The following is a 57,671-nucleotide window of genomic DNA, read 5'->3' on the forward strand; positions in this document are numbered from 1 at the left end:
ATGCCTCCATCATAATAAATATACTGTGTACCGATTCTGCGTGGTCTTAGAATTTGTTTGGGCTCACCCATGGCTTCACCGTGGTCTAGCCATGTGCGCATCACGTAAGCAGGATGTATTAACGTGCTGTATTATTCTGGGCGTTGATGAATAAACAGACCGCCCTAGCCCTCATTAGCGTCATCGCCCTGGTTCTTCTTTCCGCGGCGGTGGGCTTCGGGGCGTACACGTTGTTGAGTGGCAATTCGAATGGCTCGGGTGCGGATGCCGCGGATGCCGGAGATGGTGGCCAGGCCAATCAATCCGAGAACGAAACCGCAGTACCGGGCAGTGATTCGGATTACGCGAGCGGCGCACTCGACCTAGCGGGCATTGAGCGCCCAGCATGCCCAAGCCCAACCATCCCAGGGGTGGGCTTGGAACTACCGTGCCTTTCGGAACGCGAGCCTGCGACTGCAGCTGGCGTCGGCAAGAGCCCTGAACAAGGCAGTGCAGAACAAGGCAGCGCCGACCAACACAGCGCCAACCAAGAAAGAGCTGATGTCGTGCACGATGATGCGGTCACCATCGTGAATATGTGGGCCTGGTGGTGCCAGCCGTGCCGCGAAGAAATTCCTTATTTGGAACAAGTGCACAAACAGCACCCTGAATGGCAGATTGTGGGGGTTCACGCAGATCAGAATGCCAAAAATGGTGCGGGTATGCTGGACGAGATGGGTGTGGATTTCGTGAGCTACCAGGATTCACACAATAAATTCGCCACGGAATTAGGATTGCCGGGAGTGATTCCCATTACCATTGTGTATGTGGGGGAAACCCAAAAGAAAGTTCTTGCGCAACCGTTCCGCTCCGCAGATGAGATCATCGAAAGCATAGAAGGTGTTGTCCAGTGATCGCGAAGACCGACAGCCCTGGTCATAACATCACCGTGCAACCGGAACGGGCACCGCAGTGGTTGCAGAAACTCGCTAGCTTGCAAGAAGATAGCCTGCAGAATTTTTTACCGAATCGCCGCCCAGAAGAGTTCAACCTTCCGGAGCCGAAAGCCACCAAACACGCTGCGGTCCTGGTCCTTTTTGGCGGTGCCGCTTCGCCTGCCGACGGCGGGGCTGCGTCTGTTGATGCGCCCGCTGATGCCACAGTGTTATTGACACACCGGCACCCCGGAATGCGCAGTCACTCTGGGCAGATTGCTTTTCCCGGTGGCCGCATCGATGCCACGGATTTGTCACCGGTGGATACCGCATTGCGGGAAGCCTGGGAAGAAACCGGGCTGAATCGTAATAATGTCACCCCGTTGAAGCAATTTCGTGACCTGGCCATTCCCGTGACCGGAAATCAAGTGCACCCAGTCTTGAGCTATTGGGATACGCCCTCGTCGGTAGATGTCACCAGCCCGGATGAGGCAGATGACGTATTTACTGTTGCTATCTCGGACCTGTTGGCCCCAGAGAATCGTTTTGCCATTAGACACGGTTCGTGGATTGGCCCGGCGTTTTCTGTGCGAGACTATGTTGTGTGGGGTTTCACCGCAGGATTGCTGGATGCAATTTTCCACCTATCTGGTTGGGAGCGGGAATGGGACCGTGAGCAAATTGTGGACTTACGCGAAACCTTGGAGAAATCGCGCAACAATGAGGCGCTGCGCTAGAGCCTGCTAGCGCTGAAAGCGAGTAGAATTTTCCCGTGACAGAATCAATTTTCGTTGATCTCATCCTCATTTTGGTCATTCTGACCAGCATTGGGATCGGCTGGCGACAAGGTGCGATCGCATCCACCCTGTCTTTCATTGGCGTGATCTCCGGTTTGATCATCGGTGGCGCAATCGCGCCACTGTTGATGGGCCTGACCGAAAATACGCTGGCCCGTTTCGTGCTCGCGATCGGAAGTTTGCTCATCAGTGCTGCAATTGGACACCTGGTGGGGGTTTCCCTCGGGCTCAAAGTACGGGAAAGCTTACGCCTGAAATCGGTGCAGACAGTAGATTCTGCGATTGGTTCCGTTGCCCAAGCCGTGGCCGTATCAATTTTGATCTGGCTCGTGTCTATCCCATTGGTCACAGGTACCACGGGTGCGTTTAGTCAGATGCTACGCAGCTCCGCGGTGCTGTCGACGATGAACTCGCTGGTTCCCGATCGAGCCGAACATCTTCCAGCGCAGATCTCTGCGATGCTTAATGAATCCGGGTTGCCGCCGATAGTCTCCCCGTTTGAACGGCACCAGGAAAACCACCAAGTGGAAGCCCCACGCATCAACGTGGATAACGAACAAATGGTGCATGATGCCCGCCCGTCGGTGATCCACGTGATGGGAGAATCTGATCAGTGCCGCAGGCGGCTGATGGGCACCGGTTTTGTGGCGCAACAAGACTATATTCTCACTAATGCCCACGTCGTTGCCGGTACTCACAGCGTGCGCGCCGATACCGTGGTGGGCGTGCGTGAGGCCGAAGTTGTTTATTATAACCCGGATATTGATATCGCAGTGCTGCATGTTCCGGATCTCGGGCTACCAGCGTTGCCGTGGGCGGAGCAGCCGGCGCTGAGTGGTGACGACGCCGTCGTCATGGGCTTTCCGCAGTCTGGACCGTTTAATGCCTCGCCGGCCCGGGTGCGCGATCAGATTCGCATTTCCGGGCCCGATATTTATGCCCAAGGCAAGGTAGATCGTGAAGTTTATACCCTGCGTGGCAATATCCAGCAGGGTAATTCCGGTGGTCCGGTCACGACTGCCGACGGTCGTGTGATAGGTATGGTCTTCGGTGCCGCGGTAGATAACTCGGACACCGGGTATGCATTAACTGCTGATGAGGTGCGCCAGCAAATCGGTGTGCTTGGCGCGTTGACCGTCCCGGTAGACACCGGAGCTTGCGTTGCACGGTAATTTCCGTGCGTGCTAGTCGCCCCAGGCTAGTGCTGATGATCGCTGATTAGCGCTGATTAGTGCCAGGGATACCGGTCAGTTCAGTGGTTTTCCACTCGCTTATCTGTTGGACTACGGTGCGTACGAATGCCTGCGGGCGTTCAACGTGTGGCATATTCTTCGCGCCCTGCATGGTCAGAGATTTCCACGGCGCACGCATACGACGAGCACTACGTACGGTGAGCTGTTTCCACAAACTCTGGTCCGCGTGAATCATCGTCACCGGAACAGATACCGGCCGGTCCAGCCAGCTGCCGGGGGCGAAGCTTAATAGCTGCCGATTGTGCTGTAGAGCGACAGCACGGGTACGTCCAATTTTGGACGCTTGAATGCGCAGGGCAAGTTCGTCGGCAAAAGCGTGGGAAGCACTAAAATCTGGCGTGGTCTCGCTGTGTAAATTGCGCCGGTAAAGCCATTCGAAGCGCCGCGGGAACGGAAGATAGACAAACGACGGCAGCCGCATGATGGCGGCGCGGAGTAAGATCCACAGGAAATTCCAGGGGCGGCTTTGTACAGTTTTGCGCAAATCCACAGGGTGCGGGCTAGCGACTGCGATGAACCCGCGAACTCGTTCCGGGGATTTGCTGGCGAGCGCCCAACCAAGCGCGCCGCCGATGTCGTAGCCAATAAGATAAGCCGATTTGTAGCCGAGCGCAGAAATCAGCCCGGAAATTTGGCCGGAATCGCTACGGATATCTTGCCCTGCGGAAACCGGCGGATGATCCGACATGCCATAACCGCGCAGGTCGACTGCGACGACACGGAAACCGGCATCGGCAAGCTCCGCGATGATGTGGCGGTATTCAAACCAACCACTAAAGGCCCCGTGCAACAGCACGATCAGAGGGTCGGTACTGGAACCGGCGCTGACGGTGTGCAAACGGAGGCCGTGGGTGTGAACGTGTCCGTGCTGGAACGGGCCATCCAATTCGACGATGGATGGTGAAAGATTAGCGGAACGTTTGGGCATGCCCACACTGTACCCCAGGCGGTCCTGCCTGGGGTGGTGGCATAGCGGGTGAGGGGGATGGTTAGGTGTACATTCCCGATGGGCCCTCCAGCGACTTGCTGGCAGAACCTGGGCGGAGCTTCTTCAGCTCACCCACAGATTCAATGGTGGCTTTCGGTGCTTGAATCTTCTTTACCTTCTTCACGCCAACCAGTGCGACGACTGCGGCGATGACCAGCATCACGAGGAAGACGATGAGGAATGCAGCCCAGCGCTGCAGCCACAAGTGGGCGAGAAGTTCAGCCAGGAAGAAGAACAGGAAAAACGAGCTGTACAAAGCAACGGTGCCGGCTACGGCAAACATTCCGCCGCCGACAGCGCCTTTTTTCGCTTCGCCTGCCAGCTCGGTTTTGGCAAGTTCAATTTCTGCGCGAACCAGGCTAGAGATCTGCGTGGTGGCATTAGAAACTAAATCGCCGATGGAAGTCTCGCCTGGTTTGGCGGTGTCAGCATCGCTTAAGGGGATGGAATCTACCTTTGGGTTAAAATCGTCGGCGCCATCGGTGAAAAGTCCTTGCTTGCTCACGCTATACCTTCCCTTGCTTTTCGCAGAATATTCGCAGAAATCGAGTCTTGTTTATTAATTGTACGTCGTTGCGGTTTGCCCGTGGAGTTTAGGCGCTGGACTTTTTGAACCAGCAATCCAGAAATCTCCAGTCTAGCCCTTTGGGCATGGGGATGGCGGGCGCGCGTGTCGACGATTCTGATGCTGTTTTCGCTGGTTTATCTGGTTTAGCGGGTTTATCGTGGGCATAGAATTTAGTCAGCAGCGTTCCTGCGGTTACCAGTGCGACGATGCCGGCGAGTACACCTGCTCCGATACCGATTTCTTTCGCGCCGGGTAGTTGGAAAAGTGGCGCGGGATCTTTAAAGCTGCGGATTTCCCAGCTACGTTCCAGCGCGATCTTTTTTAGTGCGCGATCCGGGTTGACCGCTACTGGATAGCCGACCAGTTCCAGCATCGGAGCGTCGGTGGCAGAGTCCGAGTAGGCATAACTGTGCTTGAGGTCGTAGCCGCGTTCGTCGACAAGCGCGGTGATGGCGTCGGCCTTGGCACCGCCTTTGCAATAGAATTCGACGGTTCCGGTGAACGCGCCGTCGACAATCTCCAGTTCGGTGCTGATAACCTCCGTGATGCCGAGTTCTTTGGCGATTGGTTCGACGAGCTGGCGTGCCGACGCCGAGATGATGATGACTTCGTGGCCAGCTTCCTGGTGAGCCTGGATGAGTTCCCGGGCCTCGCTATAGATCGCTGGGGTGAGCACAGTATGCATGGTCTCGTGCACGATATCGCGCACTTGTTTTTCAGACCAGCCGGTGATCATGGAGGTGAGCTGGTCGCGGGTGGAATCCATCTGCGCGCTGGATTGGCCAGCAAACATATAGCTGGCTTTGGCCAGAGACAAGCTCAGCGCGTCCTGTGGGGTGATAAGCCCGTTGTGGAGGAATTCGCGCCCGTAGGCGAAGGCCGATGAGGTAGCGATAATGGTTTTGTCCAGGTCAAAAAACGCTGCCACCCGCCCGCGTTGTGGTTGTGGATGTGGGTTTGGGTGCGAGGATGCCTGTGGTGATTGTTGCGGAAACGCTGAGGATGCTGGTTGTGGCTGTGGGAGTGGCTGTTGTTGCTGGGACTGGTCGGCGGTGCTGTGGGGATCATGCATAGGGACCTGCCGTAAGAAGTCTGTGGTTGGTGCAGCGTTGATTGCTGCTCGTGATGTGATTGACGGTGCTCTTGTGACTCGTGTTGTTGCTTGTTGTTTGTTGATATCTCCTGTTGTGTGAGCCATCTTAGCTGGGTTATCCCTCCGATGTGTCGAGTTGTTACATAGTTGGCGGCTTCAGTAGAAAAAACTGTGAAAGTCGGCAGAAACGGCAGGTTTGTCCACAGCTAAATAGGTGATGTCGCAACAAAATCTTTGAGTTCTCCACAGACTCTGGGCGTGCCGTTGAACAGCAGTGTTGTTCCAGCTTGGCTGGAGGACATGAACACGCAAGATCCTTCTATTGTCCTCGCCATAGCAGATCCCACTTTGCGGACAGAGGCAACCCACATCGCCGCCGCTATTGGACACCGTGTGCTTATGGCCAGCGATGAACGCGATATTTATCGGTTGGGCGCACGAGCCGAAGCGCTATTTCTCGACTCCGAACACGCGGAAGTCTTGTCGACGACTTCTGGCGGTCCGCCACGATTAACTAGCCCCGCGTACCTGGTCTGTCTGGATCCCGGACCGGTTGATGAACAGCTAGTTCAGGCCTGCGCGGCACACGCCGGTTTTGTCATTCCTGCGCAGAATAAAGAGATTCTGGCAGCGCTGGGTACGCACGCGCAGCAAGGCCTGAACCACTGCGCCCAGCAGGGCGGCGATCGACAGATACCGCAGCACCCTCGGTCGAAAAACCCAACGCATCCGGCTAGACCCGCCAGGTCAGCCTATTCGACAAGCCCAACTAGGCAGTTGTCGTCTCGCAGTGATCCGCACTTAACCATTGCGGTGATCGCTGCGGGTGGAGGCACGGGTGCGTCGACGGTGGCGGCTGCGATTTCGCGGGTTGCGGCGCACAACAATGCTGGTGCCGTGACATTGATCGACGCCGTGGATTATTCCGGTGGCTTGGATTTACTGCTGGGAATAGAAAAACATGACGGTTTGCGGTGGCCAGATCTGAATTTGGGTGAAGGCCACATCAATGCCAGCGATCTTCGTTCCTGTTTACCCAGCACCGATGACGGTATCGCAGTGTTGACAGAACGACGCACCCATGAGGGAACAGAAAGTTTCCGCAACCATGAAGAAATTGAATCCGTACTGTCTGCGCTCCACAACGAACCTGGATTGTCGGTCGTTGATGCTAATCCTTTTCAGATTCCACGGTCGATAGATGCAGCAGTGGTGGTGTGCCCCGCGGAATTGCGCTGTGCGGCACGGGCCGCGCACATCAGCACACAGCTTTTTACCCGACAGATACCGCACAGTGTGGTGGTTCGGCATCGGCAGTGGTCTGCCCTAAGCATCGAGGAAATCGAAGACCTCGTGCGCAGTGATGTCATCGCAGAAATCGGGACTATCAAACGGCTGACGAAAATGACTGAAAGTGGTGGTTTACCTGAACGTATACCAAAGCCGTTATCCATAGCTGCTTATGCCGTGCTCGCAGAATACGGCTGGAACACAGTAGATGCGCAATAGATGCAATAGCCCGAACGAGATCTAACCACCTGCCCAGAGAAAGCGACAAACATGTCAGTTGCAGAACACATTGTAGAAACCATCCAACGTCGGGTTGCGGCACAGCCCAGTCTTGTCGACGATCCGCCCCAATTGGCCCGCGTGATACGCGAAGAATCTGGGGTGATTAGTGATTTCGACGTACTCGAAATCCTGCGAAAATTGAAAAATGACACCGTCGGAATCGGTGTTTTAGAACCGCTGCTGTCCCTATCGGGGATCACCGACATTGTGGTTAATGGCCCAGATTCCGTGTTCTTTGACCGCGGGGAAGGGCTAGAAGCAGCAGGAATCCAATTTCGTGATGATGAAGAAGTCCGCCGATTAGCAGTGCGACTGGCGAGTCTGTGTGGCAGGCGACTGGATGATGCGCAACCGTGCGTGGATGGCAGAATTCGTCGCGAAGAAGATATTGCACTGCGATTTCACGCAGTATTAAGCCCACCAGCGCAACAAGGAACGTGCATTAGCCTGCGGGTTTTGCGATCACACTCCGCAAGCCTGGATTCGTTGCATCAGCGCGGCAGCCTCGATGATTATTCACGACGTTTCTTGCGTGATCTGATCGCGCAACGGCGATCCTTTCTTATCGTGGGCGGAACCGGAAGCGGGAAAACCACGCTGCTTTCGGCTTTGCTCAGCGAAATTGATCCAGGACAGCGGTTGGTCTGTATCGAAGACACCCCGGAACTCACCCCGAATCACCCACACGTGGTCAACCTGACTGCGCGCGGCGCCAACAGCGAGGGCGGTGGGGCTATCAGTATTTCTGATTTGTTGAAACAGGCTTTGCGCATGCGTCCAGACCGCATCATCGTGGGAGAGATTCGCGGTGCGGAAGTCGTGGATCTTCTGGCGGCACTGAACACCGGACATGACGGAGGCGGAGGAACCTTGCATGCAAACCGTCTCACAGAAGTTCCGGCGCGCCTGGAAGCTCTCGGTGCTTTGGGTGGTTTGGAACGCACGGCGCTGCACGCACAACTTACTGCTGCTGTGGAAGTGGTATTGGTGATGCAGCGCGGGGCAGATGGAACCCGCAGGCTCGCCCAGATTGGGCAGCTACAGGCAAATCCGTTGCGAATTACAACGGTCTGGGAATTTGGGCAAGCTGAAACCTCCGCCGAGGTGTCAGCATGATGAGTGCGGCAGTGATGTGCCTGGCCCTGGCAATTGTTATCTCACCGGTAGCAGCGCGGGCACGCATCGGGAAACCACAGCAAGCACTTGTCCCCAAAGAATTTGTACTCACAATTACGGTGGTGTTTCTGGTGGTCACCGTACTCATGGCGGTGGGTACCTTCGCACTCGCGGTTGCCGGAGCCATCGCTGCGGCAACGGTAGTGATAAGCGTGCGACAAGTAGTGCGGCGACGCAGGATCATGGCCGATACCAAGGCGCTGGGAGCCTATATTGGTCAACTAGCAGCAGATATTGATTCCGGTGCGCATCATTTTCATGCCGTCGAAACCGCTGCGGAGCACCTGCCCGACGATACTCCGCCGCGGGTGCGCACCATTGCAGAATCTGCAGCGGCGCAAGCCAGATTTGGCCACAGCCCGGCCTATGCATTCACCCAGCACAGCTCTGTGGAGTTACCGCAGCTGCAACGGTTGGCAGTGTTGTGGTCAGCAGCCGGACGCCACGGTATCGCGCTGGCCGGGTTATTAGAATCCGTACATCGCAGCATCACTGGGGTCAGCAGACACCGCAGTGCCACCGAAGCCAGCTTGCAAGGCCCACAAGCAACCGCAGTGATCTTGACGTGCCTGCCACTAGTCGGGATCGCCATGGGGATTGCGATGGGCGCGGCACCGATCAGTTTCTTGCTCACGACACAGCTTGGCGGGATCGCCCTCGTATGCGGTGTCGGCTTGTCGTGCGCAGGTTTCGTGTGGTCGCGCAGAATTACCAGCAAAGCAGTAGGTGATATGCCATGACCGGGCACATGATGCTGGCGCTCGGGATGGTTCTGCTTGCAGGGGCGCTCTGTATTCCGGCGGCCCCGACCGTAGGCAGGTTGGCTGCGGCGACAAACACGACGAACAACCCGCGAGAGCCGCCACAAGCACCGCACCCATTGCACATCGCTGCTGATATCGAACTATTCGCCGCCTGCATGGAGTCCGGTCTTGGGCTGCATACTGCGACCAGTGTCGTTGCAGAAGCTGCAGCCAGTGATACGGCCACGGTGTGGCGAAAAGTAAGCCAATTAGAAGCTGTCGGTATTGCAGAGCGCGAAGCTTTTCGCGAGATGCGCACCCATGACGGCTTTGCGGAGCTGGCCACAATTATCGAATCAGCCCGGCAGTCCGGAGCACGTATCGCGCCACGGTGTCGTGAGCTAGCGGTCAGTGTGCGTGCAGATGCCACAGATCATGCACGAGCAGCCGCAGAACGTGCGGGGGTGCTTATCGCTTTGCCACTCGCGGTGTGCTTTTTGCCAGCGTTCATCGTGCTGGGCCTGGCCCCAGTGGTGATCAGTCTGGCAACCGACCTGCTTGCCACTTCAGCGGGATAACACCGGAAATGTGGTGCGCAGACGCACAAAATGAAGAACTTCCACCTTAATGAAAAGGAGTCATCATGACTACACCATTCCAATCGTCTCAATCCGATCAACCAGCAAATCTTGTGCTCACGAAGTCAGGGACGCACAACCCAAAAGCGAACCAGTCCCGGCCACGCCAAGCGGAACGTGGCGCGCAGTCGAAAAAGCCCGGACTTCAGTTGCTTGCCGACGACTCCGGAATGAGCACCATTGAATACGCCATGGGATCACTGGCTGCCGCAGCGCTGGCGGCCGCGCTCTATCTAGTGGTCAGCAGTGGGGGAGTAACTGATGCTATCGAGTCGATTATCACCGATGCGCTGTCCGATACCCCGTCCTAATAGTGCGCGCTTTCCGCAGCACTCACGCCGTGGGCAGCTGCTTCAGCTTAGGCCGTTGCGACGGCTTCGCGACGAGCGTGGTTCGGTCACGATCGAAGCTGCATTCGCACTGGCTGCGTTGATCATTGTCACTTCGCTGATAATCGGAGCGATCGCCACGGTCAGCGCGCATATCTCCGCCATTGATGAAGCAAGTGCCGCCGCCCGGGCGCACGCTATCGGCGTGGACTACCAATCACCGAACAGTGCAGAGATCAGCGTGCAGGAAGCTGCTGGTCTGGTGACCGTGACCGCGGAAGTTCCCGCGGTTTTTGGAACCCGCAGTGCTAGCGCCGTCTATCCCGTGGAGACACGATGAAGCCCACCAGCAATAGCGGTCATAAGCAGCGTCTGCAACGCCTCGTTAATGAGGCCAACGATGACGGTTATGCGACCGTGGCAGCAGCCGGGATCATCGTCGCCATCGTGGCTGTATCCCTGTCTCTGATTGGGGTAGCCAGCCACGTGGTGGCGCGGCATCAAGGGCAACTCGCAGCAGATATGGCAGCGGTCGCTGGAGCAGAAGCCTTCGCCCGCGGAAAGCCGCCGTGCCCGGTCGCGCGGGAGATTGCCGAAGCCAACCATGCCGCCGTGGATTCGTGCCGGACCGATAACCACGACGTATTGGTGGAGGTCACCGCTGGGATATCTGTCACTAGTGCATCGGCACGAGCGCGCGCCGGGCCGCTTTAACAGCTTTTAGTCGGGCTTGAGTGGGGTTGGGTGCGGCGCGGCTCGCTACTGTGCCGCACCTGCTTACTCAGGTGCACCTGCTTGCTCAGCCGTGCTTGCATCCAGCGATACTAGTAATGCGTTCAACACCTTGATCGCTCCTGTTTTATTGAGCGGCTCATTGCCATTGCCGCACTTCGGTGATTGCACGCACGATGGACAACCACTAGCACAACCGCAGGACGATACCGCCTGCAAGGTCGCAGCAATCCAGTCGCGGAAACGGCGAAAACCTTCCTCGGCAAAGCCAGCCCCGCCTGGGTAGCCGTCATACACAAACACCGTCGGCAACTGCGTATCTACATGCAATGCGGTAGAAACCCCGCCAATATCCCAGCGGTCACACGTGGCCAACAGCGGCAATAGCCCAATTGCAGCGTGCTCGGCGGCGTGCAAACTGCCCGGAATATCGGCTTGGTCTATTCCTGCAGCAGCCAGCGCACGCGGGCTGATGGTATAGGCTGCCGCCTGGGTAAATAGGTGCTGCCGGGGAAGATCCAGCGGTACCTGTTCCGCCACGGAACCGTCGGGAAGCCGCACCATGAACCCGGTCACCTGGTCGATGACTTCCACATCCAGCAATGCCACCGACACATCAGGCGAGAGTTGCCGCATGTGATCTGCGGGTGGGCCTGCCAGGATCCTGATTTGGGTATCAGACAGTGCCTGGGTGGAATAGTCCGGTTGCGCTGGGCGGGCCACAGCGATGTAGTCGTCGAAATCGAGATCGTCGATCAGAAAACTTTCGCCTTGGTGCAAATACACTGCTCCAGGGTGCAGCTGACTGGCAGCACGCGCGGAATCCACGGTGCCGAGCAAACGACCATCGGAGGAATCCACGATCATGACTTGCTGGCCAGAACCACCGCGAATATCCACAGCAGCGTGGGCGGTGTCTGGACGCAGCGGGCCGTCCGGCAAGGGGGCAGCAAACCATCCTTGTTCCCGGGCACGCAAAAAACCATTTTCGGTCAACCGCTCTACGACGTCGTGGGCCTGCCACTGTTCAATATCGAAGGAGGTGAGAGGTTTTTCCACCGCAGCACAGTAAATATGGCCCTCGAGGACATACGGATTCGCGGGGTTAAACACGCTGGCTTCAATAGGGCGCTCCAGCAGCGCAGGGGGATGGTGTACAAGGTAGGTATCCATCGGATCATCACGGGCGACCAGCACCACCACAGAGCCTTGTCCACGTCGGCCTGCCCGGCCTGCCTGCTGCCAAAATGAGGCCACCGTGCCCGGGAATCCGGCTCCGACGACGGCATCAAGACCGCCGACGTCGATGCCGAGCTCAAGCGCGGATGTTGTGGCAACGCCCAACAGCGTGCCGTTGTCCAGATCGCGTTCTAATTTTCTGCGATCCTCAGCCAAATAGCCCGCACGATAGGACGCAATACGGGCAGCGAAATCCATGCGGCCTCGGGAACTGAGTTCTTCTGCACAGCGTAGTGCGGTGGTTTCTGCTTGCCTGCGAGACCGGACGAAAGTGAGTGTGCGCGCACCCGCAGCAACCAGATGCGCCATGATCGCGGCGGCTTCCGTTGCTGCCGCCCTGCGGACAGGAGCGCCATTGTGGCCTTCGATATCGTCGCGAAAACCCGGCTCCCACAGGCCGACGGTGCGTGCACCCTGCGGGGAGCCATCGTCGGTGATGCCATGCATAGCGCGCCCGGTGAGTCGCTGGGCATGGGCGACCGGGTCTGCGGCGGTCGCAGAAGCGCAAATGATTGTCGGATCCGAACCATAATGCGCGCACAACCGCAGCAGGCGGCGCAACACTAGGGAAACGTGTGAGCCAAAGACCCCACGGTAGGTGTGGCATTCGTCGATGATGATGAACTCCAAATGCCGCAGCACCCGCGCCCAGCGTTGGTGTGCACCCAGCAAGGAAGCGTGCACCATATCCGGGTTGGAGAAAATAAACCGCGAGGATTCTCGAATTCCAGATCGGGATTCGGTAGGGGTGTCGCCGTCATACGGCGCTGGGGCGATCGTCGATATGTGCGGCAGTGCTGCAGAATCAGGCACGTCATTATCTGCCGCAGCACAGTCGAAGTCAGCAGCATCTACAGCCCGCAGCAATCGTTCCACCGACAACAATTGATCCGAGCCGAGCGCCTTCGTCGGGGTGAGATATAAGGCGCAGGCAGTGTGGTTTGCGCCGAGTTGAGACAACACGGGTAACTGGTAGCCCAAGGATTTTCCAGACGAGGTGCCCGTGGCGATCACAGTATTACGCCCAGCGTGGATTGCCTCGGCGGCTTCTGCCTGGTGGCTGAATAATTGTGTGATGCCGCGCTCTTCGAGTGCCGCGCGCAATCGCGGGCTGACCCAATCCGGCCAAGCTCCATGGCGGGCAGCGCGCGCCGGGATTACTCGGTGGTGTGTCAGGGTGGAATTGGGGAAGGCGGTGGTGAGTTCATCGAGGAGTTCTTGGCCAAAAGCCGCATCCGGCTGGCTAATACTGCCCATTTCTACCCCTTTATGGGTGTGGATAACCCGATTTTACTGAATATATTGCGTAAGAGTATCTTCTGCGGCCAAATCGTGCGAGACTAAGCAACGAACGCGGTTTCTAGGTTAGTTCGAGAAGTGCTCGCAGCAAGGTTAGATTCGCGGACACTTTGCAGATCCGTCGCCAAAAGAAAAGGTTTTAACATGGCAAAAGGAACCGTTAAATGGTTTAACGCTGAAAAAGGTTTCGGCTTCATCGCTCCGGAAGATGGCTCGAAGGATGTCTTCGTGCACTACTCCGAGATCCAGGGCAACGGTTTCCGTAGCCTGGAAGAAAACCAGCAGGTGGAATTCGAAATCGGCGAAGGCGCCAAGGGCCCACAGGCGCAGCAGGTTGTTGGCCTGTAATACGGTCAACCTGTAACAATTTTGCTGGCCGCTTATCTGAGCTGCCATTAAGCGAAAACATTCACCCAGCATTGCCACACGGCATGCTGGGTTTTTGCTTTAGTGCAGAAGCACCATATATTACTGTGTAAATGAAGTAGCGCATTAGTACTCCGCACGCTAAATAAGCACGAAAGAGACGTGATCCCGTGGCAGGCAAGACGCTCGTTATCGTCGAGTCGCAAACCAAGGCGAAAAAAATCCAACCCTACCTGGGCAATGACTACGTGGTCGAAGCCTCCGTGGGGCATATTCGCGATCTGCCACGCGGAGCCGCTGACGTTCCCGCGAAATATAAAAAAGAGCCGTGGGCACGGCTGGGCGTGGATACCGACAACGGCTTTGGCGCGTTGTACGTAGTCAGCCCGGATAAAAAGAAAAAGGTCACGGACCTAAGAGCTAAGCTCAAGGATTGCTCCGAGCTGTATCTGGCCACAGACCCGGACCGTGAAGGTGAAGCCATCGCCTGGCACCTGTTAGAAGTGTTGAAACCAAAAGTTCCGGTGCGCCGAATGGTCTTCAACGAGATCACCAAATCTGCCATCTTGGAAGCCGCGAATAACACCCGCGAGCTAGACGAAGACCTCATCGATGCACAAGAAACCCGCCGTATCCTGGACCGCCTATACGGCTATGAGGTCTCGCCGGTGCTGTGGAAAAAGGTCATGCCACGGCTGTCGGCAGGCCGTGTGCAATCCGTGGCCACCCGCGTGATCGTCGAGCGCGAGCGCGAGCGCATGGCGTTTATCTCCGCGGATTATTGGGATCTTTCTGCCACCCTGAATACCGGTGCGGCAGACTCTGCCGAAAACCCCGCGACGTTTACAGCCCGCCTGGCCACCATCGACGGGCTACGTGTGGCGCAGGGACGTGATTTTGATGATCGTGGGCAGCTGAAAGGTTCGGCCACCGTCGTCGACAAGCAACAGGCCAACCGGCTTGCCGACGGCCTGCAGCAAGCACAACTCACCGTCACCGCCGTTGAACACAAGCCGTATACTCGCCGCCCGTACGCGCCGTTTATGACCTCCACGCTGCAGCAAGAAGCCGGCCGCAAGCTGCACTATAGCTCTGAGCGCACCATGCGTATCGCGCAGCGGCTCTACGAAAACGGTCACATCACCTATATGCGTACCGACTCGACCTCGCTGTCGCAGCAGGGGTTGTCTGCCGCCCGGAACCAGGCCACGGAGTTGTATGGCAGCGATTTCGTGGCGGATGCGCCGCGTCGTTATGACCGCAAAGTGAAAAATTCACAGGAAGCCCACGAGGCGATCCGCCCAGCTGGTGAGTCTTTCGCAACCCCTGGTGCGCTGCACAATCAGCTGGATACTGAGGAATTCAAGCTCTACGAGCTGATTTGGAAGCGCACGATCGCCTCACAGATGGCCGACGCCAAGGGGACGTCCATGAAGGTCACCATGGCGGGTACGGCCACCACCGGTGAACAGGCCGAATTACAGGCTAATGGACGTACCATCACCTTCCCCGGGTTCCTGCGGGCCTACGATGATGATTCTGCTGACAGCAGCGAAAAGCGTCTGCCGCAGCTGGATAAGGGCGATGGGCTGTCCGTCGACAAGCTCAGCGCAGAGGGCCACTCCACGAACCCACCAGCGCGCTACACGGAAGCGTCGTTGGTGAAAAAGATGGAAGAACAAGGCATTGGCCGCCCGTCAACGTATGCCTCGATCATCAAAACCATCAAAGACCGTGGTTACGTACACGCCCGCGGAAATGCGCTGGTGCCGTCGTGGGTGGCTTTCGCAGTGGTCGGCTTGCTGGAAAACAATTTTGCCCCACTGGTGGACTACGACTTCACCTCGTCGATGGAAGATGAGCTCGACCAGATTGCAACTGGCGAGCAAGACCGCACGGAGTGGTTGACTGATTTCTACTTCGGGAATGAAGCCGACAGCGAGGACGACAAAAACACCGCAGAATCCATCGCTCGCCATGGCGGGCTGAAATCGTTGATCGACGTTAACCTGGAAAAGATTGATGCGCGTGCGGTGAATTCGTTGCACCTTTTCGACGATGAGGAAGGCCGCGCTGTTGTCGTGCGCGTCGGCCGGTATGGACCGTATCTGGAGCGCCGCATCGGAACGGATGCCGATGGTGAGCCGGAGTATCAGCGCGCGAACCTGTCGGAATCGACGACCCCGGATGAGCTGAATCTGCAGATGGCAGAAAAGCTATTCGCCACCCCACAGGGTGGCCGCGAGCTGGGCGAAAACCCGGACAATGGTCGGATGATTGTCGCCAAAGAAGGCCGCTTCGGCCCGTATGTCACCGAACAAGTGCGTGACGACGAGCAAGAAAAAGCTGCCGCTGAGGCAGAAGAGATCATCCGCGAAGAACGCGCTGCCGAGGACGCGCAGCGCAAAGAAGAAGGAAAACGCGCGAAAAACTGGGACAGCAAAACCGCGGAGAAGCAAAAAGACAAGCGCATTACCGAGTTGGTGGAAGCCAAGCTGAAGCCAGCGACGGCGTCGTTATTCCAGTCGATGGAGCCTGCATCGGTCACGTTGGAAGAAGCACTGCGTTTGTTGTCGTTGCCGCGCGAGGTGGGCGTGGATCCGGCAGACGGAGAAATGATCACCGCGCAAAACGGTCGTTACGGTCCGTACTTGAAGAAGGGCTCGGATTCGCGCTCGTTGGCCGATGAAGAGCAGATTTTCTCTATTGATTTGGATGAGGCGCGCCGAATTTATGCTGAGCCGAAGCGACGCGGGCGTGCTGCTGCGCAGCCACCGTTGAAGAAGCTCGGCGATAACGACGTTTCCGGAAAACCGATGACGGTGAAAGACGGCCGTTTCGGTCCATACGTCACCGACGGCGAAACCAATGCGTCGTTGCGGAAGGGCGATAAGCCTGAAGCGATGACGGATGCGCGGGCGAATGAGCTGCTTTCTGAGCGCCGCGCCAAAGAAGCCGCTGGTGAAGTGGGCAAGAAGACCACCAAGAAAGCTGCAAAGAAGACAGCGGCGAAAAAGACTACAGCCAAGAAAACGACGGCCAAGAAAACGACCAAAAAAGCTGCGAAGAAGGCTGTGAAGAAAACGGCTAAAAAGACCACGAAAAAGCCTTCACCAGGAACGAAAAATGTGGTGAAGGCGGGTTCGCGGCGGAGCTAAGCGCTACGGGCTCGGAGTTTCAGCCGCTAAGCGTGCGCGCTGTTGCTGCTGAGACTCCAAGCGCGGACGCGAGCCTGGCCCGTAGCCGAGACGCCGGTGCACGATTTCCAAGGGGCCGTTCCACCCCAATGCCTCCCACAGCCAGGCCAGCAGCAGGGTGGCCAACCAGACCGCGAAGGCAATGACGATCAACCCGGTGACTGTTTGGCCTTCTACCAAGTTCAACGTGAATGGCAGCACCAGGACCACGAAGAACACTGATTGCGCGACATAGCCCGACATCGAGTGCTTACCCAGGGCGATGAATGGGCGCAATAGAAATGGCACATGCTGGGTTGCTGCATAGTGTTTTTGTACACCGTTGCATCCCAATGCAATAGCAGCAAGGATGCCCGGGCCGGTGAAGATGCCAAAGAAAGTATTTGCCGTCATCAGCGGGGTGGCCATATCCGGGTTGACAATTCCCAGTTCTGCCAGCCCCCACGGCAGGCCAATGCCGAAGCAAATCAGTGCAGCGATTACTGCCCACACCACTAATTCTTTTCGATGCGCGTCGACGTCGGCAAGCACACCACGGCGTGCCCACACAAAGCCCAACAGAATTACCGGAAGCAGCGTGAACGCGACGAAAATTGCTGCAAACGGTGCGAGTACCGCCACAACCAGGTTATCGAGCACATATTCGCCGTAATGCGCGGTTGGCTCGGTATTTGCCCACAACCCACCGGAGAACGGGCCCGCATCATCGAATAACGGTGACTCAATGCTGGCCACCACAGCAAGACCGCCTGCCAGTGCGTTGAGCGCGAATAATACGCCGATGATCCAACCTAAAGTCTTGTTACGCAGTGACAACATCGTCGCGACGATTAATCCCATGATGCCGTAAGAGAACATGATGTCGCCGAAAAACAAGAACACGATGTGGGCTAGACCGAATAGAGCGAGGAAGAAGTACCGACGGAGAATAATGTGCCGGGCGCGGGGAAGGGGGAAGGACTTCTTCCACAAGCTGATGGTGATCAAACCGATGCCGAAGCCGAGCAGTGTGGAAAACATGGGTAGACCACGCACGTGCACAAACATCGCAGAAAAAATCGTGCCGATGGCATCCACGAGCGATCCGTCCACGTAGCCGCCGAAATACGACGGTGTGGCGTGCTGAGCCTGCTGGCTTGGGTTATCGATGATCCATGCCGTTTGTATGTTTGCCAGTGCGATGCCGAGCAACGCGATACCGCGGGCAAAATCAGGGGCGATCATGCGTGGGGTAGGCGATGGCGGGTTCTGCGGTGCCGGGTTTTCCGGCGGTGGGGTACTTGTTTGCGGGTGTGGTGCAGGCTGATTCTGCATAAAGGCTCCCAGCGTGGGTACTTCAGAGTTGAGTATTTCGGCGCCATCCAAGCGCTAAAGGTAGGTTAGCAAAACCACGATTAACCGAGACGGTCAACCGTAAAGGGCAGCGGCGTCGGCGGGAGCGGCGTCGGCAAGTACAATCCCGACAAGCACAACCCCGACAAGTACCGCTAGGAACGATCCGCCAACGTCGCACGTACAGGACGAGCCAGTTGTGTCATTTCGCCTCGCCCGCGCAGCTCGATGGATTTCAGGAATGTCCAGCGGGCTTGTTCTACTTCGTTGGCTCCGCGCAGGGTGGCGGCGTTGGTGAGAATTTGGCCGGGGGTATCTTTGGCCAATTCGGTCAGGCGGGCGGCCTGGTTTACGGCGTCGCCGATGACGGTGTATTCGAAACGGTCCGAACCACCGATGTGCCCGGCGACGACGTGTCCGGCGGCCACGCCGATTCCTGCGTGTAGTTCCAGGCCTTTCAGCTCTTCGCGCAGTTCGCGGGCGGCCTGCAGGGCAAGCGAATTCGCGTCCGTGAGCTGCAGTGGCGCACCGAACACAGCGAGCGCGGCATCGCCTTGAAATTTGTTGATGATTCCCCGGTTGCGGTGCACACATTCGACGACGCGCTCGAAAAACTGGTTGAGCTCATCGACGACTTCTTCCGGGGTGTGGCTCACGGCAAACGTCGTTGAGCCGATCACGTCGACGAACAACACCGCGACTTCGCGATCTTCTCCACCGAGCTCTGGCCGTTCCTCCAAGGCCTTGGTAGCAACTTCCGTGCCCACATAGCGGCCGAAAATATCGCGCACACGCTCACGCTCGCGCAGGCCTTTCATCATTTCGTTGAAACCAGCTTGCAGCACGCCCATCTCGGATCCGTCGTAAATATCGACAGCCACATTGGATTCGCCACGGCGCACGCGGTTGATGGCGTCTTGTAGTTCTTTGATCGGGTCGATCACACTCATCATCGCGAACATGGTGCCGGTCAGGCCGGTGACGATGCCGGTGGCCGCCATGAGCAGTACAGGCGGGATCAAATCGGCTGCGTTATCAGTGAAATAATCCGCCTGGTGGGCGAAGAGCAGCAGCACAATACCTAGAATCGGCACGCCGGTGGTCATCACCCAGGTGGTTAACAGCCGCACCTTAATGGGGGGTTCCAGGGTGGAATCTTCGAAACGGCGGGCGAGGGCTTCGGCTGCAACCGGGCGCACCAGGCGCTCAGCTTGGAGGTAGGTGATCAGGATGGTGATCATTCCGGTCAGGGACGTAGCCACCGCGACCACTAGCCCCAAACGTGCCGCATAATTACCAGCGAGGATCGTGGCCACCAAAATACCGATGATCCACACAAATGCCGCCACCCCAGCCTGGTAGACTGGTATCCGCATCACCAGGTAACGCACCATATTCCGGTCGTGCTGTTCTGGGTGCCGCTGCCAATCTAGGACGGGCCGGAACAGCAAATAAGTCGCAGTCATGCCGACGAGAATCGCGAATACTAAATATGCGATGCTGATGGACAAAAGGTTGGGGGTTGCTTGCGTGAAATCCTCGATTTCCGGCATGGGGATGAAGAATCTCACGAACAGCATCACCGCGATGGCGCCGGTGATGTTGGCGCCGAGTACTGCGGTAGCAAACAGTGGCCATGAGGTGCCCCACAGCCACTTGATGCCACGCAGAAATCTGTTCATAACTAACTACAATAACTGTCGACTGCCCGGCTAGACTAGTGGCGTGAATTATATGCGAGCCGCTTCGGCAACCGCCGACACACCTGCAGCCGCAACACCTGCAACATCTGTCACAAACGGCACAGATTCTGGATTTGCGGTCACCATCGCAGACCGCCTGCGGGACCACCCCCGCGTGCAGGAAACCATCATGGCTGCTGCGCGTGCAGCCGCGCAGACCGCTGCGATTCAGCGGCGGGGCGGCACACACAATGCGCTTGCCGAGGCATCAGCACAGACGCAATCACAAGGCCGAGACCATGCCCACGCCCATGCTGGAGCCCAAGCGCAAGACCAAACCCATGCGATGTCCCACGCGTGGTTATTTACCGGTCCGCCGGGGGCGGGCCGTTCCACCACAGCGTTGAACTTTGCTGCTGCGCTGCTCTGTGAAACCCCGGGCGCCTATGGCTGTGGTGAATGCCAAGCCTGTCGTACAGCGATGACGGGCAAGCACACCGATGTTGTCCACGTCGTACCCCAGGAATTATCCATCGGTGTGGATTTCGTGCGCGATAACGTTGTCTCTTCTGCTGCCAAGCGTCCCACGGTTGGCGCCTGGCGTGTGGTGATTTTCGAAGACGCGGACCGGCTGACCGACGGTGCCGCCAATGCACTACTGAAGACGATTGAGGAACCGCCCGCGCACACCGTGATCATTCTGTGTGCGCCGTCGACCGACCCAGAGGATTTCCCGCAGACGCTGTGTTCCCGCTGCCGCCACTTGTACGTGCCGGCGTTACCGGTGGACACGATTGTGCAGATGCTTGTCGACGAAGGCGCGAGCGAAAACCATGCCCGGTTGGCGGCGCATACTTCGTTGCGTCACGTTGGCCGCGCCCGCAAGTTGGTCAACACCCCGGCGATCCAGCAGCGGCGTGCGCAAGCAATCAACCTCGCGGAAGCTATCTTTCACGAATCCGGGGGTTTCCAGGCCGTCGGACAGCTGGTCAAAGCTGTAGAAAAAGAAGCTAAGGAAAGCTACGCCGAGGCGGATGAGGCGGAAAAAGAACGCCTGCGCAATGCTTTGGGTATGGGGGCGAAAGGTAAAGGTACTCAGAAATCCGTCGCGGGTGGTGCGGGTGATTTACGCGAGTTGGAAAAGCAACAGAAGAAACGACAAACGCGGCGTTTGCGGGATGTGCTGGATCTTGCCTTGGTGGATCTGGCTGGGATCTACCGGGACGCGCTGATGATAAAGCTGGGCGCACAGGTGGATCTGACACATCCGGATTTTCAGCCGCTGGCATCTGAGTTGGCTGAGCATGTGGATGAAGCGGGGCTGGTGGAATGCCAGGATGCGATTAGTCATTACCGCGAGCTTTTAGGCTTTAACGTCTCGCCGCAGATTGCTTTCGACGGGCTGGTGGGGCGTTTGCGCTGCGCATACCGGGTGCACTAACTGTTGCAGCCTCGCTGGTGTGGCGGTGTTAGTCCTGCCGTTTTTCATTGACGGCGACTATCGGCTAGAATGCCAGTGTTGCTGTGATTGTGCAGGAAGCCCGCTATGCGGGAATCTTTCACGATTCCACACAAGCAACGTGCCATCTTAGCTCAGTCGGTAGAGCAGCTCCCTCGTAAAGAGCAGGTCAAGGGTTCGATTCCCTTAGATGGCTCCACTACTTCAACTCTTATTCCGCAGTGATTTTGTTGATCTGTGTAGCATGGGGGATCGGCGCAAATACATCAGTTTTCCATCTTTCAGCGGAAGCGCGGCCATTGACGATAATGCGAAGGCTGGAACAAAAGCCGAAATATTTTTGTGAGATTGATAACAGTTTTGATACAGTGGCATCGACAGTGAAGGGGGAGATGTTGCAGGTGCAGAAAGTGCTCGATTTTTTTGGGTTCACTTCACGTACCGAAGGCTCAAATGACCAGCGAAGAAAATACGTCTTCGACGACTTGAGACCATCTCTCAGAGCTCTGGTCATAGTGGTATCGCTGGGGCTAGCATTCCTTGTGGGATACATATCTCATCTTATTAATGTCAGTGCGTGTGGCTATAAGCTTATTCCTTTCTGGCTATTTCTACTTTCTTTTGCGGTTCTCATGAGACTAGGAATTCGATTTTGCTTGTTTCTTGAACAAAGAAAAATGGGAGAATGAAACCTTCAAGCAGGCTGCTTCCCTTAATGCACTTGATGGGGTGCAGCTTGGTTATCCTTTGGTGGATCGATCTATACGATAACGCGTAGAGCGCTGTCCTTGTCGACGTTCCATCAGCACGATTCCGGCTGCTTGTAGTTGTTTGAGTGCATACCGAATTTGGCCAGGACTGAGTTCTGGTATTGCCTCTACCAGCTCGGGAAATCTCATTGGTACCTGGTTTAGCTGAGCGATGATAGCTGCGGTATTCGTGCCGTGCACTGATGAAAAATCTGACGTTCTACGCTGCTGCGTACCTTTATCCCGTGGTGTCTCGTGTGAAGTATCTCGCGGACGAAGTACCCCGTCTTGGTAGGAAGCTAGCTTGAGTGAGCCTAGTTCTGTGAGAAGATCATCTGCTTCGGACTGCCCGAGTGGGGCAAATTGCTTCCGCATTTGTCCTATTGACCAAGTCTCGCCTTGTGCTAATGAAAGCAGTAATTCCATTTGAATAAGTGAGAGTTCTTGGTTATTTGCGAGTTTTTGCGCGTGCTGGCGTTGTTCCGCGGATAATCGAGGCTGTCTACGAAAAATTACTTTGAATTGTGCGCCGTTATCGAAAAATTGTGGACGAGTAAGATTGCTATCTCGGCAAGCTCGCAAGATTTCGGCGATGCCACCACCTTCCCCTTCGATCACCGAGCTGCCGTCTGAAGTCTTGACGTGGCGCATGAGGTCATACAAACGTTGGTTGACTGCAGATTTTGCCAGGTCTGGGCTTGTTAATTGTTCGATGCTGAGTCCATGAAGCCCACCTGGGTTGGTGATGATGAGACGTTCACGAGTTAATCGGATTTCTACGCTTTTACTACCACCTAACGAGGCAGCGCTGAGATCGCGGTGAACCAACGCATTGGCTATCGTTTCTCTTATTGCGCACAGTGGAAATTCGCTACGTTTTTCATATGTCCACTGGTTTGATATTCGTCGATGGTGTCTGCATTGCGCGCTACCCACGCAACTGCATCTTCCAAAAGATCTGGAACAGCACCCTCAAAAGTTTCGATATTACGGTTTCGTGGTCCACCAAATCCTTCTGGCATTCGCACTGCGGCTGTAACTCGTAAAGCCGGCTCGGCCGCTTGTGGGAAAAATCCGAGCCCGTACAGGCCAGAAACACTTAATGTACCGTCGGGAAGAATAACTTTCAGGGTACGTAGCAAATCCGTATCATTAACTACCTGGGACAAACGCCGAGAATACTGGCGAACTTCTGCTATATATCGTGAAGTTAATTCACTGTTCAAATCAGCGCGAGTAGTGCCAGGTACCGGTTCAGAATCTGTTTCGTGGCTTCTTGCTGCTATGAGTGATGCATTCCGGATTAGCTGCAAATCGTTCGCGTTCATTTCATAATCGCCATCGCTTTGCCTCAGATATGCTTTGCCACGGTATCTGGCCGGTTTCTGCTCAGGTGATAGCGGATTTACGGTTATGGCTACCACGTTTTTGCCATCGATAGGGACAATGTCTGAGAAAATTTGTGGTGCCGGGTCGATGCTGTTTCGTGTTTGGGTTGTCACAGCCTTGATTATTTTTGCTGGCTCATTTATTCCAGTGACACTGAAGTTTGTGCCTTCATCGACACCGAGCAGCACCGTCCCATTTCACACTGTAAAGGGTACAGTCACAGTGTGAAAGTGTCTAGCGCTCTCAGGGTGTTTTTGCACTGTTGTTTTGTATTGTTTCAGTGTTGGTGCCGGGATAATAACTTGGTGGTCTGACCAGTGTTTTTGTGACTGCAGATGTCTTCCGCGAAAGTGAATATTCCGATTAGCGAGTGACAATATGCCATTGATAGACCCTAAAATCAGGTCACAGTGTAAAAGGACAGTGTAAAACTGGCTTATATTGTGAAACGCACACTGTGAATCACAGTCTGAAAATTGCAGTCTGGAAACTGCACTGTGGCTCCGCAGCGTGAGCTTGGTACGGGCCGCGGCCGCGATGGCAGGGCCCGCTATAGCAAGCAGAAACCTCTAGCTAGCGGAGTTAGCTAGCAAGCCCATCATCACCAGCGGCGCCCCGTTACTAGCAGCGAGCGGGTTTTAAGCCGACAGCTTGCGGGGTATTACTTTGCCGGTCGCGTTACGTGGCAATTCATCGACGAAGTGCACGTCGCGTGGCACGGAATGCTCCGCTAACCGGGTACGCACCCATTCGCGGACATCGTCGGCAGAAATTTCCGGCCCGTCTGGATCTTTCACGATCCAGGCCGCGATGCGGCTAAATGTCTCGTCGTCGTCGACGCCCTTGGAATAGTGATCAGCAATGCCCGGCATAGTATCGAGCACGTTATCCACCGACGATGGGTAGACGTTTTCGCCGCCAACGATGATCATTTCGTCGGCACGACCCAGAACGTGCAGCATGCCGTTGCTGTCGATATAGCCGAGGTCTCCGATGGACTGCAGCATGCCGACGCGATCGAGTTTGTGCTTCGGGTTGGTATAACCAACCATTGTGGTCGCGTTGCGCAGATAGACTTTGCCAACTTCACCACGCGGTAGTTCTTTGCCGTTATCGTCGAGGATCTTCAGCAATGTGCCGTTGGCGACGGCACCACCGATAGTCGCGTCTTCCGCAATCTGCTGGGCAGTGGCTGCGCTGGCCAAGGTGAGTTCTGTGGAGCCGTAAATATTGGCCAGGATAGGCCCGAAGCGCTTGATGGTATCCGCCGCGACCTGTGGAGATAGTGCGTGGCCGGAGGAAGCGATGACGTTGAGCGAAGAGGCGTCATAATCCCAGGTGTTGTCGAGGGCAACCATCGACTTATAAAACACCGGTGAGGAAATGAGCACTTCACAGCGGTGTTCCTGGATATCGTTCAGGCAGGCTTCGGCGTCGAAAATCCGGCGGGTGATGACAGTCGAACGCAGCGCAAAGGCGATATTGAGCATTGCCCAGCCCCAGGTGTGGAAGATCGAGGCAGTCATCTGCACGTTTTGGCCAACTTCCCACGGTATGGCGTCCAGGATCGTCGTCAATACCGTGGGCAGCTTTGGTTCCGGGCGGGCAATGCCCTTGGGTACTCCGGTGGTGCCGGATGACATGAGCACGATGTTGCCGTGCTTGGGAAAGCGTGGCAGTTTCACATCGGTGCGGCGGTGAACGATCTCAGATAATACTGGGTGCTCGCCTGTCTCCTCACCACCTTCGTGGGCGATGACGACGTGTAGGCCGTCTGCGGCAGTGGAACCAGCTGCTGGCAGACGGTCAGCGAATTCACTGTCGATGACAAGCACGTTGATGTCATTTTCTTCGATGCACCCGGCAAGCTGTTCAGGCGAGGAACCGATATTGAGCAAAAATAGCGTCGCTCCCGCGTATCCCTTGGAGATCAATGGGGTGACGATACCGCGACCATTGCGGGCCATGATGCCCAAGCGGATCTCCTCGACGGGCAACTGGTGCAGGTACCGAGCGAAATTTTTGCTCTGTGTTTGCAGGTCGCGGTAGCTAAGGGCACCGTCGTCGTCGATAAGAGCGGTGCGGTCCGGTGACACTAGGGCTGCTTGTTCGATCTCACGGGCGGTGGTTAGCCAATAGCGGGCGAAAATGCCAGGGCTGTGCACAAGCGCGGGGATACCCAGTTGCGGTGCGATGATGCCGGACTTCCACAGATCGGGAATGAGCTTTGCTAGCCCTTTGCCGTTGATGGCGAGGTATTCCAGCCGGTCGCGCAAAGACACAAAATCACACCTTTAATAATCAGCTTGTCGGGAATAATATATATCCATGGCGCACGCCGAGGCTCTGCGAGCACCAGGTGGTTACAGGGGCCTAACTAATGGCCAGGATAATAGTTTCTGCTTGGAAAATTACACTACAACTATCGCCACATTAGTGACAATTCGTTACAGATTGCAGGCCGGAGGATTTGGTGCGACTCCGGATGGCTGCAGCAAAGATGGCACGGCACATTCCGATTGGTGACGGAACAACAAACACAGGTAATATTGTTGGCATGACACATAGTGAAGCTCTTATAGAAGACCAGAAAAACACCTCTGCTGGCCAATTCCAGCAAACCGTGAAGGGCGTCATCGCGCGTTCGAAGGGTGCAGAAGTCGAGACCGTCGACATTGTTATCCCAGCTCCTGGCGCACATGATGTCGTTGTCGCCGTGAAAACGTGTGGTATCTGCCATACTGATTTGGCTTACCGCGATGGTGACATCGAAGATGCCTACCCATTCCTGTTGGGCCACGAAGCTACTGCAGTCGTCGAATCCGTCGGTAGCGAAGTTTCCCACGTTAAAGTTGGCGACACCGTCGTACTGAACTGGCGCGCTGTGTGCGGCGAATGCCGGGCCTGCAAGAAGGGTCAGCCACGTTACTGCTTCGATACCCACAATGCTTCCAAGCCAATGACGCTTGCCGACGGCACCGAGCTCACCGCAGCGTTGGGTATCGGCGCTTTGGCAGAAAAGACACTGGTACACGAAGGGCAGTGCACCGTGATTGATTCGGAGGCCGACGCGGCTGCTTCTGGCTTGCTGGGCTGCGGCGTTATGGCGGGCCTCGGATCGGCCGTGAATACCGGTGAAGTTGCTCGTGGTGAATCCGTGGCTGTTTTCGGCGTCGGTGGCGTCGGCATGGCAGCTATCGCTGGTGCCAGCTTGGTGGGCGCACGCACAATTATTGCGGTGGACCTGGATGCTCAGAAGCTCGAGCGTGCCCGCGAAGAATTCGGTGCGACCCACACGGTGAATGCCAGTGGCAAATCGGAAGAAGAAGTTATTGAAGCAGTCCGCGAGCTTACCGACGGCTTTGGTCCTGATGTCACCATCGATGGTGTAGGTATCCCAGCTACTACCCGACAAGCTTTCTATTCTCGTGATCTTGCCGGACGCATGGTCATGGTGGGTGTTCCTGGTCCAGATTCGAAATTCGAGATTCCAGCGATTGATTTCTTCTCTCGCGGTGGCGCGTTGAAGCCATCCTGGTACGGCGATTGCCTGCCAGAGCGTGACTTCCCGTTGTACGCTGATTTGGCTAAGCAGGGACGTTTCCCACTGGACAAATTCGTTGATGAACGCATTACTCTGAATGATGTAGAGAAAGCATTCGCAACCATGAAGGCAGGCAAAGTCCTGCGCAGCGTAGTAGAGGTGTAACACACATGCGTATTGACCATCTAGTGACTTCTGGAAAGTTCAAACTCGGCGGCAATGAATGGGACGTCGACAACAACGTCTTCATCGTCGGCGACCAGGATTGCTGGATTATCGACCCTTCGCATGAATTCGATACCATCGTCGGTGCCGTGGAAAACCGCAACGTCAAAGGCATTATTTTGACGCATGGTCACAGCGATCACGTCGATATTGCCCCGCAGGTCGCGGATCATTTCGGGGTGGAAATGTACATGCACCCAGATGATGAGATGCTGTGGGAAGAAGCCAACGGCGATCGTTCATTCGCCCGTCTTGCCGACGGCGACACCTTCGACGTAGAAGGCAGCACGCTGAAGGTTCTGCACACCCCGGGACACTCGCCAGGTTCCTGTGTGTTGTACTGCGAAGACGAAGCAAAGATCTTTGCCGGCGATACCCTGTTTTCTGGTGGTCCGGGTGCCACCGACAAGAAGTACTCGGATTTCGGGACTATCATTGAGTCGCTGAAATCCAAGGTATTCACCCTGCCGGACGAGACCACTGTCATGCCAGGGCATGGTGATTTCACCACTGTAGGAGAGGAATTCTCCCACCTGGATGAATACATCGAGCGCGGTTACTAAAACAGTTAAGTCAAAGCCGCAATCGCGTCCAGAGGACGCTTAGCGAGAGTGAGAGGCGTCAGCAGCTGAAGATTCAGTGTTGCTGGCGTCTTTTTCGTGGTTGTCGTCTTTTTTCCGTAGCCCCATGAACAACACGATGACGATGAGCACGACGATGGCGATGATGACCAACGTCAGGTCAGACAAGTTTGCGAACTGCATGGCCCATTCTTGGATGCGTGCCTGGGTATCGGTACTCAGCGGCCCACCCCAGGCCGAGGTGCCGTGGCTGATGATAAACAGCACACCGATGGCGATGAACAGCGCACCGGAAATCATGGACACCAGATGCGTGGTGAAAGGGCCGATTGTGATGGGTTTCGGGCGCATCTTGGAACCCAGATCCAGCTTTTCCCACAACAGCGCCAGGATGAACAGTGGGATGGCCATGCCGACGGCATATGCTGCCATAATCGCTGCGCCATACCAGACAGAGGCGGAAACCGCGGCGGTGGTCAGCACAGCGCCTAGCAGAGGACCGGCGCAGAACCCGGCGAAGCCATAAACTGCGCCTAAGAAAAACACTGCGCCGGGGCCGGACCCTTTGGCTTTCGATGACAAATTAGAAAACGGCAGATTGAATCCGCCGCCAAAGAATGTGTAAATACCAAGTGCGATAATGATGATTCCGCCGACCAGGATGATTGTCGAGCGATGATCAACCATGAATGCGCCAATACTGCCGACACCGGCACCGATGGGCACCAGAACAGCGATCAGCCCGGCCAAAAAAATCAGGGTTTTGAAGACCAGGTGGCGCAGTGAATCAAAAGCATAAGCAAAAAACGCTGGAAGCAAAAGCGCTGAGCACGGGCTGATGAGTGACAGTACACCGGCAAGCAGTGCACCGAACAGACCTACCTCAATCATTTATCGGGCCTACCTTCCTACTGGGAGTCGGGGCGAGGAACAGTGCCATCAGCGACCTTCGCCAATTGGCGGTAGATCTCGTCTTCGAAAGCTTCGTAGGGGTGTGCACCGGCAATGAAACGGTCGCCGACAATAAATGCCGGGGTACCACGCATACCGATCGACGATGCGTACTGCAACGCTTGGCGCACCACATCGCGGTACTGTTCGTTTTCGATTTCCGAGCGGAATTGCTCTACATCTTCGATGCCGGCTTCTTCGGCAAAGCGTACGTAGTCGTCCACGTCGTAGCTTGGGTGGCCACCGGACTGATTGTTGTAGGTGTTGTTGTACAGAACGTCATGGAACTCGTAGAACTTTCCTTGCTTGCCTGCGGCGCGTCCGGCTTGCGCACCGGTTTCGGCGTGAGGTCCATTGACTGGCAAGTCATTCCATTCGATACGGAGCAAACCGGTATCGACGAATTTTTCCTTCAGTTTCGACGCCGTTTCTACCGCATAACGGGTGCAGAAGGGGCATTCAAAGTCTGAGAACTCGGAGAGCACGACGGGGGCATCAAGCGCGCCCACCGCGAAGGGATCTTCGGCATTACGACGGTGCACATTCAAGATGTCGTCGTTCGAGGTGATCTCTTTACCAGGTCCGATGATGGTGGCATCCGGGGACTCTGGTTTTGCGAAATTGGTTCCGGGTTCTACTTTTTCGGCGAGTTCGCGGGCTTTTTCTGGGGAGTATTCGCCGTTATGGGAAGCGGCGTCGGAGCCAGAATTAGTAGAGCTAGAATTAGCTGAATCTGGGGCTTGTGGGCCATGGACCGCATCCTGGTCACTTGCACTCGGAGAATCGTCGTCGCTAGAGCGAACCACGGCGACAACAACGAGTACAGCCAGCGCCACTACCAGGGCGATTAACGTCCACAGCAGCGCGGGCTTGCGCTGGAAAGCGTTACATGAAGAGGACATGTCAACCTTCGTCTATCGGGAACTGACAGGCGGGTTGGGCCTGCGAGCACATTAATCTTCTCTGGCTGCACGTTCTAAATAAGAGCCATAGCCAGATTTGATTAATGGTTGCGCTAAGTCCAACAACGCTTGTGCACTAATAAATCCCTCACGGTAGGCAGAAACTTCCGGTGAACCGATGATGGTGCCGGTGCGTTTTTGCAAAACCTCTACGTACGCTGCGGCTTCGGACATAGAATCCACGGTTCCTGTGTCTAACCACACATCGCCGCGTTGCATCCGCTGCACGGATAATTGCCCCCGATTGAGGTATTCCTCGTTGATCGCGGTGATCTCTAATTCGCCGCGTGCCGACGGCGTGATGGATTTAGCGATCTCGATGACAGAATTGTCATAAAAATACAGGCCGACGACCGCATATGGTGAGACCGGGTGGGCCGGCTTTTCTTCGATAGACAGCGCTCGACCTGCAGGGGAAAATTCGACGACGCCGTAGCGCTGCGGATCAGCGACTTCGTAGGCGAAAATAATGCCCCCTTCCGGGTCATGGCACTGTGGAAGCGCTCCGGAAAATCCGTGGCCATCGAATATATTATCGCCGAGCACCAAAGCGACGTCGTCGTCACCAATAAAATCTTCGCCGATCAAAAATGCCTGGGCGAGTCCCTCTGGATGGGGCTGGATCGCATAATCCAGCATTAATCCCCACTGTGAGCCGTCGCCAAGCAAGCGCTGAAAAGCAGGAGCATCCTGCGGGGTGGTGATGATCAAGATTTCGCGAATCCCGGCCTGGATCAGTGTCGACAAAGGGTAGTAGATCATCGGTTTGTCGTAGATCGGCATGAGCTGTTTCGAAATTCCCTGTGTAATGGGGTACAGCCGCGTGCCAGAACCGCCGGCGAGGATGATGCCTTTCATAGCCACCTATGTTGCCAGATTGCAGAGTTATCTTTCTGCGGCCCGGCCGGATCGGGCGTGGCTAAGCCAGATAGAGCGCGAGGCTGGCCCGCCAATTACTGGGCTGAAAGCCCGTGGCTTTGATCTTGCTCAGGTCCAAGGTCGATTCTGCCGGGCGTCGGGCCGGATCACCTCCGTATTCTTGGCTGGTGACAGGCGTGATGTCAGCAGGGTCGCCGCCACAGGCAATGAAGGTGGCCATGGCGATCTCATCGCGGGAAGCAGTATCGCCATCCGAACTCACGTTGTACACGCCATAGGGGGCGTTGGTGTCTAACAAATGCATGATGCCATGGGCTAGGTCCTGGGCGTAGGTGGGGCGGCCACGCTGGTCGCATACGACCTTGGGCTTTTTTCCGGCACGGGCGAGAGTAGCCATGGTGGCAATGAAATTTCCGCCGTCGCCAAAAACCCAAGAAGTACGGATGACGTAATGCCGTGGGGTGGTTTGCGCTGCGGTATCCCCGGCGGCTTTGCTGGCACCGTAGGCAGAAAGTGGCGAGGCGGTTTCGTTTTCTGTGTGGATCTCGCGTTGGCCATCGAAAATATAATCCGAGGACACGTGTACCAATGTGAGGTTGTGCTCATTGGCGATAGCCGCGAGTTTAGCTGGAGCGTCGGCGTTGACTGCCCAGGCGCCCGCCCGATCGGTTTCGGCACCGTTGACGTCGTTATAGGCAGCAGTATTAATGATCGCTTGGTATTGTCGCCAATCCCGGGCCGGGGGAGCGGTGATATCGAATTCTTCGTGTGTACAGAATTCGACGTTGGTGCGGTCGTGCACAATGGAGCGCAAGGCCCTACCGAGTTGACCGTTGGCGCCGGTCACCAAGATTTTCCGGGGCGGCATCGGGGTGGCGTCGGCAAGCTGCGGGTGCTGTCGATCTTTGTCGGAAATCTCGCTTGGTTCCAGCGGCCAGTCGATCATATCCAGGTTGACACTGGTGTAGTCGGCATCGGGAGAATAATGATCGTTGACCAGGTAGGTGTAGCTTGTGGCGTCGTGCAGAGACTGGAAGCCATTGGCGACGCCGCGCGGAACGAACACGGCAGTATTTGGCTCGATTTGTTGAGTGACGGTCGCGCCAAACGTCGGCGAGCCCTCCCGCAGGTCACACCACGCGCCGAAGACAGCACCTGTGGCCACAGACACGAACTTATCCCAGGGTTCGGCGTGTAAACCGCGGGTGACACCGGCCTTTTCGTTAAAGGAAATATTGTTTTGCACGGGGCCAAAATCGGGTACCCCGGCAGCCACGAAAGCGTGCCGCTGCCAGTTCTCTTTGAACCAGCCACGGGCATCTTTATGTAGATCGAGCTTAATAATCAGCAGGCCTTCGATAGCGGTGTCCTGTACCCGTGCTTGCTTGTCTTTCAAATCCTGCCCCATGTGTTCTGACACTGGTTATTGCTCTCGCTTTGCGTAGTTGTTTTCCACTGCTTCTTTGACACCCCGCCACCAGCTTTCATGCGTGTGGTACCAGTCGATAGTGCGCTCTAGCCCGGCACGCAAATCCGTGTATTCGGGTTTCCAGCCCAATTCGGTGATGATTTTTGTGGGATTGATGGCATAGCGTTGGTCGTGTCCGGGGCGGTCAGCGACGTGCACAAAGCCGGTGGCACCGTCGGCTGCCATAAGCTCGCAAATGAGCTGGATGACTGAAAGGTTGCTGGCTTCGCCGTGGGCGCCAATGTTGTAGGTCTCACCGATCCGGCCACGTTCCAGGATTGTGTGTACGGCTCGGTTGTGGTCGTCGACATGGATCCAGTCTCGCACCTGCGCGCCGGTGCCATAAAGCTTTGGGGTGCGGCCAGATAGAATATTGGTGATTTGCCGCGGAATGAACTTTTCGATGTGCTGGTAGGCGCCATAATTATTGGAGCAGTTCGAGATCGTGGCGCGGATGCCGAAGGAACGCACCCAGGCGCGAACGAGGTGGTCGGAGCCTGCTTTTGTTGCAGAATATGGACTGGAAGGCCGGTAGGCGGTGGCCTCGGAGAACTTCTCGTTGGAATCCAGAGCGAGATCGCCGAAAACTTCGTCGGTGGAGATGTGGTGGAAACGTTTATCGTATTTCCGCACTGCCTCGAGCAAGCAATACGTGCCGATGAGGTTGGTGTGTACAAAGGGTGAGGGATCACGCAGGGAATTATCGTTGTGAGACTCGGCAGCAAAATGCACCACGGTATCGGCTCGTTGGACCAGCTTGTCGACGAGCGCTGCATCCGCGATATCGCCAACGACTAGCTCGCAGTCAGTTCCTTTCAGGGACTCGCGGTTGCCGGAATAGGTCAGTTTATCCAACACGATGAGGTGGATATCGGGATAGAGCTTGCGGGTCAGGTGCACAAAATTGGCGCCAATGAACCCGGCACCGCCGGTGACAAGCATGGTGGGCATGCCACTAGTTTAGGGCAGGTGCGGTGGCTAGCAATCGACGGTGGCACACGGCTGTCTCTATAACACGAAAAGACCACAATGACCTGTTGCGGGCCGATTGTGGTCTGTTGATCCAGCACTGCTATCTCATGCTGTCTGTAGTGCTGGTGCTAGTCGTGCTGCTTAGTCTTCGCTATGCGCGTTAGTCTTCGATGCCGAATGCGTGCGCAAAGGTTGGCCACGAGGCGCGCAGGTCATCTTGCCAGTAGGACCAAGTGTGCGTGCCAACTGCTGGTTGGTGGTGGTGCACCGGAATGTCCAAGTGGTTGAGCTTGGCGACGAGGCGGTGGGTGCAGGCGTTGGTGACAGCTTCGATTCCGCCACCGACGATCGCGAAGTTGGCCTGGTTGGCCGAAAGAGCATTTTCTGGGATTCCCTGGGCACGCATCCCCTGTGCGGTTTCGCGTTCCCCCATCAATCCGGTGGCATTCGAAACGTAGATCGCAGTGCCACGCAGGAATTCAGCCTGCAACAGGGCATCATTTTCCAGCGCACGCTGTGAACCCATGGGGCCCCAGATCTGGTCTGGGTGAGCATTGCCGCGGTTGGCAGTCACTCTGACAGCCGCGCGTCCCAATGGAGAGTTGGTTTCAGCACAACCAGAGAACGAGCCGGTGGCATCGAACATGCCTGGGTTGTGTGCGGCGAGTAGCAGCGAGCTGGTGGCAGACATCGACATGCCGGCGATGCCACGCTTCCCGTTGGCGCCCAAGTAATCCTCGATTGGTCCAGGAAGCTCGTTGATGAGGAAGGTTTCCCACTTTTGTGGGCCCTGCAGATACTTGCTACCGGTAGGGATTTCGTTCCAGTCAGTGTAGTAAGAAAAAGCACCGCGCATGGGGATGACAACGTTGATGTTCTTGTCTAGGTAGAAATCAACTGCATCGGTTTGCGCGATCCAGTTGGCGGACTGTTCGCCACCACCGGCACCGTTAAGCAGATATAGGGTTGGACGCGGGCCAGCAGATTCATCAGCCTTGATGGTTACCACGGGGATCTTGCGATCCATGGAAGGAGAATACACCGTGACTTCCCGTACACGGTCACCCTTTTCTGCAATGACTTGGCGCCAAGTCTCGTCCTTGAATTCTGGTGGAAGAATTTCTTCACTGATAGTGCCAGCCGGAATGGAGTTTTCGGCGGCTGGCTGGTGAGCAGCATCGTGAGCGATATCAACCTGTGGGGCGGGCTGTGCAATTCCCGAGACTGGGCTCAGCGCTAGTGTGCTGATGGCAGCGGCGGTAATAGCGACGTTGCGAAGTTTCATGCGCGATCCTTACACAATGTGAAGACTTAAGCGGTGAAGAATTAAACGTGGAAACGTAAAACTCACTAACAGTAGGATAGTAGCTTAGCGTATGCATAAATGTGAAGAACATGTCTGCTGTCTGCGTGTGCTGACGAAGTTACCGTGCGCGTTGGCGGATTCGTGATAATACTGCGTCAAGTTCATGAAATGTCAAGTTCATGAAATATTCTTGCAGTGGCGCAGAGCTTGGCATAGGCTAAGTTTTGCTTCACCCAGTGGGTGTTGTTTTCTGTTGCTTGCTGGCTTCTTTTTCTGGCAGCGCCAGTAGATCTGGCGGTGTCGTAGACAATACGGACACAACGCTAGGGATGTCGTACGGTATGCAGAAAATATCTAAACCCGAATCAGACCTGAAAGAGTATTGCTAATGCAGATAGATAATTTGATCGTGATGGCCAACAATGTCTTCGGCCCGGCTGTCCACGAGTTTTTTGCCGGTTTGTCACAGCTGAGTGCTGAATTGAGCCTCATCTAATAGCTGAACTTGCCGTCCAGTTAGCGTCGTTGTTGCCACTATGGCAAGAGCCCACCAGAGGCAGCGATGTAAGAAATTAGCGACGTAAGAAATTATATGGTGCACCTGCGGTGGCTCCGATCAAGTCTCGGAGTTTCTTCCCGCAGGTGCTTTCACATGTTCCCAGCAATTACGTATGCTGGAAGGCGTGACTAAAGAACATTATGATCTCGTTGTACTCGGCGCCGGACCAGGCGGATACGTTGCCGCCATCCGCGCTGCCCAGCTAGGCAAGAAAGTTGCCGTCGTCGAAAAGCAGTACTGGGGCGGAGTGTGCCTCAATGTGGGCTGTATCCCGTCGAAGGCACTGCTGAAGAATGCTGAGGTTGCCCACACTTTCAACCACGAGGCCAAGGATTTTGGCATCTCTGGTGATGTTTCCTTCGATTTTTCGACCGCGCATCAGCGTTCGCGGAAGGTATCGAAGAAGATCGTCGGTGGAATCCACTACCTGATGAAGAAAAACAAAATCCAGGAGATCAACGGCCTGGGGCATTTCAAAGATGCCAAGACCATTGAGGTGAAAGAAGGCGATGACGAGGGCAAGACTCTGACCTTCGATGACTGCATCATCGCTACCGGTTCCGTCGTCAAGACTCTGCCTGGCATTGAGCTGGGCGGCAACATTGTTTCTTATGAAGAACAAATCCTGAACGAGGAAGCACCAGATTCCATCGTTATCGTTGGTGCTGGCGCCATTGGTATGGAGTTTGCTTATGTTTTGGCGAACTATGGCGTCGACGTGACCGTCGTAGAGTTTATGGACCGCGTGCTGCCTAATGAAGATGCAGACGTGTCGAAGGAAATCGCGAAGCAGTATAAGAAGCTCGGCGTCAAGCTGCTCACCAGCTACAAGACCACCTCTGTGAAGGACAATGGCGACAACGTCACCGTTGAGGTGGAATCCAAAGATGGCAAGAAGCAAGATACTCTGACTGTCGATCGCTGCTTAGTTGCGGTTGGTTTCGCTCCACGTGTTGAGGGCTTTGGTCTGGAAAACACTGGTGTAGAGCTGACTGAGCGCGGCGCGATCGCTATCGACGAGCGCATGCGTACCAACGTGGATGGCATTTACGCCATTGGTGACGTCACCGCGAAACTCCAGCTGGCGCACGTTGCTGAGGCGCAAGGCGTGGTTGCGGCAGAGACCATTGGTGGCGTCGAAACCCAAGAATTGGGTGACTACCAGATGATGCCACGCGCCACCTTCTGCAACCCTCAGGTTGCTTCCTTTGGTTACACGGAAGAAGCCGCCAAGGAGAAATGGCCAGACCGCGACATCAAGGTTGCCACGTTCCCGTTCTCGGCTAACGGTAAGGCTCTTGGGTTGAATGAGTCCGCTGGTTTCACCAAGCTCGTTGCCGATGGTGAATTCGGCGAGTTGCTCGGTGCCCACCTGGTTGGCTCCAACGTTTCCGAGCTGCTGCCACAGTTGACGCTCGCACAGCGCTTTGACCTGACCGCAGGCGAAATCGCGCGCAACGTGCACACCCACCCAACGCTGTCTGAAGGAATGAAAGAAGTCGCTCACAGCGTTGCTGACGGCCATATGATTAACCTTTAAGATTTGCTGTAATTATTCGGTGGCGAAGGATCTCGCGTTAGATCCACACTTCGGCCGCTCTACCGTACTTGTCGACGGTGGGGTGGCCGTTTCGCGTGTGATGGGGGAAACCTGCGATACTGATCAAAAGTTTGACACAGTATGGGTGAATGCTGGCTAGCTAAAAAATTACTGTGAGTAAAGTCATATAACTTGTGGTTAAGTGATGGATCCAGGCTGGCTTGCAGCTAAGGGGCGTGGCAGTAGCGATATTGCTGTTGTGGTTTTAAGCCAAGCCTCACATAAAGCACCCCCGAAAATGTGGCCAAGTTAGGCTAAAAACGCACCCAGCGCGGTATTTTGGTTCGCGTCAACACCCCCGATCGCCGTATGGTTATAGCGACAATGGAGGTGCCATGACAATAAAGAATCCTGATCGTGAGGCAATCGCCCACGGAAAAATCTCGAACGAAAAAATTCGTGAATCGCCAGCGGTCCCAACTTGGGCTATCAAGCTGATTATGGCGATCACTGGCCTGTTATTTGTGCTGTTTACGGTCGGGCATATGGCCGGAAACTTGAAGCTGTACGCCCCAGCACACGACGGTGTACCAGCCCTTGATGAATATGGTGAGTTCCTCCGGAGCATTGGTTCGCCATTGCTGCCGGAAGAAGCATTCCTGTGGGGCTTCCGTCTCGTCTTGTTGGCTGCGCTGATTCTGCACGTTTGGGGTGCATTTGCCCTGATCAGCCGCGCAAAGCAATCCCGCGGTAAATTCAACCGCACCAACTTGATGGGTGGTGTAGATTCCTTTGCTACCCGCACCATGCTGGTTACCGGCTTGTTTATTCTGCTGTTCGTGTGCTTCCACTTGCTGGACCTCACCTTGGGTGTCGCACCAGCTGCGACCGAACAGTTCGTCCACGGTGATGTGCATGCCAACATGATTGCTACTTTCAGCCGTTGGCCAGTCACCATCTTTTATGTGGTTGCCATGTGCTTGCTGTTCCTGCACATGTCTCACGGCATTCGCTTGGCCGTCTCAGATTTGGGTGTTACGGGTCTGAAATGGCGTCAGACTTTTGTGGTGATTGCTTATGTCATTCCAGCAGTGGTTGTCATCGGCAACATCGTCATGCCTTTGTCCGTCCTGTTTGGTTGGGTGAGCTAGAACGCCGCCAAGCGCTGACGTAGTTCACGCGCCGAAAAGTTCTAGCCTGATCAGAAAGTTAGATTATGAGCAACACTGATACTTCGACTCGTAAAGAGTTCCGCCAGCCAGACTCTATCGTCGATGGGGTCACCCCAGGCGACATCCTGGACAACGCGGAACCAAAGGGCGTTCCCATGCGGGATATGTGGAATTACCACAAAGACCACATGAACTTGGTCTCCCCGCTGAACCGCCGTAAATTCACTGTCCTGATCGTCGGTACCGGCCTGTCCGGTGGCGCAGCCGCCGCGGCACTTGGCGAGCTCGGCTACGACGTGAAGGTCTTCTCCTACCATGACTCGCCTCGTCGTGCGCACTCCATTGCTGCACAGGGTGGTGTCAACTCCGCGCGAGGTAAGAAAGTCGACAACGACTCGGCTTACCGCCACGTGAAAGACACCGTTAAGGGTGGAGACTACCGCTGTCGTGAGTCTGACTGCTGGCGCTTGGCGCTGGAATCCGGCCGCGTTATCGACCACATGAACGCCATTGGTGCTCCATTCGCCCGTGAGTACGGCGGAACCCTGGCAACCCGTTCCTTCGGTGGTGTGCAGGTCTCCCGTACCTATTACACCCGTGGTCAAACCGGCCAGCAGCTGCAGCTGTCGACTACCTCGGCCCTGTACCGCCAGATCGGCCTGGGCAACGTCGAAATGTTTGCGCATCACGACATGCAGGACATCATCGTCCGCGACATCGATGGTGTGAAGCACTGCGACGGCATCGTCACCCGTAACCTGATCGACGGTGAGATCAAGGCTTTCACTGGCCACGCAACTGTCATCGCGACTGGCGGTTACGGCAACGTCTACCACATGTCGACGCTGGCCAAGAACTCGAACGCAGGCGCCATGATGCGTGCCTACGAGCGGGGCGCTTACCTGGCATCGCCTGCGTATATCCAGTTCCACCCAACTGGCCTGCCAGTCAACTCCACCTGGCAGTCGAAGACGACGCTGATGTCGGAATCGCTGCGTAACGACGGCCGCATCTGGTCGCCAAAGACAGAAGGCGACGACCGCGACCCGAACTCCATTCCAGAGGACGAGCGCGACTACTTCTTGGAGCGCCGCTACCCGGCATTCGGTAACTTGGTCCCTCGTGACGTTGCCTCCCGCGCACTGTCACAACAGATCAACGCTGGCTTGGGCGTCGGCCCAATGCAGAACTCCTGCTACCTGGACTTCCGCGACGCCATCGAGCGTTTGGGTAAAGAGACCGTGCGCGCGCGTTACTCCAACCTGTTCCAGATGTATGAAGAGTCCATTGGTGAAGACCCGTACGAGACCCCGATGCGTATTGCACCGACCTGCCACTTCACCATGGGTGGTCTATGGACGGACTTCAACGAGATGACGTCCATCGACGGCTTGTTTGCTGCCGGTGAGGCTTCCTGGACTTACCATGGCGCGAACCGTCTGGGCGCTAACTCGCTGCTGTCGGCTTCGGTTGATGGCTGGTTCACCCTGCCGTTCACCATCCCGAACTACCTAGCAGAGCACCTGGGCGAAGAAAAACTCTCCGAGGATTCCGCAGAAGCACAGGAAGTCGTCGAAGAGGTTAAGGATCGCCTGAACCGCCTGATGAGCATCGAAGGCAAAGACCCACACGGTGCTGAGCACTACCACCGCCAGCTCGGCGAGATCCTTTACTGGGGTTGTGGTGTGTCGCGTAACGTCGAGGACCTGAAGACATCGATCGAGAAAATCCGCGAAATCCGTCGCGATTTCTGGGCCAACGTTCGTGTGACCGGTCAGCTGCACGACATGAACCAGGACCTGGAATACGCACAGCGCGTAGCCGACTACCTCGACCTCGGCGAACTGATGTGCATTGACGCGCTGGACCGTGACGAGTCTGCTGGTGCACACTACCGTGATGATCACCTTTCCGAAGACGGTGAGGCAGAACGTGACGACGAAAACTGGTGCTTCGTTTCTGCATGGCAGCCAAACGGCCCAGAGAAGTTCATCCGCCACGCCGATCCTCTGTACTTCGACTCGATTCCGCTGATGACAAGGAACTACAAGTAATGAAATTGACACTTGAAGTCTGGCGTCAGGCCGGACCTACGCAAGAAGGCAGCTTCGAGACCGTTCAGGTCGACGACGCCGTCGAGCAGATGTCCATCCTGGAGCTGTTGGATCACGTCAACACCGGACGCATCGAAGAAAACAAAGAACCATTCGCATTTGCCTCCGACTGCCGTGAGGGCATCTGCGGTACCTGTGGCTTGCTGATCAACGGACGCCCACACGGCCCAGGCCAGAACACCCCGGCTTGTCAGCAGCGTCTGTTCCAGTTCAACGATGGCGATACCCTGCGTCTGGAGCCACTGCGTTCCGCCGCATTCCCCGTTATCAAAGACATGGTCGTTGACCGTTCCGCACTGGACGACATCATGCACCAGGGTGGCTACGTCTCCATGGATGCTGGTACTGCACCGGATGCCGATACCCTGCTGCAGAACTCGCAAGATAACGAAATCGCACTGGACCACGCAGCCTGCATTGGCTGTGGTGCTTGTGTGGCGGCCTGCCCAAACGGAGCTGCCCACCTGTTCACCGGTGCCAAGCTAGTGCATCTGTCGATGTCGCCGCTCGGTGCCAAGGAACGCGGCAAGCGTGCCCGCAACATGGTCGACGAGCTCGAGCAGAACTTCGGTGGCTGCTCCCTGTACGGCGAGTGCGCTGATGTATGCCCAGCAGGCATCCCACTGACTGCTGTTTCGGCTGTCACCCGCGAACGTGCTCGTGCGGCTTTCCGTTCGAAGGACGACTAAGACGAATACGAAAGTGCCGACGCGGCGTGTGATGTGCAGCGATTTTGCTTGTGCAGACACAGTTCGGCACCACTTTTGCTGGCAGCACATCTAGACTAGAGTTGTCACTAGTGATACAGAAGAAAGGCTTTGGCACCCCATGAGCACCAATGAACAAGTAGCGGACTTCGCTGCGGAGACCTACCCTAGCTACTCGCAGGAACTGCACCACAGCTACATCGAGGGCTACAACCCAGTGTCGCTGGCTGCGCCGCACTCGTCGCTGTTGCGTAATTCGACGTGGATCGGCATGGGTCTTCTCGTTAGCTTTTTCCCATTCGCCGGTACCCTCATTTGGGGAATCAGCACCGGCATCTGGGATCAGGGCACTGCAGCTAATTACTCCACTATTTTGACCATCATTGGCGCCATTGGTGTTGTTGTTACTTTGGTCGGTGGTTTTGGTTCGATCCACTTTGGCCGCCGGTACTACCGCCAATACGTGAAGGAAACCGGCCGCACCTCCTAACGCGCCTTTCCTCCTGCCAGCCTCGCCCCGCACCTGCTAGATGCTTACCGCGTCTAGGCAGGGCGGGGCTTTTCGTAGCTTTATTCGGAAGCTGCCACCCTAGCCTGTCGAGACCTGGAGTTCATTGACCATATGAGTACCCCGCAACATCGCGCCCGCCCGAGCGCGAGCACTACCCGCCCGAGCGCTAGCACTATGCCAGGGTTTAGCTCTGGGCCGACAGACGCACAACGGGCAGCGGAATTACGCAAGCACAAGATATTCGTCACCGGTTTGTTGGTACTGGCTGCAGCCGTATTCTTGGCCTGTTCCTGGTGGCAAAGCCAACCCGGTTCCACCCCGGCATGGGTGGGCTACGTTCGTGCCGCAGCAGAAGCCGGCATGGTCGGTGGCCTTGCGGACTGGTTCGCGGTTACAGCGTTGTTTCGGCACCCCATGGGGTTGCCGATCCCGCACACAGCCCTGATTCGCAAGAAAAAAGACCAGTTGGGTGATTCGCTGTCGCAGTTCGTCGGCGATAACTTCCTGAATGCAGAGCTAATTACCTCAAAGGTGCGCGAGGCCAAGCTGCCGGAATGGCTGGGGAAGTGGCTGAGTGAGGGAGAGAATGCAGCAAAGGTCTCCCGTGAGGCTGGAAAACTCACCACCAATATTGTGCGTGCGGTCGATGCGCAGGAAGCGGAGCAACTGATCCAAACGCACCTGATCGATAAGGCAACCGAACCAATCTGGGGCCCGCCATTGGGGCGCACGCTTGATTCGCTGATTGATGAGGGAAAGCTAGAACCAGCGGTTGATGAGATCGTGACCTGGGCGAAAAACAAGATCGATGATTCGGAAGACTCCATCATCACCCTGATCAACGATCGCATGCCGACGTGGGCGCCGCGTTTTGCTCGCCAGTTGGTGGGCGAAAAAGTTTTCCGCGAAATGGCGTCGTTTATCCGCGAGGTAGAAGCTGACCAGCACCATCCCGCGCGGAAATCCATCCGGAAAGGCCTGCGGCAGTTGGCGTATGACCTGCAATTTGATGGCACTATGATTAGCCGAGTCGAAGATTGGAAGGCCGATGTGCAAGGCTCCCGTGCGGTACGCGCACTGCCTGCCATGCTGTGGGAGAAAGGCTCGGCGGGCTTGATCGCTGCCGCTGAAGACCCAGATTCCACCTTGCGACGCAAGATCGTCGAACTGTGTGTTCGTTGGGGGGAAAATATCCAATCTGATGCCGAGTTGCGCACGTCATTGGATCGCCGCATCAACTCTGCGGTGGAGTTTTTGGCGAATAGTTATTCCTCGGAGGTCACCGGAATTATTTCTGAAACCATCGCGCGCTGGGATGCTGATGAGGCCAGCGAAAAGATTGAGCTCATGGTGGGCAAAGACCTGCAGTTTATCCGTTTGAATGGCACGGTGGTTGGTGCGCTTGCGGGGCTGGTTATCTACACTGTCAATCAAGTACTTTTCGGTGCCTAAATTGGTCGAAGTACTTAACCTGATGGAGCACTGACGACGCGTCGTTGGAACGTCGTTGGAACGCCGTTGGAACGCCGTTGGGACACTGACAAAGCACAGACGTAGCGCACACGAAGCAATGATGGAGCAGAGCAATGACTGATAAACGTCAACGATTTTCTACTAGCGAGATTGTCGAGTCACTGAAAGACACAGGTTCGCGGGTCCGTTCCGTGGCAAGTGAATTCACCGGTAACGCCGCCGAGAATTACCGGGCCCGGGGCACAGCCGAGACCGTAAAGAATGCTGCCCGGCAAACCGTGCGTGACTTCCGCGGCATCGAAAGTGTCGAAGATGCAAAGGACACAGGGGCAAAGTTGTGGAAACGAGGCAAGCACCTGGGCCGCGAGTTTAGTTCTGGTCTGAGTGATGCCGTCGGCAAGACCCGCAGCAGTGAGGCTGCACGTACAGGCACCAAAGGTGCAACCGGTGAGCACGCGGGTACGACGAATGACGGGCGGCCACGTATCATTGAGGGCGAAGTTATTGACGTTGATGGGCAGAAAGTCAACGGCCAGAGCTCATCCGACAGATCATTCCCGAGGAAAACCCAGAACCCATGATTGTTGACGTATTATCGCAAGCCAGCCTCGCCGCCGAGCACACCCACCATGTGGCACAGTTGCCGCCGAGTGGCCCAACGCTGGAGCCGTGGCAGCAGAACCTGTTTAGCGGCGTGTTTTGGCTGCAGCAGGGACTGTATTCATTGGTGGCCATCGCCGGCCTGGTGGGGGCGATTTCTGCGGCCATGACGCGTGACGACGCCTTCGATGCGGATTCCCGGCAGTCGAAAATGGTTTGGGTCGCGATGTTGGCTGGTTCGGCGTTTATCGTGCCGATGCCCATTCCGATTTTGCCGTGGGTCGGTATGGTGGTTATCGGTATCTACTGGTTTGATGTCCGGCCGTCGCTGAAGGCGCTCATTAACGGTGAGTATCGCTGGGATTAGTTGATGGAAGACAACTGGCTGCACCGGTTTTTGGCGTGGGACTTTCGTCCCGCGCATTTTTGTCTTAACGACGTGCGCGCTGGGGTGCCTGCCGCGATCGCCGCTGGTATCGGCGCGATTGTGGTCAGCCCGAATCACGTGGCGACGGCTGCGAAAGCACTGGATAAATATATTCGACAAAACCACGCTGGTCCGGAGAGCAACGCTGGTCGGGAGAGCAACGCTGGTGTGGATGCCAACGACGGCGCGGGAGATACCGATGAGTCCACGGTGCTGACCATCATCGCGGCGGTGGGGTTTCCCACTGGCCGACATCATATCTTGGTAAAAGCATCGGAGGCGAGACTTGCGATTTCCCAAGGCGCGCACCGAATATGGGCGTGCGTTGATACCAGTACCGCTGATGCCAACGCTGCACTCAGTGACATGATTAGTTTGCGGGAGGCAGTACCGTATCCAGCTCACTTAGGAATCGTGGTTCCGGATTATGCCGGACTACCACCTAGCGGCGCTGAGCTGAATTCCGATGCGCGTGCTAGTGCCCAGCAGTGCAGCGAATTGGTCTCTACCTGTGAGTTCGCGAAGGTGGACCAGTTGGTGGTAATGCCCCCGGAACAATCTTTTGCTCCTGCAGCCACGAGAATACCTGCAGCCACGAAAATGCCTGCCGTCACGGGGCTGCTAGCAGCCGCGCAACAATTGCCCGACCGGATCCCCACGGTCCTCGACGCGGGGGCAGGCAGGGCAGCAAGCACAGAGCAGAATGGTTGCCAGCAATCTGCATCACCGTCGGCGTCTTCGTTGGCGGAATGGTTAGTGGCTGAATCCGCGGATTTGGCGGCAAACAAAAAGGCCCTAGAAAAAGGAGAAACCGCCAAGCAAATCTTGGCGGTGGTGCCGGTGGACCCGGAAGACGTACGAGCTGTCAGCTCCTAAGTGTTTCGGGCTGGCGCGTCGGAGTTACTGCCGGAAGCGCTGCCAGCTTTGGAACCAGCACCAGTACCAGTACCAGCGCGAGCACCAGTACCAGCATCTGCTGCACCCGTGCCCGGTTCCGCGTTGAGCTCTTTGCTCATGTGCGAAGGGTTCACGTTGTGACCTTCGAGCGTGATGACTAAGCCCTGATCATTGAATTCAACCGCTGTGATATCCAACTGCCCACCGGTGGCCTCATGCAGGTTTTGGTTCAAGGAATTCGCGATGCCGTCGGCAGCGCCATCAGGAAGTGAGAAGCCCAGTACCTTCGCCTCGGAGGCGTCGAAAGCTATGTTGCCGTTGGCGTCGACAAGCGGGCGCAGCGTCAGGTTTGCAGCCCCAGATAAGAATTGCACGGTGATGGTCTCGGCTTCGTGATCAGTGGTGATGCCGGAGACCACGATGTCACCCAAAAATCCGACCCCGCCGAGCTGCTCGCGCAAGCCTTCCTGGATGGAGTGGGTGAGGTAGTCGTCGGGAAGGTCCGAGCGGGTGCGCAAAAACTCCGCCTCGCGCGATTTCAGGGCCATGGATTCCATGTGCACGTGCGAGGCGGGCATTCCCTTGTAGTTGCCCTCGGGATCCTGCTGCAGCGTAGACGGGGTATCGATGTTGACTTCGTTGAGCTTACCGCCGATCAACCCAAATAACACCGGGCTGGAGCCGAAGGAAACCTCGGGATCTTCGGTCATTTCGATGCCTTGAGCTTCGATGTCTTCGCGGAAACTTGAGCGCAGCTGTTGGCTAATGAAATAACGCGCACCAAATTCCGCCACCAACACCAGGACCAATAGGGCCACCAAGACGGCGACGATGACTTTCCAGGCGGTTGCGGCGGATGATTTAGCTTGAGAGTTAGCAGGCACTTGAGAGCTAGATGGCATAGGCACAGTCTAGCGTGAGACGGCCTGGCTTAGAGGTTTTCGTTAATCCACTTTTCGGTCAGCTGGCCTTCGTTGTCGAAGAGCTCTTCTAGTGCTTCGCCAACCTTCGGTTCGATGGCTGCACCCATCATCGGGATGTTGACGGAGACGTCGTTGGTGTAGCTCAAGGTGGTGGTTTCACCTTGGCCTTCTAGTTTGATGGTGCCTTTGAAATCGACCGGGGTGCCTTTGACATCAGCCTTGTAGGAAAGCTCTGTCTTTTCGTCGGTGAGCTCGCCAACTGTGACGGTGCGCTTAACCTTCAGCGACTGCGAGACCATCGCACGGACGGCCTCCGGCAGGATGGTGACAGGTAGCAGCTCGAACAGGACGGCCTCATTATTGGAGAACTCGTTGAGCTCGCCCGGTTCTGGCGAAAGGTTTTCGGCGATATAAGCCCAGTACTTCTCGTTGGTCAACGCCTGGTGTACTTTTTCGGCGGAGTGATTGATGGTTACTGTGTTTTCGCTACGGGTAGACATGCCCTACAGACTACCCTGTGATAGTGATGAATGATTTTATGACTCAAGCAAATACGGCCCTAGATACCCCGGAGTTGCGCACGCTTGCCGACGCCGGCGTGCTCGAACGCCTTGATGGCGTGGAATTTTCTGAGTTGACGACGTTTCACCTGGGGGGTGCCCCGCGGGCTGCCGTACGAGCCGCAACTGGTGAGGCCGCCGTGGCGGTGGTCCGAGCCCTGGATGCTGCCGGGGTGGAGTCGCTGATTGTGGGTGGCGGTTCCAATTTGCTGGTGACCGACTCGCCGCTGGATGTGGTCGCGGTGATTATGGGCGATGACCACCTGGAGATCGAACCTGCCACTGGTCAGTTGCGCGCTGGCGCGGGTGCTATCTGGGATGAGGTCGTCGCTGCCAGCATCGATGCGGGGCTTGGTGGGTTGGAGTGTTTGTCGGGCATTCCGGGCTCTGCCGGTGCTACTCCGGTGCAAAACGTTGGAGCCTATGGTTCGGAGATCGCGGATGTGCTCACCCGTGTACAGTTGCTGGATCGTGCGACCGGCACCGTCGAATGGGTGCCTGCCAGCGCGCTGGATTTGGCGTATCGCTATTCCAATTTGAAATTCACCTCGCGCGGGGTGGTGCTGGCCGTGGAGTTTCAGCTGCACACTGATGGTTTGTCGGCGCCGCTGCGTTTTGGTCAGTTGGCGGGTGAGCCGGGGCAGCGCCGCGAGTCGGCGGAGGTGCGCGAGGAGGTGCTGGGCCTGCGTCGTTCCAAGGGTATGGTGCATGATCCGGATGATCATGATACGTGGTCGGCGGGTTCGTTTTTCACTAACCCGGTGGTGTCGGAATCGCTTGCCGACGAGATCACCCAGGTGGTCGCCGCCGAGCTGGGTGCCGACGAAGCTGCGGGTATGCCGCGTTTCCCGGTGGCTGCAGGAAACATAGCCACTGAGCGTTCCGGCACTGAGGGCTCTGGCTCTGAGGATTCCAGCACTGGGGGTTCCGGTGTCGGAGGGGCTTCCGGTGGGGCTGGAGATAACGCTGAACCACTGGTGAAGCTGTCTGCCGCCTGGCTGATTGATCGCGCCGGTTTTGCCAAAGGTTACCCGGGTGCGGATGCACCAGCGCGCTTGTCCACGAAGCACACCCTGGCCCTCACAAACCGGGGTGCGGCGCAGGCTGCGGACGTCGTCACGCTAGCCCGTGATGTGCGCGCCGGGGTGCAGGAAAAATTTGGGGTACAGCTCGAACCCGAACCGTTGTGGATCGGGCTGGAAATCTAGCGCGGGACTTTGATAGTGACGGTCTTTCCGCCGTAGCCATGTTCCTGGTCGTGGCCTTCGACGGTCACTTCCTGGACGTTGTCGGGGATGTCGAAGGGGCCGCGCGAGCGGGTAAATGGTTGCTCGTTGGCGTGGTCATGGCCGAGTTCGTGTTCGGCTAACACGGTGCCGTTTTCGTCGAGCACCCGCCAGCCGTCGGCGTAGCGCTCCGGGGAATCATAGGGCGAAGAGACCGTAACAGAGATGCGGTATTCGCCATCGGAACCGGAAAGTTCCGCTTCCAGGATGTCTGGGTGTTTCTGATCGGCTGCGTCCGAAGCGGCATCGTGTGCACCGACGTCGACGGGCATGATCGTGGGGACGTGCTCGTTTGCCATGGTGCCTTGTACGTTGCCTTTACGCAGCCCACCGGATTGGCGCGGGACGCCCAGAAATGTAGAAGCCCAAAAGCTTTTGCAAGTATCTGGGTACTCTAGGTTTATGTGATGCTTTAACCTCGGAGGTGTAATCCCCTATGGCGAATCAACAATCTCGTCTACATTCACAAGTTTTTGGATACAACGCTGCTCGCTGGGTGGTGATCGCAGTGACAGTAGCGATCACCATCTGGTTTTTTCTCATGATGAGTTGGATGGCGTTTCCCATGGTCATCGTGACGGCAATCGTGGTGTTGTTTCATATCGACACTCAGTTAGACCAGAAGCAGCAGACGCTAAAAATCAAAGTCCTGTGGGTCCCTGTAAAAACCTGCAACTTCGCAGATATCAAGGAAGCTGCTATTCCACAGGATCCTTTGCCATTGGAACGTAATACCTTCGGCGTGCACTTCGTCGGAGGTGCATTGTCCATGCACGCGGGCGCGGCGAACTTGGCGCTGGAGATGACAGATGGCAAAACCTACCGCGTGACGGTGGACCGGCCACAGCAGTTTGTGAAGCGGTTGAATAACACAGCTTAACGACGACGGCCACGGGCTAAGTTGTTCGCCGTTGAGTCGTTAAGCCGTGCCCTGGCCGCTGCGTGCAATAGCTGCTCGCAATACGCGACAGGTTCCGCAGTCAGCGGGGTGCCGTGGCCCAACGTGATGCGTAGCCCTAGCGGGTGCCGTTGACCACGGAGATGGCGACAATGCTGAGGCTACCCTGGGAGTGGCCGACGGCGTGGTGGCTGGCGGCGGCGTTGCGCAGCTGCTTTTCCCATTCTGAGGATTGACCAGGAAAGATGATGGCGGGCGCGCATGGAATCAAACGGTGTCAAAGGCATGCAGTGGCTTCCTTTACAGACAATATGAGTTAATTCTCATGATTGTGTTTTAGAAACCATTTGTGTGGGGTGGGTGTTGCTGAATGGGGGCGGGGTGGCAGGGGTTTACATGCCAGGAGGTGCAGCAGGCACGATCAGCGGAACCGTAGTGCCGCGTGCTTCAGACATGACTGGATCAGGGTTGACGTGGGCATCCAGGTTGAAGACTTCGCTGAGTAATTCAGGTGTGATGACCTGAGCAGGGCTGCCGCTGGCGTGTATTGCTCCATCTTTCATCACCACGAGATGATCGGAATAGCGGATCGCAAGGTTGAGATCATGAAGCACCATAACGATGGTTCGACCTAATTCATGCTTCAGGCGCGTGACCAAATTAAGAACGTCGATGGAATGCGAAAGATCCAGGTAAGTAGTGGGCTCGTCTAAAAACAACACTTCAGTCTGTTGTGCAAGCACCATGCTGATCCACACTCGTTGGCGTTGACCTCCAGATAATGCTTCTAGCGAGCGTTCAGCTAGATGCGCAGTGTTCGTGAGTTCGAGTGCGCGCAACACCTCTTGTTCATCGGCAGCGGACCACTGGTTGATCCACGACTGGTGCGGGTGGCGTCCGCGTGCGACCAGATCCGAGACTAATAATCCCTCCGGTGCACTGGGGGCCTGGGGCAAGACCCCTACAGTTTTTGCCAGGTTTTTACGCTTCATTGTGGTCGCGTCTTTACCGTCGACGGTCACCGTGCCTTGGCGCATGGGAATGAGTCGGGAAACTGCGCGCAAGAGGGTAGATTTTCCACAACCGTTGGGGCCGATGATGGTGGTGATTTCTCCACTTGGGAAATTTACCGAAAGATCATCGATGACGATGTTATCGCCATAACCGACACAGATATTTTGTGCATTGACGCTGACACCACGGTTAGGGGGTGTAGAAATTGGATTGTTCATCGTCTTATTCTTAGTTCCTGTTTATTCTTAGTTCTTGTTACGAGTTGTTTTTAACCTGAAGTGCTTGCATCGAATTGGCTTTGAGCGCCGGGATATGAAAATCGTGCGGAGACGATCAGCGCCTCGGGGACAATTCCGATCATGACGACCTAGAACGCTTGAGATTCGAGCTGATAAGCAAGTAGAGCAGGAATACGCCACCAAAGGCGGACGTCACGATGCCAACTGGGAGATCTACAGGAATATTCGTGCGAACCACGAGGTCAGCTCCTAACAGTAAGATCGCTCCCATGAACGCAGAAGCGACTAGCGGTGGCGTGGAGAGCCTGGTGATGCGTACCGCCAACTGCGGTGCGACAAACGCTACGAATCCGATTGGTCCAGCTGCGGCCACGGCGATTGATGCCAGAGTTACTGCGATAACCAAAAAAGTTAGCTGTGTGCGTGAGACTCGAAGGCCAAGTGCGGCGGCGAGATCTTGGCCAAGCACGGCAGCAGTTAGCGTGTAGGCCATCCAAGCTAATAGAGGGACGCAGATGAGGATCACGAGTGCTACCGGAATGGCGCGGTCCCAGTTAGTCGAATTGAGGGAACCTGCTAACCACTGTTGCGCAGTAGCGGCATCTCGTAACTCTGCTCGTGTCATCAAAAAGCCGATATAAGCATTCATGAGAGCCGTGATGATGATTCCGAATAGCACCAGCCGATAGGCATCGAAACTGCCCCGTGATGAAAGGATCCAGACGACAGCACCAGTAATGAGACCACCAGCCAGTGCAGCAAGGGGTAAGCCGAAGGCGGCAATCTTTCCGGCTACCGCAGCAAAAGCTCCAACGCCTCCACCGAAAGTAAGCACGGTCACGGCGGCTGCAGAAGCGCCAGAGGTAATACCAAGTATGTCTGGACTAGCAAGTGGGTTGCCAGTCACTGATTGAGTTAGCGCACCAGCCAACCCCAGTGCAAAGCCTACCGTCAGCGCTGTTAAAGCCCGCGGCATACGCCAATCGAAAACTGCGATACGTTCAATACGAGAACCGTCGCCAAGGAAAATTATGCGCAATACCTCAGGGATAGTTATAGGATAATCGCCGATGGCGATCGAAGCAGCAAAGATGATCACTGCTGCGCAGATCATCGCGATGGTGCTAAAAAGAACCCACGGGCGCCAGACTAGAGAGATACGCCCCTTGCGTAGCGCTGGTCGCCCCGGCACCACTGGACGGGACAGTAGATGTGGTGAGCTTGTCATAGAGCAACTACCTTCCGCCGATAAATGAGGTACATAAAGAATGGTGCACCGACGAATGCCAGCACGATTCCCACTTGTAATTCACCCGGTCGGGCAATGAGACGACCCAAAATATCTGAAAGCAACAATAAGCTAGCACCGGTCAGTGCTGAATATGGAAGAATCCACCGGTAATCAGGCCCGCACAGACTACGAGCAATATGCGGTACAACCAAACCAATGAAGCCGATCGGGCCCGCGGCCGCCGTGGCAGCTCCCGCAAGTAACGCGATGACCACCATGCCGAGTAACCGAGCCCGGTAAGTATTGACGCCAAGCGCACTAGCTGCGTCGTCGCCAAGATTCAGCAGATTCAAAGTAGGCGCGGTTGCCAGTGCAACTATGAGTCCGACCGCGATAAATGGCGCGGTGCCCCAAAAAATTGAAAGATCCCTGCCAGATAATGCGCCAACGCTCCAGAAACGCATCCGGTCCAGACTGTTGTCGTCGATGAGCGTGAGTGCAGTGGTCATGGAATGCAGCACCGCTGATAGTGCAGCGCCGCCAAGGATTAACGTGAGTGGATTGATCTGCCCCCCACCCAGCGAGGCAAGACCGAAAACTAATGCAGTGGCAAGAACTGCACCACCAAAAGCCACGACGGATGTGCTCAAGGCTGAAGTGAGCCCAAACGCGAAAAAGCCTAGGACGACCGCGAATGCTGCGCCCGCTGAAACTCCCAAAAGTCCTGGGTCAGCCAATGGGTTTCGTGTATGGCCTTGGATTAATGCACCTGCGACACCGAGTGCTGCACCGACAAATAAGCCGATGAGGGTGCGGGGCCAGCGGAGATCTGCGATAACGCGAGCGTCCGCGGAACCAGACTGAGGTTCGTCTAGCAATGAAGGTAGATTAATTAATGCTTGCAAGGCATCAGCTAACGCAATTGGGCGGGCACCAAATAGCAAGCTGCCAAGTGTCACAGCTAGGACGACGAAGACGAGAATGATGAGTCCCGTAACGCGACGTGTGCGCAGGGACCGCGATGATCGCATATCTTCTCGCGAGTTGTTGCGCATGCTTCGTCTCGAAGATAATCTTGTCGATTTCATAGTAAAGACTAACCTATTAGATCATTGAGCTCAGTGATAAATCTTAAGTCTTGGAACAAACACGCGCGTGGCACCATTTAGACACCGTGCAGGGGATTTTCCAGTTCACCGGCGTAGATGAGCGACGAATCTTGGTCACCAAGAGTAACCATAGTATGAGGGTTGCGAAGCTGTAACCGGTTTAACGTCGAATGCCGGAATCTCGGTGCTAATAGGGCCTGCCAAAGCCTTGCTTGTCGAGAATCTCCGGTAGTTAGTTCAGGATGATCCTTGGCATATGCGCAGGCAACTTGTCGAAGCTGGTCCCAAAAAATTTCTTCTTGGAGAATTCCATGATCGTCAAGAAGCGCTGCAAGGTGGCGGAGAACGCCATCAATAACATCAGTATGTATTGAAAGCGCTTGTTGGGATAAATCTTGCGGTGAGTCAGAACAGCAACGAGCTCGCAAACGTTCTAGACCAGCAGGAACAGGGGTCTCGTCCGAAACCACGGCTATTTCTTCGCCAAGGTCCTTATGATAAATGCCAACCGGTTTATTCTTGTTGAGACGCAATATGACGTTTTCCGTATGAGGCATGAAAACAATTCCGTAACGTACCAGGGCATGAATTAGAGGACGAACGTACAAAGTCAAAAGTTGGTTGATCCAATCAACCGCCGTTAAATCGCTCTGATTAATCCAGGCGCTTATAAGAGATATTCCTTCGTCGTCAGTGTGAAGTATGCCCGCTAGCGTAGATAAAGTGTCACCGGCATTTAACGCGGGAGTAGTTTCGGGGCTGAACGGGGATTGTCTCCACAACGCAGCGGTCATTTTAGTGTGAGGACTGTCGTTAGTGAAGCGATGGTAGACACTGCCTGTATATCCCACAGACGCTATCTCAGGGAGAAATCCAATGCCTGATTGAGAAAATTCTGGATCATCTCCGATTAAGTTCAGCAGCCAGCGATTAACTCGTGGAGTTGACTCCATGTAATGTGCAGATAGTCCGCGAGTAAAACCCATGTTACGAACCGCGACGGCGGTTTTTACGTATGGTGCAGCTGGAATAGAAGTATTGAAAAAAGTACGCAGAGATTGTTGTGGTCGGTAGGCGTCGCCCTTTCGACCGAGTACATGAATTCGACCAGCAGCTAGATCAGCGGAGAATGTGGTGGTAAAACGCTGCTCCCACTGCCAAGGGTGAACAGGTAGGGGAATGTAGTCGTCTGGATTAATACCAGCTAGTTTACAACGCTCTTCAAAATCTGGTACCAGTGCCAATATAGCGTCGTAAGAAGACTGAGAAGAACCCGATTCCTGCCCATGCTCGTAGTCGATTGTTGCAAGATGCGCAAAATTTTTGTCCACGGCACACCAAACAAGATCAGTAGTACTACTGAGTTCTGGCGAGAAAGCACGAAGTTGAGTTTCGCCCATCCCCCCGCGACCTGAGTTAGCTAAGAAGCCCGGGTGGCCAGTTACCATCGCAGATTCAATGGCTTGGAATAGCTCCACAGGATCTCGAGTAGCGTCCGTCAACTCTGTAGATGTTGGGCGTGGCATGGCTAAAGTCCGAGCACGTGCGGCGAAAGTTGCAGAAATTTCTTCCAGGTACGTTTCGCGCGAACTCTTTGCGATACCAAGTTGCTCAGCTGCATCTGCGATACCTGTAACGATATCGGGTGTCCACGTGAGATCTGCGGGATCGTGGATGCTGAGCGGATCTACGCTGAGATGAAGCAGTCTATGCTCGCGAGCCCGAAAAATCAGTTTCCGGGATCCCCAGCTAACTTGATAGGAGCGCCATCCGCTGTGGTTGCCATCGTTAGGCTCAGTCTTATTAGCAGATTCTTTGATCTTTCGCGGGGATATAAGTCTTTCATGGGTGAATTCCCGCAATGCTTTGGCGAAAAGTTCGCGGTGTACTGCTTCAGCGGTTTTGGCTAAGTGGCCGATACCGAGTGTTATGGGGCTGGATAGATCTGTGGGCTTAACTAGCTCCCAGGGGGTAGGCGCAATAGGATAGCTCAGAGGGGCATTCGGAGAGCCCAAAAAATCAGGGCGTGTGCAAAATTGGATTAACGCGGTTTTCGGTTTTCCGGACATCGTTAAGGTTGTTTTGAGCCCTGGTTGGGTGAATCCTGTTCGGGCGTTTTTATGATGGATTCCCAAATTAGAGGCATCGGGCTCGACGACGATTCGGTTCACCTCACGGTGGCTAAAAATCCAGCGGACTAGAGCGGAGAAGATGTTATCGGTAAGTCCATGGATGCTCTTGCCTATAGGAGGCGAAACTAGGATGTGCATCCCGATATCGCCTTTGTCGAGGGTGAGTTCAGAACATGTGTTAAGTACAACGTGGGTTGGGTCGTAGGTTTCCGAAAGAGCAATCGGATTTCCGTTGAGATGTAGTAGCCAAGCCTGTTCGGCATTGCTTGTTTCGATGCGTCGGTATTCTGCCAAGATCTCTTCTTCACTGGCATCTAATGCACCCCAAAACTGCGAACGAGGATGAGTGACCCATGTATGTAGCGTTTTAGCATCCTTTGTTGGTTGCACTGGGCGAATATTGATTACCCCTAACGAAGTATGTATTGCACCAGGAATCAGGCTGATTGGGTGGCATGATTGTTGTGACTTACTCATACGTTTTCTCCTCCAAATTGTTGGAAAGTCCAGGAATCTTCCACTTCATAGACTGTGCGCCCGCATATGCTGTTGAGAATGATTGAGTTCCGCCAAGCTCCCATTCCCAAGTCTGGAGCGTTAAGGCTATGGGTATGTTCTTCGGCGTTGAGCACGTATAAGTCACGCTGCTGGTTAACCGTAAAATCGAGATTTACGTCCAGACGTCCTTGTTTGTCTGTGTTGATTTCGCCTGTTTCTGCAGCTGCAATCAAATGCGAAGGTATGGCAGGGCGCCCGTAGCCTGTAGCGAGGATGACGGCATCAGTCGCATGTATGTCGGCATTACCGGTTTCGTTGTTGGTCAGCTTCAGTAATATTTGGCTCTCTGCGGCCTGCTCGTTGCTGTTTAGTTCGTATGAGTTTTTGGGATCACTTTCTGTGAGCAACTCTACGGTGACATCCGGGCGTAGCTCTCCGCGTAGCGGAGTGGTAATGGACAGTTGATATAACGTGTCGTAAATATCGTTAACTAAATCGCCGGAGATGCCCTTGTACAGGTTTCGCTGCTGGCGATTAATTTCGTCGCGTCGTGCTTCTGGGAGTCTGTGGAAGTGGCGCACGTAGTCCGTACTGGTTAACTCCAAGGTAAGCGCAGTGTATTCCATTGGGAAGAAACGGGGTGATCTTGTTAACCAATTAAGACGGCGACCGGTTGCCGCGAAGGGCTCCATCAGGTGACGATAAATTTCTGCTGCAGATTGTCCGGAACCGACGATGGTCAACGACTTTATGTCTTCACTATTCGATAAGCGTTCTGCATGAAATAGGAAGTCAGAACTGTGAATAATGTTTTTGGTCTGATTCCTAGATTCGACAAGCTTGGGTTGGAGCGAAGTAGGGACATAAGGTTGAGTTCCCGTTCCGTTGACAAGATTCTTCGCAAGTACGGCCCGGGGGCTTTTGCCCCCAATCTGGACTCGCCAAAGGCCGTCTTCCGTTCGATGAACATTTGTTACGGGGCTAGACCATTGGAGAGTGCTAAGTTGGTCTGCAACCCAAGCGCAATAATCAGAGTATTCCGTACGATATGGATAAAAAGATTCGCGAATATAAAACTGATAAATTCGCCCCTGTCTTTTTAAATAGTTTAGGAAGCTCCAAGGGCTGGTGGGATCGGCCAGACTGACGAGGTCCGCCATGAAGGGAACCTGGATCGTAGAGTTTGAAAACATTACGCCAGGGTGCCAACAAAAATCTTCATTTTCGTCGAAAAATATAGCTTTGAGATCATTCGATTGCACCAAGGGATGTGCGAGTGCCGCCATTCCCAGATTGAAAGGACCGATGCCGATACCGACAATGTCAAAAACTTCCTCGGCAGCAACGCGCTGAGTTATACTCGTTGACGGTTGTTCGTGGATTTTCTTAGTCATCAACTTCCTCTTTGCTTTGTAGTCTGGCGCACTCAGTTGTTCCAGCCGCACAAATTTTCTCTAATGCATAATGCATATCATCCATAGTGAGATGTGGGTTCAATATCGTGAGTTTCAGGTAGATTTTGTCGTTGCGTCTGGTGCTGGCTATGACGAGTTCGTTAGCGTTGAACAATTGGCGTCGGATTTCATCGTTGATTCTGTTGACAACTTCGGTGTCCTGTAGGCAAGTATTTGAGCTTGGTTTACCTGACAGTGGTGGCAGGTAACGGAAAAGAACCGTGCTCAATGTAGGGTCCGTGAGTAGTTCTAGTTCTGGGAAGTCACGAACCATCACTGCTGTATCGGTCGCAATTTCGCAGCATCTATCGAATGCTTGACCTAACGCTTTGGGGCCTTCGGCTCGTAGGCTAAGCCACAATTTGAGTGCGTCGAATCGTCTGGTTGTCTGTAGTGAACGGTTTGCAAGGTTCATTCGAGTGTCGGTCTCGGGATTAAGGTAATCCGAATGCCAAGTGACATTTTCTAGTTCAGTGAGGTCGCGGTAGATCAAAGCTGAACACGCGACTGGTTGGAAAAATGATTTGTGAAAGTCAAGGCTAAATGAATTTGCTTGGTGAAGCCCAGAAAGTAGTTTTTGGTCTTTATTGCTGAGCAGCAGGGCACCACCATAAGCACAATCCACGTGCACATAAATTCCATGTTGCTGTGCTATCTGGGTTGCTTGTGCAAGCGGGTCGATTGCCCCGAGATCTGTTGTACCTGCGGTGAGAACTAAGCAGGCTATGGTGAATTTTTTATCGGACTCGAGTAAAGAATCGATTGTTCTGCGGAGGGAGGCGATTTTTAGGACGCCATTTGAATCGCTGTCGATTGTAATTACCGCTTCCTTTGGGAGACCCAAAATATGGGCGGAGCGAGCAATAGAATAATGCGCCTCTGATGAACAAAGAATCCGAAGGGAGTCTAAGCTCGAGCCTGATTGCAAAGCTTTTTCACGGGAAGTGTAAAGGGCCTGTAAATTTGATTGCGTACCACCTGAGGTGAACGTTCCAGTTGCTTTATGAGGATTCATTCCTGCGGTGGCAGCGAACCACTTTATTAGTTGGTCCTCGATAATTGCTGCGCCGCGTCCTTGATCCCAGCTTTCGACCGCAGTATTCAATCCTGCAGAGATGGTTGCACCGGCAAATCCTGCTGCCGTTATGGGGCAATTTAGATGGGCAAGATAGCGGGGTGAATCATAACGGATAGCGTGCGATATCCAGAGGGTATTGAGTTCTTTTAGTGCTTTGTCTAGTGATCCCAGTGGTGTGTCAATTTCTACAGTGCCGAACGCCGTAGAAAGCGAGTCGACGTCAAGGTCCTGGCTGGGATGCAGGGTGTCAGGTGAAGGGGTAAAAGTCGGTGCAAGGGCTATATCAAGCGTTTGCTCGGCGGATGATAGGGCGTGCTTGTGGCTATAGCCGTCACCAAGAAATTGTAAGCCTGATCGTGCTTGCGGAGCGAACTTGTCAAAAGGGGCATCCATAGAGTGGATACTAAGGTAAGCCTGTGGTTGTGTCAACGAATGAGTAGTGTGTGTTTCTTGTTATTTTGATGGGTGCACTAGCATCTGGCATCTGGTTTGTTAAGTAGGTAAACCTTGCATAATGTGTCGGATGTCCTATATTCTGACATTGTTTATCAGACTTTCTGGTGACCTTACGGAAAATCGTGCCAACAATGTGTCGTATGGTGGTGCGTGGAATCAATGAAAGAAGGAATGAGCATGTCATCTCTTATGCCCCATTCGGTTTTGCATGCAAGCAACCGTAGAGGTTTAATTTCCCGTCTAGCAGCAATTGTCTCTTCTATGACCTTGATGCTTGGTCTTGCAGCGTGTGCTGAAAATGGCGACAGCAATGATGCTGCCGACAACAACTCTGGTGAAACACGCACGATTGAACACGCACTTGGCGTTGCCGAGATTGAGGGCACACCC

At 55.4% G+C, this 57,671-nt stretch carries 54 protein-coding genes and 1 tRNA gene (2 of these 55 cut by a window edge); 29 read left to right on the forward strand and 26 right to left on the reverse strand.

Translation table 11 applies throughout. The features are described 5' to 3' along the window. On the reverse strand, positions 1-2 hold a 2-nt sliver of the coding sequence (locus QP888_RS02470) for a hypothetical protein (RefSeq protein ID WP_018121094.1). Its footprint begins 121 nt before the window's first position; only 2 of the gene's 123 nt are visible here; only part of the start codon is in view: it crosses the left edge, with 2 bases visible at positions 1-2; its stop codon lies off the left edge, out of view. Between the two features lie 144 nt (positions 3-146). On the opposite strand from QP888_RS02470, the gene QP888_RS02475 reads away from it, so the two are divergent. From QP888_RS02475 to QP888_RS02485, 3 genes are read left to right on the forward strand one after another with little or no spacing between them, the layout of a single operon-like run. Further along, complete coding sequence (locus tag QP888_RS02475) at positions 147-893, forward strand: TlpA family protein disulfide reductase (protein ID WP_284811973.1); 747 nt, start codon at positions 147-149, stop codon at positions 891-893. Beyond that, entirely contained in the window at positions 890-1,651 is a 762-nt protein-coding gene (locus tag QP888_RS02480) for an NUDIX hydrolase (RefSeq protein ID WP_284811974.1), read from the forward strand. The genes QP888_RS02475 and QP888_RS02480 overlap by 4 nt, the downstream gene beginning before the upstream one ends. A gap of 35 nt (positions 1,652-1,686) precedes the next feature. Further along, entirely contained in the window at positions 1,687-2,883 is a 1,197-nt protein-coding gene (locus QP888_RS02485) for a MarP family serine protease (protein ID WP_284811975.1), read from the forward strand. A gap of 46 nt (positions 2,884-2,929) precedes the next feature. Here QP888_RS02485 and QP888_RS02490 read toward each other — a convergent pair whose 3' ends face one another. From QP888_RS02490 to QP888_RS02500, 3 genes are all read right to left on the reverse strand, one after another. After that, the gene (locus QP888_RS02490) at positions 2,930-3,892 is read right to left on the reverse strand and encodes an alpha/beta fold hydrolase (protein ID WP_284811976.1); all 963 of its coding nucleotides are present in this window, start codon (positions 3,890-3,892) and stop codon (positions 2,930-2,932) included. 61 nt (positions 3,893-3,953) lie between these two features. Continuing rightward, entirely contained in the window at positions 3,954-4,457 is a 504-nt protein-coding gene (locus tag QP888_RS02495; RefSeq protein WP_284811977.1) for a phage holin family protein, read from the reverse strand. Positions 4,458-4,545: 88 nt separating this feature from the next. After that, positions 4,546-5,592, reverse strand: coding sequence for an HAD family hydrolase (locus tag QP888_RS02500; RefSeq protein ID WP_284812154.1), 1,047 nt, complete (start codon positions 5,590-5,592; stop codon positions 4,546-4,548). A 321-nt stretch (positions 5,593-5,913) separates the two neighbouring features. Here QP888_RS02500 and QP888_RS02505 point away from each other — a divergent pair, with 321 nt between their 5' ends. From QP888_RS02505 to QP888_RS02535, 7 genes are all read left to right on the forward strand, one after another. Next, positions 5,914-7,122: a CpaE-like family protein gene (locus QP888_RS02505; RefSeq protein WP_284811978.1), complete on the forward strand. Its 1,209-nt coding sequence runs from the start codon at positions 5,914-5,916 to the stop codon at positions 7,120-7,122. A gap of 51 nt (positions 7,123-7,173) precedes the next feature. Then, positions 7,174-8,301 (forward strand): TadA family conjugal transfer-associated ATPase, encoded by a 1,128-nt coding sequence (locus QP888_RS02510; RefSeq protein WP_284811979.1) that lies wholly within the window; start codon positions 7,174-7,176, stop codon positions 8,299-8,301. Beyond that, complete coding sequence (locus QP888_RS02515) at positions 8,298-9,101, forward strand: type II secretion system F family protein (protein WP_284811980.1); 804 nt, start codon at positions 8,298-8,300, stop codon at positions 9,099-9,101. Before QP888_RS02510 ends, QP888_RS02515 begins: the two co-directional genes overlap by 4 nt. After that, positions 9,098-9,682, forward strand: coding sequence for a type II secretion system F family protein (locus QP888_RS02520; RefSeq protein ID WP_284811981.1), 585 nt, complete (start codon positions 9,098-9,100; stop codon positions 9,680-9,682). The genes QP888_RS02515 and QP888_RS02520 overlap by 4 nt, the downstream gene beginning before the upstream one ends. Positions 9,683-9,891: 209 nt before the next feature. Then, a complete protein-coding gene (locus tag QP888_RS02525) occupies positions 9,892-10,053 on the forward strand; it encodes a DUF4244 domain-containing protein (protein WP_284812155.1) in 162 nt (53 codons plus the stop codon). Positions 10,054-10,108: 55 nt separating this feature from the next. Then, the gene (locus QP888_RS02530; RefSeq protein ID WP_284811982.1) at positions 10,109-10,411 is read left to right on the forward strand and encodes a hypothetical protein; all 303 of its coding nucleotides are present in this window, start codon (positions 10,109-10,111) and stop codon (positions 10,409-10,411) included. Beyond that, positions 10,408-10,785: an Rv3654c family TadE-like protein gene (locus QP888_RS02535; protein WP_284811983.1), complete on the forward strand. Its 378-nt coding sequence runs from the start codon at positions 10,408-10,410 to the stop codon at positions 10,783-10,785. The genes QP888_RS02530 and QP888_RS02535 overlap by 4 nt, the downstream gene beginning before the upstream one ends. A 63-nt stretch (positions 10,786-10,848) precedes the next feature. On the opposite strand, the gene QP888_RS02540 is transcribed toward QP888_RS02535, so the two are convergent. Beyond that, on the reverse strand, positions 10,849-13,299 hold the full coding sequence (locus QP888_RS02540; RefSeq protein ID WP_284811984.1) for a DEAD/DEAH box helicase: 2,451 nt from the start codon (positions 13,297-13,299) through the stop codon (positions 10,849-10,851). Positions 13,300-13,485: 186 nt separating this feature from the next. Here QP888_RS02540 and QP888_RS02545 point away from each other — a divergent pair, with 186 nt between their 5' ends. Both QP888_RS02545 and topA read left to right on the forward strand, forming a co-directional pair. After that, positions 13,486-13,689, forward strand: a complete 204-nt coding sequence (locus QP888_RS02545; RefSeq protein ID WP_018121109.1) for a cold-shock protein — start codon at positions 13,486-13,488, stop codon at positions 13,687-13,689. A 188-nt stretch (positions 13,690-13,877) separates the two neighbouring features. Next, a complete protein-coding gene (gene topA, locus QP888_RS02550; RefSeq protein ID WP_284811985.1) occupies positions 13,878-16,865 on the forward strand; it encodes a type I DNA topoisomerase in 2,988 nt (995 codons plus the stop codon). A gap of 3 nt (positions 16,866-16,868) precedes the next feature. Here the strand turns inward: topA and QP888_RS02555 are convergent, their stop codons facing one another. Then, positions 16,869-18,218 carry a DUF418 domain-containing protein gene (locus tag QP888_RS02555; RefSeq protein ID WP_284811986.1) on the reverse strand — a complete coding sequence of 450 codons (1,350 nt, stop codon included), beginning with the start codon at positions 18,216-18,218 and terminating at the stop codon, positions 16,869-16,871. Between the two features lie 173 nt (positions 18,219-18,391). Continuing rightward, on the reverse strand, positions 18,392-19,918 hold the full coding sequence (locus QP888_RS02560) for an adenylate/guanylate cyclase domain-containing protein (protein ID WP_284811987.1): 1,527 nt from the start codon (positions 19,916-19,918) through the stop codon (positions 18,392-18,394). Positions 19,919-19,970: 52 nt separating this feature from the next. Between QP888_RS02560 and QP888_RS02565 the strand changes: the two genes are divergently transcribed. After that, the gene (locus QP888_RS02565) at positions 19,971-21,359 is read left to right on the forward strand and encodes a DNA polymerase III subunit delta' (RefSeq protein WP_350338220.1); all 1,389 of its coding nucleotides are present in this window, start codon (positions 19,971-19,973) and stop codon (positions 21,357-21,359) included. A gap of 141 nt (positions 21,360-21,500) precedes the next feature. Beyond that, positions 21,501-21,576 (forward strand) — tRNA-Thr (locus QP888_RS02570). Between the two features lie 541 nt (positions 21,577-22,117). Here QP888_RS02570 and QP888_RS02575 read toward each other — a convergent pair. The 3 genes from QP888_RS02575 to QP888_RS02585 all read right to left on the reverse strand — a co-directional run bounded on the left by QP888_RS02575 (position 22,118) and on the right by QP888_RS02585 (position 25,797). Beyond that, positions 22,118-22,954, reverse strand: coding sequence for an ATP-binding protein (locus QP888_RS02575; protein WP_284811989.1), 837 nt, complete (start codon positions 22,952-22,954; stop codon positions 22,118-22,120). 20 nt (positions 22,955-22,974) lie between these two features. Beyond that, a complete protein-coding gene (locus QP888_RS02580) occupies positions 22,975-23,703 on the reverse strand; it encodes an AlbA family DNA-binding domain-containing protein (protein WP_284811990.1) in 729 nt (242 codons plus the stop codon). 450 nt (positions 23,704-24,153) lie between these two features. Then, positions 24,154-25,797, reverse strand: a complete 1,644-nt coding sequence (locus tag QP888_RS02585; RefSeq protein WP_284811991.1) for an AMP-binding protein — start codon at positions 25,795-25,797, stop codon at positions 24,154-24,156. A 275-nt stretch (positions 25,798-26,072) separates the two neighbouring features. On the opposite strand from QP888_RS02585, the gene QP888_RS02590 reads away from it, so the two are divergent. Then, on the forward strand, positions 26,073-27,224 hold the full coding sequence (locus QP888_RS02590; RefSeq protein ID WP_284811992.1) for an S-(hydroxymethyl)mycothiol dehydrogenase: 1,152 nt from the start codon (positions 26,073-26,075) through the stop codon (positions 27,222-27,224). A 5-nt stretch (positions 27,225-27,229) separates the two neighbouring features. Beyond that, positions 27,230-27,847 (forward strand): MBL fold metallo-hydrolase, encoded by a 618-nt coding sequence (locus QP888_RS02595; RefSeq protein ID WP_284811993.1) that lies wholly within the window; start codon positions 27,230-27,232, stop codon positions 27,845-27,847. 39 nt (positions 27,848-27,886) lie between these two features. Here the strand turns inward: QP888_RS02595 and QP888_RS02600 are convergent, their stop codons facing one another. The 6 genes from QP888_RS02600 to QP888_RS02625 form a co-directional block, all read right to left on the reverse strand. Further along, complete coding sequence (locus QP888_RS02600) at positions 27,887-28,756, reverse strand: cytochrome c biogenesis CcdA family protein (protein ID WP_284811994.1); 870 nt, start codon at positions 28,754-28,756, stop codon at positions 27,887-27,889. Between the two features lie 17 nt (positions 28,757-28,773). Next, positions 28,774-29,718, reverse strand: coding sequence for a DsbA family protein (locus tag QP888_RS02605; protein ID WP_284811995.1), 945 nt, complete (start codon positions 29,716-29,718; stop codon positions 28,774-28,776). A 51-nt stretch (positions 29,719-29,769) separates the two neighbouring features. Next, complete coding sequence (gene rfbA / locus QP888_RS02610; RefSeq protein WP_284811996.1) at positions 29,770-30,636, reverse strand: glucose-1-phosphate thymidylyltransferase RfbA; 867 nt, start codon at positions 30,634-30,636, stop codon at positions 29,770-29,772. Positions 30,637-30,697: 61 nt separating this feature from the next. Continuing rightward, positions 30,698-32,065, reverse strand: a complete 1,368-nt coding sequence (gene rfbD / locus QP888_RS02615; protein WP_284811997.1) for a dTDP-4-dehydrorhamnose reductase — start codon at positions 32,063-32,065, stop codon at positions 30,698-30,700. Between the two features lie 15 nt (positions 32,066-32,080). Further along, complete coding sequence (gene rfbB / locus QP888_RS02620) at positions 32,081-33,076, reverse strand: dTDP-glucose 4,6-dehydratase (protein ID WP_284811998.1); 996 nt, start codon at positions 33,074-33,076, stop codon at positions 32,081-32,083. A 181-nt stretch (positions 33,077-33,257) separates the two neighbouring features. Next, a complete protein-coding gene (locus tag QP888_RS02625) occupies positions 33,258-34,382 on the reverse strand; it encodes an alpha/beta hydrolase (protein WP_284811999.1) in 1,125 nt (374 codons plus the stop codon). A 692-nt stretch (positions 34,383-35,074) separates the two neighbouring features. On the opposite strand from QP888_RS02625, the gene lpdA reads away from it, so the two are divergent. From lpdA to QP888_RS02675, 10 genes are all read left to right on the forward strand, one after another. Further along, entirely contained in the window at positions 35,075-36,502 is a 1,428-nt protein-coding gene (gene lpdA, locus QP888_RS02630) for a dihydrolipoyl dehydrogenase (protein WP_284812000.1), read from the forward strand. Positions 36,503-36,521: 19 nt separating this feature from the next. Continuing rightward, a complete protein-coding gene (locus QP888_RS02635; protein ID WP_284812001.1) occupies positions 36,522-36,662 on the forward strand; it encodes a hypothetical protein in 141 nt (46 codons plus the stop codon). A 235-nt stretch (positions 36,663-36,897) separates the two neighbouring features. Further along, positions 36,898-37,653, forward strand: coding sequence for a succinate dehydrogenase cytochrome b subunit (locus QP888_RS02640; RefSeq protein WP_284812002.1), 756 nt, complete (start codon positions 36,898-36,900; stop codon positions 37,651-37,653). A 65-nt stretch (positions 37,654-37,718) separates the two neighbouring features. Further along, positions 37,719-39,728 (forward strand): fumarate reductase/succinate dehydrogenase flavoprotein subunit, encoded by a 2,010-nt coding sequence (locus tag QP888_RS02645; protein ID WP_502869086.1) that lies wholly within the window; start codon positions 37,719-37,721, stop codon positions 39,726-39,728. Continuing rightward, complete coding sequence (locus QP888_RS02650) at positions 39,728-40,477, forward strand: succinate dehydrogenase/fumarate reductase iron-sulfur subunit (protein WP_018121139.1); 750 nt, start codon at positions 39,728-39,730, stop codon at positions 40,475-40,477. The genes QP888_RS02645 and QP888_RS02650 overlap by 1 nt, the downstream gene beginning before the upstream one ends. Positions 40,478-40,616: 139 nt before the next feature. Further along, entirely contained in the window at positions 40,617-40,985 is a 369-nt protein-coding gene (locus QP888_RS02655) for a hypothetical protein (protein WP_284812003.1), read from the forward strand. A gap of 195 nt (positions 40,986-41,180) precedes the next feature. Next, on the forward strand, positions 41,181-42,458 hold the full coding sequence (locus QP888_RS02660; protein WP_284812157.1) for a DUF445 domain-containing protein: 1,278 nt from the start codon (positions 41,181-41,183) through the stop codon (positions 42,456-42,458). 134 nt (positions 42,459-42,592) lie between these two features. Then, the gene (locus QP888_RS02665) at positions 42,593-43,060 is read left to right on the forward strand and encodes a hypothetical protein (RefSeq protein WP_284812004.1); all 468 of its coding nucleotides are present in this window, start codon (positions 42,593-42,595) and stop codon (positions 43,058-43,060) included. Next, positions 43,057-43,446 carry a DUF2516 family protein gene (locus QP888_RS02670; protein ID WP_350338215.1) on the forward strand — a complete coding sequence of 130 codons (390 nt, stop codon included), beginning with the start codon at positions 43,057-43,059 and terminating at the stop codon, positions 43,444-43,446. Before QP888_RS02665 ends, QP888_RS02670 begins: the two co-directional genes overlap by 4 nt. Before the next feature lie 3 nt (positions 43,447-43,449). Next, positions 43,450-44,382: a hypothetical protein gene (locus QP888_RS02675; RefSeq protein WP_284812005.1), complete on the forward strand. Its 933-nt coding sequence runs from the start codon at positions 43,450-43,452 to the stop codon at positions 44,380-44,382. On the opposite strand, the gene QP888_RS02680 is transcribed toward QP888_RS02675, so the two are convergent. Together QP888_RS02680 and QP888_RS02685 are read right to left on the reverse strand one after the other, a co-directional pair. Next, positions 44,379-45,305: an LmeA family phospholipid-binding protein gene (locus QP888_RS02680; RefSeq protein ID WP_284812006.1), complete on the reverse strand. Its 927-nt coding sequence runs from the start codon at positions 45,303-45,305 to the stop codon at positions 44,379-44,381. The two genes, QP888_RS02675 and QP888_RS02680, sit on opposite strands and share 4 nt — an antisense overlap. 29 nt (positions 45,306-45,334) lie before the next feature. After that, positions 45,335-45,826: a DUF2505 domain-containing protein gene (locus tag QP888_RS02685; protein WP_284812007.1), complete on the reverse strand. Its 492-nt coding sequence runs from the start codon at positions 45,824-45,826 to the stop codon at positions 45,335-45,337. Between the two features lie 38 nt (positions 45,827-45,864). Between QP888_RS02685 and QP888_RS02690 the strand changes: the two genes are divergently transcribed. Continuing rightward, positions 45,865-47,094 (forward strand): UDP-N-acetylmuramate dehydrogenase, encoded by a 1,230-nt coding sequence (locus QP888_RS02690; protein ID WP_284812008.1) that lies wholly within the window; start codon positions 45,865-45,867, stop codon positions 47,092-47,094. Here QP888_RS02690 and QP888_RS02695 read toward each other — a convergent pair. Next, the gene (locus QP888_RS02695; protein WP_284812009.1) at positions 47,091-47,471 is read right to left on the reverse strand and encodes a hypothetical protein; all 381 of its coding nucleotides are present in this window, start codon (positions 47,469-47,471) and stop codon (positions 47,091-47,093) included. The genes QP888_RS02690 and QP888_RS02695 overlap by 4 nt on opposite strands. Positions 47,472-47,608: 137 nt before the next feature. Between QP888_RS02695 and QP888_RS02700 the strand changes: the two genes are divergently transcribed. After that, positions 47,609-48,052: a hypothetical protein gene (locus QP888_RS02700; protein WP_284812010.1), complete on the forward strand. Its 444-nt coding sequence runs from the start codon at positions 47,609-47,611 to the stop codon at positions 48,050-48,052. Positions 48,053-48,188: 136 nt separating this feature from the next. Here QP888_RS02700 and QP888_RS02705 read toward each other — a convergent pair whose 3' ends face one another. The 7 genes from QP888_RS02705 to QP888_RS02735 form a co-directional block, all read right to left on the reverse strand. Continuing rightward, a complete protein-coding gene (locus QP888_RS02705) occupies positions 48,189-48,341 on the reverse strand; it encodes a hypothetical protein (RefSeq protein ID WP_284812011.1) in 153 nt (50 codons plus the stop codon). A 121-nt stretch (positions 48,342-48,462) separates the two neighbouring features. After that, a complete protein-coding gene (locus QP888_RS02710) occupies positions 48,463-49,302 on the reverse strand; it encodes an ABC transporter ATP-binding protein (protein ID WP_284812012.1) in 840 nt (279 codons plus the stop codon). 139 nt (positions 49,303-49,441) lie between these two features. Next, positions 49,442-50,551: a FecCD family ABC transporter permease gene (locus tag QP888_RS02715; RefSeq protein ID WP_284812013.1), complete on the reverse strand. Its 1,110-nt coding sequence runs from the start codon at positions 50,549-50,551 to the stop codon at positions 49,442-49,444. Beyond that, positions 50,548-51,609 carry a FecCD family ABC transporter permease gene (locus QP888_RS02720; protein ID WP_284812014.1) on the reverse strand — a complete coding sequence of 354 codons (1,062 nt, stop codon included), beginning with the start codon at positions 51,607-51,609 and terminating at the stop codon, positions 50,548-50,550. Before QP888_RS02720 ends, QP888_RS02715 begins: the two co-directional genes overlap by 4 nt. A 110-nt stretch (positions 51,610-51,719) precedes the next feature. Beyond that, positions 51,720-54,272 carry a GNAT family N-acetyltransferase gene (locus tag QP888_RS02725; protein WP_284812015.1) on the reverse strand — a complete coding sequence of 851 codons (2,553 nt, stop codon included), beginning with the start codon at positions 54,270-54,272 and terminating at the stop codon, positions 51,720-51,722. Then, entirely contained in the window at positions 54,269-55,687 is a 1,419-nt protein-coding gene (locus tag QP888_RS02730; protein ID WP_284812016.1) for a lysine N(6)-hydroxylase/L-ornithine N(5)-oxygenase family protein, read from the reverse strand. The genes QP888_RS02725 and QP888_RS02730 overlap by 4 nt, the downstream gene beginning before the upstream one ends. Beyond that, positions 55,680-57,218: a pyridoxal phosphate-dependent decarboxylase family protein gene (locus QP888_RS02735; protein ID WP_284812017.1), complete on the reverse strand. Its 1,539-nt coding sequence runs from the start codon at positions 57,216-57,218 to the stop codon at positions 55,680-55,682. The genes QP888_RS02730 and QP888_RS02735 overlap by 8 nt, the downstream gene beginning before the upstream one ends. A 240-nt stretch (positions 57,219-57,458) precedes the next feature. On the opposite strand from QP888_RS02735, the gene QP888_RS02740 reads away from it, so the two are divergent. Continuing rightward, positions 57,459-57,671 carry the 5' end (the start) of an iron-siderophore ABC transporter substrate-binding protein gene (locus QP888_RS02740; RefSeq protein WP_284812018.1) on the forward strand. Its footprint extends 861 nt past the window's final position, so the window shows 213 of its 1,074 coding nt (coding positions 1-213); its start codon is at positions 57,459-57,461; its stop codon lies beyond the right edge, outside the window.

The sequence above is a fragment of the Corynebacterium sp. MSK297 genome (assembly GCF_030232885.1).
In the GTDB taxonomy this organism is placed as follows: Bacteria; Actinomycetota; Actinomycetes; order Mycobacteriales; family Mycobacteriaceae; genus Corynebacterium.

What these genes read in the sequence shown, in the direction of transcription:
- QP888_RS02475 (WP_284811973.1), top strand. Translation starts at nt 147, where the DNA reads ATGAATAAACAGACCGCCCTAGCCCTCATTAGCGTCATCGCCCTGGTT.
- QP888_RS02490 (WP_284811976.1), bottom strand. Translation starts at nt 3,892, where the DNA reads ATGCCCAAACGTTCCGCTAATCTTTCACCATCCATCGTCGAATTGGAT.
- QP888_RS02500 (WP_284812154.1), bottom strand. Translation starts at nt 5,592, where the DNA reads ATGCATGATCCCCACAGCACCGCCGACCAGTCCCAGCAACAACAGCCA.
- QP888_RS02505 (WP_284811978.1), top strand. Translation starts at nt 5,914, where the DNA reads ATGAACACGCAAGATCCTTCTATTGTCCTCGCCATAGCAGATCCCACT.
- QP888_RS02510 (WP_284811979.1), top strand. Translation starts at nt 7,174, where the DNA reads ATGTCAGTTGCAGAACACATTGTAGAAACCATCCAACGTCGGGTTGCG.
- QP888_RS02515 (WP_284811980.1), top strand. Translation starts at nt 8,298, where the DNA reads ATGATGAGTGCGGCAGTGATGTGCCTGGCCCTGGCAATTGTTATCTCA.
- QP888_RS02520 (WP_284811981.1), top strand. Translation starts at nt 9,098, where the DNA reads ATGACCGGGCACATGATGCTGGCGCTCGGGATGGTTCTGCTTGCAGGG.
- QP888_RS02535 (WP_284811983.1), top strand. Translation starts at nt 10,408, where the DNA reads ATGAAGCCCACCAGCAATAGCGGTCATAAGCAGCGTCTGCAACGCCTC.
- QP888_RS02540 (WP_284811984.1), bottom strand. Translation starts at nt 13,299, where the DNA reads ATGGGCAGTATTAGCCAGCCGGATGCGGCTTTTGGCCAAGAACTCCTC.
- QP888_RS02545 (WP_018121109.1), top strand. Translation starts at nt 13,486, where the DNA reads ATGGCAAAAGGAACCGTTAAATGGTTTAACGCTGAAAAAGGTTTCGGC.
- QP888_RS02555 (WP_284811986.1), bottom strand. Translation starts at nt 18,218, where the DNA reads ATGCAGAATCAGCCTGCACCACACCCGCAAACAAGTACCCCACCGCCG.
- QP888_RS02560 (WP_284811987.1), bottom strand. Translation starts at nt 19,918, where the DNA reads ATGAACAGATTTCTGCGTGGCATCAAGTGGCTGTGGGGCACCTCATGG.
- QP888_RS02565 (WP_350338220.1), top strand. Translation starts at nt 19,971, where the DNA reads ATGCGAGCCGCTTCGGCAACCGCCGACACACCTGCAGCCGCAACACCT.
- QP888_RS02590 (WP_284811992.1), top strand. Translation starts at nt 26,073, where the DNA reads ATGACACATAGTGAAGCTCTTATAGAAGACCAGAAAAACACCTCTGCT.
- QP888_RS02595 (WP_284811993.1), top strand. Translation starts at nt 27,230, where the DNA reads ATGCGTATTGACCATCTAGTGACTTCTGGAAAGTTCAAACTCGGCGGC.
- QP888_RS02600 (WP_284811994.1), bottom strand. Translation starts at nt 28,756, where the DNA reads ATGATTGAGGTAGGTCTGTTCGGTGCACTGCTTGCCGGTGTACTGTCA.
- QP888_RS02605 (WP_284811995.1), bottom strand. Translation starts at nt 29,718, where the DNA reads ATGTCCTCTTCATGTAACGCTTTCCAGCGCAAGCCCGCGCTGCTGTGG.
- rfbA (WP_284811996.1), bottom strand. Translation starts at nt 30,636, where the DNA reads ATGAAAGGCATCATCCTCGCCGGCGGTTCTGGCACGCGGCTGTACCCC.
- rfbD (WP_284811997.1), bottom strand. Translation starts at nt 32,065, where the DNA reads ATGGGGCAGGATTTGAAAGACAAGCAAGCACGGGTACAGGACACCGCT.
- rfbB (WP_284811998.1), bottom strand. Translation starts at nt 33,076, where the DNA reads ATGCCCACCATGCTTGTCACCGGCGGTGCCGGGTTCATTGGCGCCAAT.
- QP888_RS02625 (WP_284811999.1), bottom strand. Translation starts at nt 34,382, where the DNA reads ATGAAACTTCGCAACGTCGCTATTACCGCCGCTGCCATCAGCACACTA.
- lpdA (WP_284812000.1), top strand. Translation starts at nt 35,075, where the DNA reads ATGCTGGAAGGCGTGACTAAAGAACATTATGATCTCGTTGTACTCGGC.
- QP888_RS02640 (WP_284812002.1), top strand. Translation starts at nt 36,898, where the DNA reads ATGACAATAAAGAATCCTGATCGTGAGGCAATCGCCCACGGAAAAATC.
- QP888_RS02645 (WP_502869086.1), top strand. Translation starts at nt 37,719, where the DNA reads ATGAGCAACACTGATACTTCGACTCGTAAAGAGTTCCGCCAGCCAGAC.
- QP888_RS02650 (WP_018121139.1), top strand. Translation starts at nt 39,728, where the DNA reads ATGAAATTGACACTTGAAGTCTGGCGTCAGGCCGGACCTACGCAAGAA.
- QP888_RS02655 (WP_284812003.1), top strand. Translation starts at nt 40,617, where the DNA reads ATGAGCACCAATGAACAAGTAGCGGACTTCGCTGCGGAGACCTACCCT.
- QP888_RS02660 (WP_284812157.1), top strand. Translation starts at nt 41,181, where the DNA reads ATGCCAGGGTTTAGCTCTGGGCCGACAGACGCACAACGGGCAGCGGAA.
- QP888_RS02665 (WP_284812004.1), top strand. Translation starts at nt 42,593, where the DNA reads ATGACTGATAAACGTCAACGATTTTCTACTAGCGAGATTGTCGAGTCA.
- QP888_RS02670 (WP_350338215.1), top strand. Translation starts at nt 43,057, where the DNA reads ATGATTGTTGACGTATTATCGCAAGCCAGCCTCGCCGCCGAGCACACC.
- QP888_RS02675 (WP_284812005.1), top strand. Translation starts at nt 43,450, where the DNA reads ATGGAAGACAACTGGCTGCACCGGTTTTTGGCGTGGGACTTTCGTCCC.
- QP888_RS02680 (WP_284812006.1), bottom strand. Translation starts at nt 45,305, where the DNA reads ATGCCATCTAGCTCTCAAGTGCCTGCTAACTCTCAAGCTAAATCATCC.
- QP888_RS02685 (WP_284812007.1), bottom strand. Translation starts at nt 45,826, where the DNA reads ATGTCTACCCGTAGCGAAAACACAGTAACCATCAATCACTCCGCCGAA.
- QP888_RS02690 (WP_284812008.1), top strand. Translation starts at nt 45,865, where the DNA reads ATGACTCAAGCAAATACGGCCCTAGATACCCCGGAGTTGCGCACGCTT.
- QP888_RS02695 (WP_284812009.1), bottom strand. Translation starts at nt 47,471, where the DNA reads ATGGCAAACGAGCACGTCCCCACGATCATGCCCGTCGACGTCGGTGCA.
- QP888_RS02700 (WP_284812010.1), top strand. Translation starts at nt 47,609, where the DNA reads ATGGCGAATCAACAATCTCGTCTACATTCACAAGTTTTTGGATACAAC.
- QP888_RS02710 (WP_284812012.1), bottom strand. Translation starts at nt 49,302, where the DNA reads ATGAACAATCCAATTTCTACACCCCCTAACCGTGGTGTCAGCGTCAAT.
- QP888_RS02715 (WP_284812013.1), bottom strand. Translation starts at nt 50,551, where the DNA reads ATGACAAGCTCACCACATCTACTGTCCCGTCCAGTGGTGCCGGGGCGA.
- QP888_RS02720 (WP_284812014.1), bottom strand. Translation starts at nt 51,609, where the DNA reads ATGCGCAACAACTCGCGAGAAGATATGCGATCATCGCGGTCCCTGCGC.
- QP888_RS02725 (WP_284812015.1), bottom strand. Translation starts at nt 54,272, where the DNA reads ATGAGTAAGTCACAACAATCATGCCACCCAATCAGCCTGATTCCTGGT.
- QP888_RS02730 (WP_284812016.1), bottom strand. Translation starts at nt 55,687, where the DNA reads ATGACTAAGAAAATCCACGAACAACCGTCAACGAGTATAACTCAGCGC.
- QP888_RS02735 (WP_284812017.1), bottom strand. Translation starts at nt 57,218, where the DNA reads ATGGATGCCCCTTTTGACAAGTTCGCTCCGCAAGCACGATCAGGCTTA.